This window comes from Luteibacter sp. UNCMF331Sha3.1, assembly GCF_900109915.1.
GTDB lineage: Bacteria > Pseudomonadota > Gammaproteobacteria > Xanthomonadales > Rhodanobacteraceae > Luteibacter.
Genome location: NZ_FOBU01000002.1, coordinates 1,306,668 through 1,360,323 on the forward strand (window position 1 = coordinate 1,306,668; position 53,656 = coordinate 1,360,323).

Here is a 53,656-nt window from a genome sequence, read left to right on the forward strand (position 1 = left end):
GACGGGCAAGAGCGTGACGGCCTATGTGCAGTGCGTGGAGCCGAAGTGGCAGGCGCTCTCCAAGAGCGCGAAGGGCGACGCGAAGGACGAGTCCGGTCGCGTCACCGCCAACGACGACGGCAAGCACGAGCGTCTCGACGTGACGGCCAGTGGCCCGGGCGCCCAGGTCGTGATGTACGAAATCCAGAAAGTGAAGGGCGGCGAGTACGACGACCGCTATCGCAGCGAAGCTATTTCCTGCCTCTGACATCCCCTGCGACGGCAAGACCTCGGGAACTGTGACCGGTGTCGCTTACCGCGCGCCGGTTCTGCGGCATACATCGGCGCGAAGGGCCTGTGTGCCGGGTCCGGGGTGGAGGGACGCATGGAATCGTTGCGGTACCAGCGGACACGTGGCCAGCAGGCCACCTATCTCGTCGAATACGGCCCCGAGGGCTACCAGATCAGTCGTGACGGGCGTCTGCGACGCGCCCGGGACCTCGGGCCGGCCTGTCAGGCCATGGGCCGCTGGGAGCGAAAGCGCGTGGCGCGCCAGTTCGCCATCGAGGATATCGAAAAGCTGATCGGGATGGACGAGTAACGCCGTCAGGGCGTCGGACGCACGGTGCGTGCCTGTTCGATCGCGCTCAGCAACGCGGCGCGGTCGAACGGCTTCTCGAGGAAGACCGCCGCAGGCGGAAACGGCCCCAGATCCTGGGGCAGGCGGCTGGAGACGATGACTATCGCCGTGCCGGGCCGCTCGCGCAGGGCGGACTGCAGCAGCGCGCCGCCGCGGCGCTCGCCGGGGCGATGATCCGCGTGGATGATCATCAACGACAGATCCGGCAAATCCTTCAGCCTTTTCTTGGCTTCGCGATACGTCACGGTGGGATGCGTCACGTAGCCTTCGAATTCCAGCACCGTCGCGATCGTTTCCGCGACGAGTTGCGCCCGGTCGTAGACGAGCACGGAGGGCTTGCTGGGAGAGGCCGGATTCATGCGCGCAGCATAGCGATTCCTGGAGCCTTGCGGTGGGTTATTCGGCGGGCCGGGCGGGGGGCCAGTCGGCATTGATGTCCTTCATCTTCGCGATCAGCTCCTGCACCTCCTGATTGCGGTCCGCGATGCGCTTTTCCTCGGCCGCCTTCTGGGCCGCGTAGTCCTGGTTCGTGCCCTGTACGGCCTCGTGCACCAGGAGGCAGGTCTCCTGCGCATGAGCCGCGCGGGTGTGGAAACCGAGGCGGTCGGCGAGGATTTCCATCTTCAGGCCGGGGTGACTCTGTTCCAGGGCCCGCGCACGGACGAGGAAGAACTGTTGCCAGTCCCGCTCCGGTGCGCCCGAGAGGACCGCTTCTACCCGGGGAATATCGGGGCGATCGAATTGTTCCGTGTCGTTGATGGCTTCGAACGATTCGATGTCGATCCAGTCGCGGCTGGCCATGCGGGTATTCCTTGGAGGGGTTGGCGTCGGCGGCGATTGTTGGCGCGAGCGTGTGCAGGAATAATCAAGCCAGTCGGCGACCCGTCGCTTCACCCTTCCTGCACGGCGCCGCGCCAATGCTTTCACTCCCGCCAAGGAGCTTCCCCATGCGCTATCTCGCCGTTGCCGCCATCGTCCTGCTCGCAGGCTGCGCCACCCAGAACGATCGTCACGTCGGCATCCACGATGTGCCGTCCAGCACCGTTTTCGCGTTCCAGGACACGGCCGCCGGCGACGGCACGCTCAATATCGTGCGCGATCAGGGCCTGTGGGGCGCGGGTTGCTCGAGCGCGATCTACGTCGACGACAAGGTCGTGGCGGACATGGAGATCGGTCAGCAGCTGGTGCTCCGTGTGCCCGCCGGTACGCGAAAGCTGGGCGTGATGCCGCATGGCGCGTGCAGCAGCGACCGCGTGGACGTCGACGCCAGCGTGCAGCAGGGCGAAACGATGAACTTCACGATCCCCGCCAGTGGCGAGGGACTATCTGCACAAACGGCAGCGAAGAGCTGACCTGCTTGCCGAAGTCGCGGCGACAGCGTAAGAGTCGAAGCGTCGCCGCCTCAATGGCAGAAGGGAGCGAAGACGTGCATCGCCGCATCGTTGGCCAGTATTCCGTGGAAGTCCGCACGCTCAGAACGTCCATGGGCGCCTGGAAGGCCGCGTACATCGTCGAGCCCGCGCTCCATGCCGGGCCGCACGACTTCGTGATGATCACGCTGCTCGAGGATTTCGACGCCGAGCGTAAAGCGGTGGACGCCGCGATGGAAAAAGGCAGCCGTCACGCCGAATGGCTCGCCGACGCGCGCAGCGCCTATTCGGGGTGACGTGACCACCGCGGCCACTCCGTCGTGACGCGTTCGCGACGGCGCGGCACCTAGCGTCGTGTCGACGGAGGCCAAGGGGGCCTTCCCCCCGGAGCGACCCCACTTGCCGCACACGATCCTCTACGTACCTTTCAACGCGTCGTCCCGAGGCCAGTGGACCCTGCGACGGAACGCGGACCTCGTCGGCCAGTTTCCGACCCGCGACGAGGCGATGCGCCACGCGCTGGCGCTCACGGCCGCCCTCCGCACTCAGCAAGGCCAGGCGGTCGACATCAAGGTGGAGGACGAATCGGGGCTGTGGCACGTGACCGACGGGAGCGCCGACCGCTGAGCCATCGCGGCGGTCGCAGGATGTGAGACGACCGCGGGGCATAACGGGCGCCCCTCACTTTCCCCGGATCCGCGATGGCCGCCTACCTCAAAGCACTCCGGTCCACCGAGTCCGACGCGGTCCTCGCCACCCATCACGACGGCCGCACACTGGCCAGCCGGCTGACCGACAAGTACGGCGATCGCGTGTGCTCGGCGTTTACCGTCTTTGGCCGTGAGGGCCTCTTCGCGCCGCTGCCGGACGACCTGCCGCCGGCACTCGCGAGCGCGCTCACTGCGCGGGGTATCGACCGGCTCTACAGTCATCAGCAGGAGGCCTGGGAGGCCGCGCGCGCCGGAAAGCACGTGCTCGTCGCGACCCCGACGGCGTCCGGCAAGACGCTCTGCTACACGATGCCGGTGCTGTCGTCCGTGCTAGAAGCGGGCGCGAAGGCGCTGTATCTTTTTCCCACGAAGGCCCTGGCGCAGGATCAGGTCGCGGAGCTGCTCGACATCAACCGGGCGGGCGATCTGGGCGTCAAGGCGTTCACGTTCGATGGCGACACGCCGGGCGACGCACGCCAGGCGATCCGCCTGCATGGCGACGTGGTGGTCAGCAATCCCGACATGCTCCACCAGGCGATCCTGCCGCACCACACCAAGTGGGCGCAGTTCTTCGAGAACCTCCGCTACGTGGTGATCGACGAGATCCACACCTATCGCGGTGTGTTCGGCTCGCACCTCGCCAACGTGCTGCGCCGGCTCAGGCGCATCTGCGCGTTCTACGGGGTGACGCCGCAGTTCGTGCTCTGCTCCGCCACCATCGGCAACGCCACGGAACACGCGCAGGCGCTCATCGAGGACGAGGTGGTCACGGTAAGCCAGAGCGGCGCACCCAGCGGCGACAAGCACGTGCTGCTGTGGAACCCGCCCGTGGTGAATCCCGACCTCGGCCTTCGGGCGTCCGCCCGTTCGCAGACGAACCTCATCGCGCGCGTGGCGATCAAGGCGAAGATGAAGACCCTCGTGTTCGCGCAGTCGCGCCTGATGGTCGAGGTACTGACGAAATACCTGAAGGACGTGTTCGACCACGACACCCGCAAGCCCGCGCGCATCCGCGCGTACCGTGGCGGTTACCTGCCCACGGAGCGTCGCGAGGTGGAGCGGCAGATACGGGCCGGTTCGGTAGACGGCATCGTGTCCACGTCGGCGCTGGAACTGGGCGTCGACATCGGCAGCCTCGATGCCGTCGTGCTCAATGGCTACCCGGGCTCCATCGCCGCCACATGGCAGCGCTTCGGGCGTGCCGGCCGCCGGCAGCAGCCGTCGCTCGGCGTGCTGGTGGCGACGAGCGCGCCGCTCGACCAGTACCTCATGCGGCACCCGACGTTCCTCACGGAGGCCAGTCCCGAACATGCCCGGATCCAGCCCGACCAGCCGCTGATCCTGCTGGACCACATCCGCTGCGCGGCGTTCGAGCTCCCGTTCCTCGCGGGGGACCGGTTCGGGCCCGACGACGCCGAGCCGTTCCTCCAGGTGCTCGCCGAATCCGAGGTGCTGCACCGGGAAGGCGATCGCTGGGAATGGATCGCCGACAGCTACCCTGCCAACGCGGTGAGCCTGCGCTCGGTGGCCGATGGCAATTTCGTCGTCGTGGACCGCACGCAGGGCCGGCAGACGATCATCGCGGAAGTGGATTACTCCGCCGCGGCGCTCACGCTGTACGAAGGTGCGATCCACATGATCCAGTCGGTACCGTACCAGGTGGAGCGGCTGGACTGGGACGGCCGCAAGGCGTACTGCACGCGCACGCACGTCGACTACTACACCGACGCCATCGACTACACGAAGCTCAAGGAGCTGGAGTGCTTCGATGGGCGCAAGGCCGGCGAAGGCAGCGCCCGGCACGGCGAAGTGCACGTCGTGCGGCGCGTGTCCGGCTACAAGAAGATCCGCTACTACACGCACGAGAACATCGGCTACGGTCCGGTGAATCTGCCGGACCAGGAGCTGCATTCGACGGCCGTGTGGTGGCAGTTGCCGCAAACGGTGCTCGACGAAGCCTTCCGCTCGCGCCAGCACGCGCTCGACGGTTTTCTGGGGGCGGCCTACGCGCTGCACACCGCCGCGATCGTCGCGGTAATGGCCGAGGCCCGCGACCTGCAGAAGGCGGTGGGCTCGGGCGACGGGGGCTGGTCGGCACAGGTGGACGCGTCGGGTCGCGGGCAGATCCGCGCGCCGGACGGCGGGCTCGCGCTGGCCGACACGCTCGAGCGCTTCCTGCCCACGGTGTACCTCTACGACAACTTCCCCGGCGGCGTGGGTCTTAGCGAGCCGTTGTTCCAGCGCGCGCCGGAACTGCTGCGCCACGCCCTGGCGACCATCGAAGGTTGTGCGTGCAAGGCCGGCTGCCCCGGTTGCGTCGGACCCGTGCTCGCCGCCGACGAAGGTCGCGAGGACACGCCCCGTGCGCTCGCGATGCGCGTGCTGACCCTTCTCGGCGCCACCGCATGAGCGATCTGGCGTCGCGACTCGCCGCCCTGCGCCGGCAGGCGGGTGCGCCCGTGCCTACGACGCCGGTGGTCACGCCGGCAGCGTCGACGAGCGGAGAGGCCACGGCCGCGCGTCTCGCCGCGCTCCGTCGCATGGCCGGCGTGCGCGATCGTATCGCCCAGCCGCGCGCGCCGCTGCGCACGTTCACGCGCGATGTGCCGGGCGAAGAGGTCTCGCCCGGCCTGCGTTACCTCGAGCAGCGTTTCGCGCTGCCCTGTGCGCCGTCCGAGCTCGACCTGTCGTTCGCGAAGATGACCACGGCGCGGCGCGAACATCTGCTGCATTTCGATACGGAGACCACGGGCCTCGCGGGAGGGACTGGCACCCGCGCCTTCATGATCGGCGCGGCGGATTGGCACGGCGACGCGCTTCGCGTGCGCCAGCTCTACATGACCACGATGGCTGCCGAGACGGCGATGCTTCGTGCGTTCGCCACGTGGATCCATGGCGACACGGTGCTCGTCAGCTACAACGGCAAGTCGTACGACGCGCCGCTGCTCGCCACGCGTTACCGGCTCGCGCGCATGGCGAATCCGCTCGCCGGCCTGCCGCACGTCGATCTGCTACATCCGATGCGGCGCCGGTATCGCCAGGTCTGGGAGAACTGCAGGATGCAGACGGCCGAGCGGCGGCTGCTGCGCATCGTGCGTGAGGACGATCTGCCGGGCTCGGAGGCGCCGCGCGCGTGGCTCACATATCTGCGGGGCGGTGCGTCGACGGACCTCGTCCGCGTGGCCGAGCACAACCTGCAGGATGTGCGCAGCCTCAGCGGATTGCTGGTCGAAGCCCATGGATGGGCGGCGCTCGACGCGGTTTCGCCGGGCGGTGACGAAAAATAGACGTCGCGCCGCGCAGGCTCCCGGGTATGGCCATGAGGAATCCGATCATGAGCGACGAAGAACAGAAATCCTGCGATCACGACGGTTGTGGCTGCAGGGTCGCGCTGAACCAGGCCTTCTGCAGCGTCAGCTGCCAGATGGCGTCCGAAAGCCAGATGGTCGGTGGCGTCTGCGAATGCGGTCACGCCGCGTGCCAGCAGCGGCAATAGACGGAGCAGGACGATGACGAACGACGACAAGCAGGAAACGCCGGGTTACCGCGAGGACAATCCGAAACCGTCCCATGGGAAACCGAAAATACCGGGCGAAGGGCATCCGCAGGAATCGCAGAACATGCCCAACGAGAAGCCGGGCAAGCAGAACTCGCCCTGATAAAGCGCACGGGTGGGAGCCAGCCTGCTGGCGAAGGGGACTTATCGCGAGCACCCTTCGCCAGCAGGCTGGCTCCCACCAGGGGCGGGGAAAAAGAGGCCGCGCATCGCGCGGCCTCTCGTTGTTACGCCGCCTTGCGGATCAGGCCACCGATGCTGGCCATCGCGGAACCGACCGCGTTGGTCTTGTGGTCGTCGCTCATCGCGATGCCCTCGGCGCGGACGAACTCGATGTCCGTGACGCCGAGGAATCCGAACATGGCGCGCAGGTACGGTTCCTGGAAGTCCATGCTGGCCGCCGGGCCCTCGGTGTAGACGCCGCCGCGCGACGAGGCGATGACGACGCGCTTGCCGCCGGCGAGGCCCTGCGGGCCCGCCGAGGTGTAGCTGAACGTCTTGCCGGCCACGGCGATGCGATCGATCCAGGCCTTGAGGGTGCTGCTGACGCTGAAGTTGTACATCGGGGCACCAATGACCACCACGTCGGCGGCGAGGAACTCGTCCATCACCTTCGCGGCCTCGATATCCGTCGGATTGTCGTCGCCGACCGGCATCGACCACGGGGCGAGCGGGTTCGCATGCAGGTCGCGGTAGGTGACTTCGGCACCCGGGTGGCTCTGGACGAACTCGGCCACGATCGCCGCGGTCAGGCCACGGGTGACGGAGTAGGTGCCCAGGGCGCTCGCGTCGATATGCAGGACTTTCATGGACTTTTCCTCGGAATGGGGCCGGCTCTCGGGAGCGGCATGGGAGGAACGATACGCCGCAGACAATCCCGTGATTAGTCCGCTTGGAGTAGACTGATTGTTTCGCAGAAGAAACGACGGGAGCCTCCGATGGAAGGCGCGTTGCAGGACCTCAACGATCTGTACTTTTTCGCCTCGGTCGTGGAACACGGCGGGTTCTCGGCGGCCGGCAGGGCCCTCGGCATCCCGAAGTCGCGCCTTAGCAAGCGCATCGCCCAGCTCGAGGAACGGCTCGGGGTGCGGTTGCTGCAGCGGACGACCCGGCGTTTCGTGGTCACGGAAATCGGCGAGCGCTTCTACCAGCATTGCCGTGCGGTGCTCGAAGAGGCCCGCGCCGCTCAGGATGCCGTCGACGAGTTGAGAACCGAGCCGCGCGGCGTGGTCCGCGTGAGCTGTCCGATCTCCATCGCGCAGAACGTCCTTGGTCCGATGCTTCCGGCCTTCATGCTCGAACACCCGAAGGTGCAGATCCGCATGACCGCCACGAACCGGCGCGTGGACCTGATCGGGGAGGGATACGACGTGGCCATCCGTGTCCGCGAAAAGCTTGATACGGACGCCACGCTCGTCCTGCGCAGCATCGGCTACGCGCGCAGTCTGCTGGTGGCGAGCCCCAAATTTCTCGATGCCCACGGCCGCCCGAAGACCCTGGACGAGCTCGCGGCCCTGCCGGCGCTGTCGATGTACGAGCACGAAGGCGCGCAGGTGTGGGAGCTGGTCGACCCGAGCGGCAAGAAGGCCGCCGTCGAGGTGAAGCCGAGGCTGGTCAGCGGGGATTTCACGGTGCTGATCTCCGCGGCCGTGCAGTGCTGCGGCGTGGCACTGCTGCCCGAAGATTATTGCGCCCCGCTGCTCTCGACCGGCGATCTGGAATGGGTGCTACCGGAGTACACGACGGCCCAGGGCACGCTGCATTTCGTGTACCCCAGTCGCCGTGGCCTGCTGCCGGCCGTGCGCAGCTTCGTGGATTTCCTCGCCGAACGGCTGCCGAAGGCCCAGGCCGAGTTCCACAAGGACTGCAAGAGGCTGGCCGACCATCCGGAGCAGGCCGGGGCGATCCGCCTGGCCCGCATGATAGGATCGGAGCCTTCGACGGCGTTTGGCCGTCCAAACGAATAAGGGCACGCGATGCAGCTCGAAACCAAGCTTCCCAAGGTCGGCACCACCATCTTCAGCGTCATGAGCCAGCTGGCCATGGAGCACAGGGCGGTGAACCTGGGGCAGGGCTTTCCCGATTTCGAACCGCCGGCTCCGTTGCGCGAGGCGATCACGCGGGCGATGGCCGAGGGCAAGAACCAGTACGCGCCCGGCGTGGGCATCCCGAAGCTGCGCGAGCAGATCGCGCTGAAGACCGAGCGCCTGTACGGCCACCGCGTGAGCCCCGACACCGAGGTGACGGTGACCTCCGGCGCCACCGAGGCCCTGTTCTCGGCCATCGCCGCCGTGGTGCGCGCCGGCGACGAAGTGATCGTGTTCGATCCGTGCTACGACAGCTACGAGCCCGCGATCGAACTCCAGGGGGCCACCGCGGTGCACCTGCCGCTGACGCTGCCCTCGTTCGCCATCGACTGGCAGCGCGTCCGCGACGCGATCACGCCGAAGACGCGCATGATCCTGGTCAACTCGCCGCACAATCCGTCGGGGGCCGTCCTGTCGCGCGCCGATCTCGACGAACTCGCGGCCATCGTGCGCGACACTCCGATCGTGGTGCTCTCGGACGAGGTCTACGAGCACATCGTGTTCGACGGCGCCGAGCACCAGAGCGTGCTGCGGCACGAAGAACTGGCGTCGCGCAGTATCGTGGTGTCGTCGTTCGGCAAGACCTACCACTGCACGGGCTGGAAGGTCGGCTACGCCGTGGCGCCCAAGGCGCTCACCGCCGAGTTCCGCAAGGTGCACCAGTACCTCACCTTCTGCACGTTCCATCCCGCGCAGTCGGCGTTCGCCGAATTCCTCGAATCGTCGCCGGAACACTATCTGGAGCTACCGGCGTTCTACCAGGCCAAGCGCGACCGTTTCCGCGCGCTCATCGCGCCATCGCGGCTGACGCTGCTCGACGTGCCGGGCGGATACTTCCAGCTCGTCGATTACAGCGCCATCCGCGACGTCGACGACATCAACTTCAGCGAGTGGCTCGTGCGCGAGGGCGGTGTGGCCGCGATCCCGCTGAGTCCGTTCTACGAGAGCGCACCGGATACCCGGCTGATCCGCCTGTGCTTCGCCAAGAACGACGCGACCATGGAAGCCGCTGCGGAGCTCCTGTGCAAACTCTGACCATCTCGCTCGTACAGGGTGCCACGCGCTGGCACGACGCGCCGGCCAATCGCGACTATTACGGCGCCCTCGTGCGCGGTGCCGCGGCCAGCGACCTGATCGTCCTGCCGGAGACGTTCCTCTCCGGCTTCACCAACGACACGCTGGGCAACGCGGAGACGATGGACGGTCCCAGCGTGGCGTGGATGCGTGCGCTGGCGACCGAAGTGAACGCCACGCTCACCGGCAGCCTCGTGATCCGCGAAGGCGACACGGTGTTCAACCGGCTCCTCTGGGCGTCGCCGGACGGTTCGCTCGCCACGTACGACAAGCGCCACCTGTTCCGCATGGCCGGCGAACATACCCGGTACGGCGGCGGTAACAAGCGACTGGTGGTGGAGTTGAAAGGCTGGCGGATCCTTCCGCAGGTCTGCTACGACCTGCGCTTCCCGGTGTGGCTGCGCAACGGCCGGCGCGAGGAGGCTCCCGGTGGCATGGAGTACGACCTTTCGCTCTTCGTCGCGAACTGGCCGGCGCCGCGTCGCCAGCAATGGCGCACGTTGTTGCGCGCCCGTGCGATCGAGAACCTGGCTTACACGATCGGCCTCAACCGCGTGGGCATCGATGGCAACGATCATCCGTATGCGGGTGACAGCGCGATCATCGACCCGCTCGGCGAGACGCTCGTGGAGCTCGGTCCGCAGGAGCAGGTGGTCACCGTGGCCGTCGATCCCGAGCCACTGAAGGCGCGACGGGAACATTTCCCGGCATGGATGGATGCGGACCGGTTTTCGCTCGATATCTGAGGCGTCAGCGCGAGCCCCTTCGCCAGCAGGCTGGCTCCCACCAGAGCTACAGCCGCCAGCAGGCTGGCTGCCATCAGGGCCACCGTTGCCCCGGTGGGAGCCAGCCTGCTGGCGAAGGGTGCTCGCGGGTCTCTTCCGGCTTAGCGAGCAGCCTTGAATGGCACCGCCGGCCCGATGAGCGCGCCCTTGCGCCACCCGGCCAGCTTGTCCTCGATGCCTGCGCCGATATCGATCTGCGGCTCGGACGGCTCCAGCGACTCGCGCTTCTCCCAGCCGGCGATCGCGCTCCGCGCCTGGCCGAACGCCTCGACGAAATCCGGCGTCGCGTTCAGGCCCTGAGCGAGCCACGCCCGCCCGAAATAGGTGATGTCGGCATCGGCGCCGCAGCCGAACGACGTGCGGTCTTCGCGCGCCGACGTGAGCACGAGGGTGCCGGGGCCACGCAGCTTCGGCACGAAACCGCCCGAGTAGCACGCGTTCACGACGAGCACTTTCCAGGAAAAGGCGTGCTTCTGCAGGATGTCGGCGAGCCCGTCGGGATCGAGCTGATCGAGCGGGATGGGATCCATGTCGACGAGCAGCGAATGGTCGTCGCCGCCGTGGGTGGCGACGTAGAGCAGCAGGATGTCTTCGCGCGGATCCATGACGCGCGCCAGGCCGGCGAGGCCTTCTTCGAGGTTCGTCCAACTCGCGAGCGGCCGCGTGCCCAACGTCGCCGGGTTGTTCTCGAGGACCAGCGTATGGCCGGCGGACCCGAAGCGCTGGGCCATCAGTGTGTCGAGGTATTCCGCCTCGTTGCGGAAAACGTCCTCGGAGCCATCGCCGGCGAACGCGACGGCGTAGACGTTCGGTTTGCCCGGTACGCGCGGCGACAGCCGGCTCACGGCGCGGCGGACCGCATCGGGCTGCGCCGTGAAGACCTGCTCGGGGGTCGGCGCGTCGGCCGGCCACGGGTCGGCATCGGGATCCGGCGCGACCTCGGCCGGCGCCGCGGTGGCGACCGCGGCGGGCGCCTCGACGGCCGTGCGCGCGACCGGTTCCTGCCGGGCCGTGAGAGGCTCCGGTCCGAACCGGAGCAGGGCCAGCGTCAGCAGTACCCCGGTGACGAATGCACCGAGGATGCCGATAGCGGCCCGGCGGCGGGGATCAAGGAACGATCGCATCGAACGTCGCCACGGCAGGATGGCCGTTGTCGCTTAGCGACTGCGGTGGGCGGATCAGCTGCGTGGTGCGCATGCCGGCGGCGCGGGCGGCATCCAGCTCTTCGCGGATGTCGGACAGGAACAGGATCTGCGCCGGCGGCAGGCCGATGGCCTCCGCGATGCGGGCATACGACTCGCGCTCGCGCTTGTGGCCCGTTTCGGTGTCGAAGTAACCGGAGAACAACGGCGTCAGGTCGCCGTTCTCGCTATGGCCGAAGAGGAGCTTCTGCGCGGGCACGGAGCCCGACGAGTACACGTAGAGCGACAGACCGTCGTCGTGCCACGCCTTCAGGCGCGCGGCGACTTCCGGGTACATGTGCGAAACGAACGCCTTCGACGCGTAACCGTCGGCCCAGATCATGCCCTGCAGGGCCTTCAGGGCCGTGGACTTGCGGTCGGCGTCGATCCAGCCGATGAGCAGGTCGATGACCTCGGTGCGCGATGCTTCGACGATGCCGGCTTCCTTCGCGGCCTCGTGGAGCCAGTGCTGCACCTCGGGCTCGTCCCAGTGCGTCTCGACGTAAGCCGGCAAGTGCCGGCGGGCGTACGGAAACAGCACGTCCTTGACGAAGTCGATGGAGCTGGTGGTGCCCTCGATGTCGGTGAGGACGGCGCGGATGTCGGACATGCGGGGGAAGCCTGCGGATCGGGGATATCCGCAGGATAAACGACGGGCGTGCCTTACGAAACGTTCTGCGCCGAGGAATGCGGGCTCATGCGCGGGAAGCGCTCGGCGATGTCCTCGCCCGTGAAGCTGGCGACCCAGCCCTCGGTGTTCGTGAAGAGCCGGATGGCCACGAAGTAGGGCGACTCGCTCATGTCGAACCAATGCGGGGTGCCGTCGGGCACGCCGATGAGGTCGCCCTTTTCGCAGAGCACCTCGTAGACCTTGCCGTCGATGTGCAACGTGAACTGACCGGCACCGGCGACGAAGAAGCGGACCTCGTCCTCGCTGTGCGTGTGCTCGTTCAGGAACTTCTGACGGAACGCGGCGCGATCCGGGTGATCCGGCTTCAGGCTGATGACGTCGACGGACTGGTAACCGTTCTCGCGCATGAGGCGGTCGATGTCCTCGCGGTAGGCCGCGATGACCTCCTCCTGCGTGGCGCCCGGCGCGATCGGCTGGTTGGCCTCCCACTGCTCGAAGCGCACGCCCACCGCGTTCAGGGCCGCGGCGATGGCGGCGTGGTCGTGGTGGATGGCGATGGGGGTTTCGGTATGGGTGTCGTCGTAGATGCGGAGCCGGCTCATGGGGAAAGCCTCCTGAGATCGAGTTCGCAGCCGAGCAGGAACTCCAGGGCTTCGAGATGGCGGCGGGTTTCGGCCATGTCGCGGCCCCAGGTGTAGATGCCGTGCCCGTCGATCAGGTACGCGTACAGCGGCTTGCCGGCGTCGATCCAGGCATCCACCTGCGCTTCCAGGTCGGGCATGTGCTGCGTGTTGGGGAAGACGGGAATGTCGAGCACGCTTTCGTGCGTTGTGTAGCCGGAGATGGCTTTTTGCAACTCCCAGCCCTCCAGATGCACGCGGCCCTCGGCGGCGAACAGGCGCGAGGCGACGCTCTGCGTGCGCGAGTGCGTGTGCAGCACCACGTTGGCCTGCGGGTAGCGGCGGTACACCTGGGTGTGCAGGCCCGTCTCGGCGGACGGCCGGTGGTCGGAACCGACCGCCTTGCCCGCCATGTCGATCAGCATGATGTCGTCGCGACCCAGCCGGCCCTTGTCGCGGCCCGAGATGGTGATCGCGGCATGATCGTCGTCGATCCGCATCGAAAAGTTGCTGCTGGTGGCCGGCGTCCAGCCGAAGGCCGCAAGCTCGCGCGCGGCCTCCGCGATGGCGTCGGCGCACTCGGCGAGGCGTTCTGCGGATACGGGCGTGAGGGTCTTCGACATGGGGATTTGGACGTCCAAACAGGCGTCGATCATAGCATGGGGGCCGGCCGCGCCCCGTGGGCGTCAATGCGAACCATTTGCTTTTGAGCAATGACGCTAGGATGCCTGCTTTGCCGAAGGAGGTTATACCCATGACGCATCGCAACGATCCCTCGATCGAGGGTCGCCGCCGTTTCCTGAAGGCCGCAGCCGGTGGCGCCGCCGCCGTGGCCGTGCTCGGTACCACCAGCGTGGCGCTGGCTCAGGATCTGCCCCACCTGTCGCCGACGGACCCCACCGCGACGGCGCTCAAGTACACCGAGGCGGAGACGGGCGGTCCCGGCCGCAAGCCGGGCGACAAGTGTTCGAACTGCAATTTCTATCAGGGGAAGGCGGATGCCGCCTGGGGGCCGTGTCAGCTCTTCCCGGGCAAGGCCGTGGCGGCCAAGGGCTGGTGCGTGTCGCACGTGCTCGCCACCTGAGTTGCAAAATGCAACCCAAGCGCGCCAGGCCGAGGAGCTGACCCGCCTGACGCGCTGGGCGGCAATCCGGGGCCCACTGCCAAGTGATTTACCCGCGGACTCGGGATCATACTCCCCTCGACACGCGGCCGGCCAATGGCAGTTAAATGACAGGCCTTTTATCGTCGTTTCTATAAGAATTTCGTTAACTTAGCCTTGAAACCTCGAGAGCGGTCGAGGTTTCAAGGCATCGTCGCGCGTCGTGCTCAGCCCTGCTTTCGCATGCGGCTGTGGCGATAGCCGTACGCCATGTACATGGCGATGCCGAGCACGGTCCAGACGGCCATCAGGATCCAGTTGCGCACGCCCATCGAGGTGAGCAACGCGATGCAGCTGAGGATACCGAGCACGCACGTGACGGGCGCCCATGGCACGCGGAACGTGCGCGGAAGATCCGGTGCGGTGCGACGCAGGATCATCACGCCGCCGCATACGGCGCAGAACGCCACGAGCGTACCCATCGACGTGAGGTCGCCGAGCACGTTGAGCGGAAACACGGCGGCGAGCAGCGCGATACCCACGCCGGTGATCACCGTGTTGATGTGGGGCGTACGGTACTTCGGATGGATGGTGGTGAACACCTTCGGCATGAGGCCGTCGCGACCCATGATCATGAAGATGCGCGGCTGCGCGATGATCATGACGAGCACGACGGACGACAGACCGATGAGCGCGCCCACTTCGACGATGCCGCGCAGCCAGCCGAGTTCGGGATGCTGGCGGATCGCGGTCACGACCGGCTCGGACGTTCCGAGCTGATCGAAGGGCACCAGCCCGGTGAGCACGGCCGCCATCGCGATGTAGAGCACGGTGCAGATCGCCAGCGACGCGAGGGTGCCGATCGGCATGTCGCGCTGCGGGTTCTTCGACTCCTGCGCCGCCGTGGACGTGGCCTCGAACCCGATGTAAGCGAAGAAGACCATCGACGCGCCGCGCAGGATGCCCGACCAGCCGTACTTGTCGCCGCCCTGGTTGGCGGGGATGAACGGATGCCAGTTCGCGGTATCGATGTGGCTCGCGCCGACGACGATCACGAGGATGATCAACGCCGTCTTGAGCAGCACCATCGCCATGTTGATGCCGGTGGACTCCTTGATGCCGACGTAGCAGAGCCAGGTCAGCGCCAGCGTGATGCCCACCGCGGGCAGGTTGAACAGCGCGCCGGTCATCACGATGTGGCCGTCGACCCAGTCGACCGGGGCGTTGGTCAGCGCGGGAGGAATGTGGATGCCGACATGGTCGAGCAGGCTGACGAAGTAACCCGTCCAGCTCACCGCGACGGCCGATGCCGACACGCCGTATTCGAGGATCAGGTTCCAGCCGATGAACCACGCGGCGCCTTCGCCCAGCGTGGAGTACGCGTAGGAATAGGCGCTGCCGGACACGGGGATCATCGAGGCGAACTCGGCGTAGCAAAGCGCCGTGAACGTGCTGCAGATCGCCGCGAGGATGAACGAGATGATGATCGCGGGGCCGGCGTGTTCCGCCGCCGCGACGCCGGTGATCACGAAGATGCCGCCGCCGATGACCGCACCGATGCCCAGCGCCGTGAGGCCCCAAGGGCCAAGGGTGCGGCGCAGGGCGGGACCGTGCGCGTCGTCGGGTTCGGCCTGAGGCGCTTTCTTCGCGAGTAACTGCTGGAGCATGGACAGCCTGGAAGTCGGGTATTCGTGGAGAGGATAGCCCCAAAGCGAAGGGCCGGCGGGATGCGCCGGCCCTTCGTCTCGGGAGCCTCGATCAGCCGAGCGACTTGCGCAGCTTGCTGTGCGCGTAGCCGTAGCCGAAATAGATGGCCTGACCGATGACGATCCAGCCGACCATCAGGCGCCAGTGCTCTTCGAACGCCTGCCAGAACAGGTACACGCAGGCCAGCGCGCCAAGGATGCAGATCGGCCAGACGAACGGCACGCGGAAGCTGCGCTGCAGGTCGGGACGGGTGTAGCGCAGGATCAGCACGCCGACGCAGACCGTGGCGAACGCGAGCAGGGTGCCCATCGAGACCAGCTCGCCCAGCACGCTGACCGGGAACAGGCCGGCCATGGCGGCCGCGGCGACACCGACGATGATGGTGCCGACGTGCGGCGTGCGGTGCTTCGGATGGATCTTCGCCATCGTCTGCGGGAGCAGGCCATCCTTCGCCATCGAGAAGAAGATGCGCGGCAGGCCCATCAGCATCACGAGGATCACCGACGACAGACCCGTGATGGCGCCGAGCACGACGATCGCCTTCAGCCACGACAGCTGCGGGTAGAGGCCCAGCGCGGTCGCGACCGGTTCCGGCGTGTTGAGGATACGGAACGGCGCGATACCCGTGAGCACCAGGGCGACGGCGATGTAGAGCACCGTGCAGATGGCGAGCGAACCCAGGATGCCGATGGGCATGTCGCGCTGCGGGTTCTTCGCTTCGCCGGCGGCGGTCGACACGGCGTCGAAGCCCACGTACGAGAAGAACACGATGGTCGCCGCGCGGAAGATACCGCCCCAGCCGAACGTGCCCGGACCTTCGGCTTCCGGAATGAACGGATGCCAGTTGTCCGGATTGATTACCTGGATGGCGAACGCGAGGAACAGCAGGATCACGGTGACCTTGATCGCCACGATGATCGAGTTGACGAACGCCGACTGCGTGATGCCGACGTAGCACAGGCCCGACAGCGCCGCGATGATGACCACGGCCGGCAGGTTGATCAGCGTGCCGGTAGCCTGGATGTGGCCTTCGACGAACTGGAACGGTGCCGACGACAGGTAGGCGGGCAGGGTGACGTTCGTGCCGACGACCTGCCCGATGAGGCCGAGCAGTTCGTTGAAGTAACCGGACCAGCCCGCGGCGACCGTGGCCGCGGCGAAGAGGTACTCGAGCACGAGGTTCCAGCCCACGAACCAGGCCACGTACTCGCCGAGCGTCGCATAGGAATAGGAGTAGGCACTGCCGGAGACGGGCAGCATCGCCGCGAATTCGGCGTAGCAGAGACCGGCGAGGGCGCAGGCGAAGCCCGCGATGAGGAAGCTGATGACCAGTGCGGGGCCCGCATGGAGCGCGGCGGCCTGGCCGGTGATGACGAAGATACCCGCACCGATCACGGCGCCAACGCCGAGCATGATCAGGTGCTTCGCGGTAAGGACGCGCTTGAGTTCGCCTCCGTGGGCGCCAGTGTCGATGTGTTCACCAGCATCGACGTGCGGCGCGGCCTCGATGGGATGCGTCGCGAACAGGTGTTTCAACATGTGTCTCCCCTACTACTGCCGGAATGTTGCCTTTTATTGTTGGGACCGCCGCGTGAGCCACGGTGCGCACGCCGCTGCCCGGAAGCGCTGGCACGGCACCATAGCCCAGCGGGGCGCGGCCGTACAAGCTGCGTTGCGAGGCGTGCCAAGGCCTTGCATGCAACGGGTGTGGGTGTCGACCATGACTTGCGGCGGTTGTGCACGTGTCTTGCCGATGCTTCAGAAGACCATGTTGAGCGCGACCTGGGGCGCGACGTAGTCGGCGGTGTTTCGTCCGGCGACGGTGAACTGTACGCCTGCGATGAGCCCCATGGTCGGATTGAAGTGATATTCCACGGCCGGCGCGAAACTGAGATCCTGGCTCGGCGCGATGCGGCGCGATCCATTGCCGCGCCTGTCGGTGAGTTCGACGGCGCTCGCGCGGTTCCAGATGGCTTCGCCGACGAGCACCCACCGCGCGTCGAGCGCGTACTCGGCGGCGACCGAGGCGTTCCATGCCTGACCGAGCCGTGCGTGGCCACGAAAGCCGTGCTCCGTGCCGTAGACGCTGGTGTCGCGCACGCCGATGCGACCGGGTGACGGGCTCCAGGCGAGTTGCGACCGCCAGCGCACCGCGCGGCCATCGTCGAGCCCATACAGTTGCTGGGCGCCGAACGCGATCGTGGTGCGCATGGCGCCGTTGCCGGTACCGTTGAGCGGATTGGTGTCCAGTCCGTGGTAGGTGCCGGTGGGCAGCCGCTGCGCCAGCGCCACGGCGAGGACGAGGCCTTGCCCGTCCGCGTCCGGTGCGCGAAGGCGCTGCTGGACGCGGACCGCGGTGTCGCCCATGCGCATGCCGTCGGTGTGCATGCCCTCGCCGGAGGTACGCGACGCGTTCAGCGTGAGCTGCACCGACGCCGTGTCCGTGAGCGCGTAGGTCATGGGCACGGCGAGCTGCCACTGGCGCATGGTCGGATCGCGCTCCTTGCGGTCGCCCGCGTTGGTGTAGGCGCCACGCGTATTGGTATGGATGAGGTATGGCTCGATGTTCGTCATGCCGACCGGCATGCTGTTCACGGCCGGTGTGACGAGCGGGCCGGTGAAGTTCGCCTCGTGCGCGGCGATCGCCAGCGACGGGCAGGCGGCCACGGCGCCGATGAACAGGGCGGTGCACTTCAGGGGTGGGGACATGCGCGTTTCCTTGCTTGGCGCAGCGGGGGCTGCGAGGGGGCGAGGCGCGTCGTGCGCCCCGCAGCCATCCTAGGCAAGCGATGCCCGCGTCCGACATCGGACTGGTCCTAAAAAGCCGTGCGAGAATGCGCCGGTTCCTTGAAGGCGTTTTCCGATGGATGAAGCACGACAGCGGCTGGCCCACGATCTGGAGCGCTATGCGCAACGGTGGCCAGGGGAAGGTGACATCGCTCGATTCGGCGAATGGCTTCGCGACGCGGAGCGTCCGTTCCACCGCGAGACGCGCTCGGGTCACTTCACGGGGTCGGCATGGCTGGTCAGCGCCGACGGGGAGCGCGCGCTGCTGATGCTTCACCGCAAGCTCGGCCGGTGGCTGCAGCCCGGCGGCCACGCCGACGGCGATCCCGATCTCGCCGGCGTGGCGTTACGCGAGGCCGGCGAGGAGACCGGGCTTGCGAACCTTGCGGTCTTGCCGGGCATCTTCGACATCGATCGCCACGTCATCCCGACGCGCGGCGACGAGCCCGAGCACTGGCACTACGACGTGCGTCACGTCGTCGTGGCGCGCGGCAGCGAGGAGGTCGTGCGCAACGAGGAGTCGCTGGAACTCGCCTGGCGCCCCGTCGCGGACATCGCGTCCGATCCGGCGTCGGATGCCTCGCTGCGTCGCATGGCGACGAAGTGGCTTGAGCGCCGGAAGACGCGGTAGGCGCGGCTTTGCCTTAGTCGGAATAGTTCGCCGGCGCGGGGTGCACCGTGCCGCAGCGCTTGCATGTGCGCGCGTCGAGCGAGCGGTAGAACCGTTCGAACACCGGCGGGAAATCGCTCTCGATGCTGCCGAGCGGGAAATATTCCTCGAACAGCTTGTGGTTGCACGACTCGCAGAACCACATCAGGCCGTCCTTCTCGCCCGCGAGGCGGCGGCGCTCGATCACGAGGCCGATGGAATCGGGCATGCGTTGCGGCGAGTGCGGCACGCGCGGCGGCAGGTAGAAGATCTCGCCGGCCCGGATCGGGATATCGCGTGCGGTGCCATCGTCCTGCACCTTCAGCACCATCTCGCCTTCGAGCTGGTAGAAGAACTCCGGTCCTTCGTCGTAGTGGTAGTCGGTGCGCGCGTTCGGACCGCCGACGATCATGACGATGAAGTCGCCATCGACGATGCACTTGTTACCGACGGGGGGCTTGAGCAGCGCGCGGTTGTCGTCGATCCAGCGCTGGAGGTCGATGGGAGGCAGGAGGCTCATGGGCGGATCATACCCGGACTGCGCCTGACGGCGTTCCCGCCGCCGGAGCCGTCGTGGCGGCGAGCTTTCCGGTGGGAGCAGGACGGCTCGCGATGGGTCTGGTTGCGAGCACTCATCGCCAGCAGCCTTGCTCCTATCCTGTGCGAGGCTGAAGCCGAGCCTCACGCGGCGTTCGTCCCTGCTTCCGCGCGGCGCGGCGGTATCGTACAAAGGCCGTTCCCCTTTCTGGAAACATGCCCATGCCGTCGTGGTATCACGACCGAACCGAGGTGCCGTCGCCGCGTCCGCCGCCGTCCGGACGGCGCGAGGCTGCGGTGGTCATCGTCGGCGGCGGCTTCGCGGGCCTCAATACGGCGCTGGGTCTCGCCGCGCGCGGCGTGCGCGATGTGGTGCTGCTGGAAGCGAAGTCGATCGGTTTCGGCGCCTCGGGTCGCAACGGCGGCTTCGTCTTCGCGGGCTACTCGCTCGGCGAACGCGCCCTGCTCGAGCGTGCCGGACCGGAGCGCGCACGCGCGCTCTACGCCCGCACCGTCGACGCGGTGAACCTGATCCGGCAGCGGATCGCCGCCCTGGCCATCGACTGCGATGCCGTCGACGCGGGCGTGGTGTGGGCGAACTGGTTCCGCGACCAGGCGGTGCTTCGCTCGCGGCAGCGGCTGCTCGCGGAACACTACGGCGCCGACTGGCAGTGGATTCCCGAAGGCGCGATGCACGAATTCGTGCGCAGCGCGAGATACCACGATGGCCTATACGAACGAAACGCGCTGCATATCGATCCGCTGGCGTATGCGCGCGGTCTGGCATCGGCCGCGGAGCGGGCCGGGGTGGCGATCCACGAAGCGTCGCGGGTCCGCATGCTCGAACGGAACGGACCGCGCTGGGTGCTGCGGGTGGGCGACGCGGAGATCGAAACGCCGCAGGTCGTGCTCGCGTGCGGCGGTTACCTCGCCGGGCTGGATCGCACCATCGACCGCGCGGTGCTGCCCATAGCGACGTACGTGATGGTCACGGAGCCGCTCGGCGATCGTCTGCGCGAGTGTCTGCGAACGCGCGCCGCGGTCTACGATACGCGTTTCGCTTTCGACTACTATCGTCCGCTCGCGGACACGCGGCTGCTCTGGGGTGGGCGCATCTCCATCCGCGACCGGTCGCCGCGCGCGGTACAGCGCCTGCTGAAACGCGACCTTGCGCGCGTGTTTCCGTCGCTGAAGGAGGCGCGCGTCGAGCACGCGTGGTCGGGACTGATGAGCTATGCCCGTCACGAAATGCCCCAGGTCGGCACCCACGGCAACGGCCTCTGGTATGCGCAGGCGTTCGGAGGCCACGGCCTCGCGCCGACCTGCGCCGCGGGCGAGGCGCTGGCCGACGCCATCGCGGCGGGCGAATCGCGCATGGCCATGTATGACGGCTTCGGACTCGATCCGGTGCATCGCCCGTTCGGCTACCTGGCGGCGCAGGGCACTTACTGGAAACACGAACTCGGCGACTGGTTCAAGTCGCGGCTGGAAGGATGAGATGACAGAACACATCGGCTGGGCCGATTTCGAAAAAGTGATGCTGGTCGCCGGCACGATCGTGCGCGCGGAGGCATTCCCCGAAGCGAGACGGCCCGCCTACAAGGTATGGGTGGATTTCGGGCCCTACGGCGAAAAGAAGACCAGTGCGCAGATCGCCGCGATCTACAGCGCCGACGAGTTGATCGGCCGGCAGATCGTCGGAGTGATCAACTTCCCGGAGAAGCAGATCGGGCCGTTCCGGTCGCAGTTCCTGCTGACGGGGTTCCATACCGACGAGGGCGTGGTGATCACCACCACGGAGCGGCCGGTGCCGAACGGGGCGCGGTTGGCGTAATTGTCGGGTGGCTCCCACCGGATAGTCAGTGGTTTGGCGGCTTCCGTGCGCGGTCCAGCCACACGAGGATGCCTTGCGCGTTCAGCCGGATGTCGACCTTCAGCAGCTTCACGATCGCGTCCGGCGCCATCGTCACGCCGTGGCGGCGTGCACGCTCGACGTAGAATTCGGCGAACGCCGCAGCGATCCGGTCTTCGCGATCGGGCGTGTCGGCATGCTGCCGCGCGATGGCGACCATCGCGTCGATCTGCGCGTGCAGATCGTCGGCGAGGCGCTTCACGTCTGTCACGCGATCGAAATGCGTGAGGTACATCGCCTGGGGCTCGTACCGCATCATCCGTTCGATCGAGGCGTGCGCTTCGTCGGGGTCGAACTGCACGGGCGATGTCGTCGGCACGATGAAGGCGCCGGCGTCGGTGTCGAATTCGCGATAGGACAAGCCAAAGATGTCGCCGGTGAAGAACGCGTTCGCGCGCTCGTCGTGGATGGCGATGTGGTGTTTCGCGTGGCCGGGGGTGTCGAGGCAGAGCAGGGCGCGGCCGGCCAGGTCGACCACGAAGCCGTCGTCGGCTTCGATCACGCGATCCTTCGGCACGGGAACGATGTCGCCATAGTCGCTGCGCACCCGGTCTTCGCCGTAGACCGCCGACGCACCGGCGATCAGCGCCGACGGGTCGATCATGTGGCGCGCGCCGCGCGGATGGACCGCGAGCATGGCCTTGGGGAGGTGTCGCATCAGCTCGCCCGCGCCGCCGGCGTGGTCGAGGTGCACGTGGGTGAGGATGACCCAGTCGATTTCACGCGGTGCGAGGTCCGCGGCGGTGATGGCGTCGAGGAAGCGGGGCAGCGCATGGGACGTACCGCTGTCGATGAAGGCGCCGCGGCCGCGCTCGACGACGAGGTACGCCGCGTCGAAGCGGGGGCGGCCAAAACCGGTGTCGATGGTGTGGATGCCGTGCATGGGGCGAGCGTAAACCCATGCGGGACGCTAGAAAAGGCAGCGCCGTTGCCCGGTGGGGGCCAGTCTGCCGGCGATGGGTGCTCGCCCTACTCACCCATCGCCAGCAGGCTGGCTCCCACCCGCCATCAGAGCGCTTCGAACACGCCGGCCGCGCCCATGCCGGTACCGATGCACATCGTCACCATGCCGTACTTCTGCTTGCGGCGGCGCAGGCCATGGATCAGCGTGGCGGCACGGATCGCGCCCGTGGCGCCCAGCGGGTGGCCGAGGGCGATGGCGCCGCCCAGCGGATTGACCTTCGACGGGTCGAGGCCGAGATCGCGGATGACCGCGAGGGCCTGGGCCGCGAAGGCCTCGTTGAGCTCGATCCAGTCCAGCTGGTCCTGGGTGATGCCCGTCTGCCCGAGGGCCTTCGGGATCGCTTCCTTCGGACCGATGCCCATGATCTCCGGCGCGACGCCAGCGACCGAGAAGCCCACGAAACGCGCCAGCGGTGTCAGGCCGTAGTCCTTGATGGCTTTTTCGCTGGCGATGAGCAGGGCGCCCGCGCCATCGGACATCTGCGACGAGTTGCCGGCGGTGACCGAGCCACCGAACTGCCCGTTGCGGAACACCGGGCGCAGCTTGCCGAGCACCTCGAGCGACGTGTCCTGACGCGGACCCTCGTCGGTATCGATAATGCGGCGGTCTTCGCGCACGCTGCGGTTCTTCAGATCCGGGTAACGGTCGTCGAGCTGGAACGGCGTGATCTCGTCCCTGAACTCGCCGGCGGCGATCGCGGCGATGGCGCGCTGGTGCGATTGCAGCGCGAACGCGTCCTGGTCTTCGCGGCTGACCTTCCAGCGCTCGGCCACCTTCTCGGCGGTGATGCCCATGCCGAAGGCGATCGCGCGATTCTCGTCGTTCTCGAAGATCGCGGGGTTCATCGCGATCTTGTGGCCCATCATCGGCACCATGCTCATCGACTCGGTACCGCCGGCGATCATCAGATCGGCTTCGCCGAGGCGGATGCGGTCGGCGGCCATCGCGATCGCCTGCACGCCCGAGGAGCAGAATCGATTGATGGTGACGCCCGGGACCTGCTCGGGCAGCCCGGCCAGCAGCACGCCGATGCGTGCCACGTTCATGCCTTGCTCGGCTTCCGGCATCGCGCAGCCGATGACGGCGTCGGCGATGATCGAGGGATCGATGCCCGGCGCCTGTTCGATGACGGCGCGGATGACGTGGGCCAGCATGTCGTCGGGACGGGTGTTGCGGAACACGCCGCGCGGCGCCTTGCCCACCGGGGTACGGGTGGCGGCGACGATGTAGGCGTCTTGCACTTGCTTGCTCATGAATGGTTCCTCTGAGTGGGAAAGTCGGTGGCGTCGATGCGGCTCTGGGCGCGTCAGTTACGCAGCGGCTTTCCCGTCGTCATCGTGTGAGCGATGCGGGCCTGGGTCTTTTCGGTCTGCGCCAGTTCGACGAAATGGCGGCGCTCCAGGGCGAGCAGCCAGTTCTCGTCGACCAGCGAGCCACGCTCGATGGGGCCGCCCGACAGCGTGTCGGCGATGCGGCTGGCGATGTCGATGTCGTGCGCGGAGGCGAAGTAACCCTCGGCCATGTTCGCGAGCGACGAACGGAACGTGGCCGTCGACACATCGCCCGCGGCCGGAATGGCGCGCGCAGGCATCGGCGGACGGTAGCCCGACTCGGCCATCGCCCGGGCCTGCGCCTTCGCGACATGCAGCACTTCATAGGTGTTGAAGACCACGACGTCGTCCTTGCGCAGCAGGCCGAGCGATTTCGCCTCGAGGGCGCTGGCCGACACCTTCGCCATGGCGACGGTCTCGAACACCTTCTTCAGCGATTCGAACGGATCGGCCGGGTTTTCCTGTGCGGCACGGACCGCCAGTTCCTTCAGGCCGCCGCCCGCCGGAAGCAGGCCGACGCCGGCCTCGACGAGGCCGATGTAGCTTTCCAGCGCCGCGACGGTGCGCGCCGAATGCATCTGGAACTCGCAGCCGCCACCCAGCGCGAGACCGCGCACCGCGGCCACGACCGGCACCAGCGAATACTTGATGCGCATGCTGGTCGCCTGGAAATTCGCGACCATGGCCTCGAACTGCGCGAGCTTGCCGGCCTGCAGCAGGCCGAGCGCGCCCTTCAGGTCGGCACCGGCCGAGAACGGCTCGGACGGCTGCCACAGCACGACGCCACGGAACTGCTGCTCGGCAAGGCCGATCGCATGCTGGATGCCGTCGAGCACGTGATCGTTGACCGTGTGCATCTTCGTCTTGAACGAGATCACGCCGATGTCGTCGCCGGAGGTCCACAGGCGCACGCCGTCGTTCTCCCAGACGGTGGTGCCCTGGTCGAAGCGCTCGCCGAGAATCGGGTCCGGATACGCCTGACGCGCGTAGACCGGGTGCGTGGAACGCGGCTTGTCGGCATTGGCGCTGGCGGAATACGAGCCGGCCTTGCCGTGCACGCCGCTGCGGCCGTCGGTGACCCATGCCGGCAACGGCGCGTTGCTCATCGTCTTGCCCGCGGCGATGTCCTCGGCGATCCAGCCGGCGATCTGCTGCCAGCCGGCCGATTGCCAGATCTCGAAGGGGCCGAGCTTCCAGCCGTAACCCCAGCGGATCGCGAAGTCGACGTCGCGCGCGGTGTCGGCGATGTCGGCCAGGTGATAGGCGGTGTAGTGGAAGAGGTCGCGGAACACGGCCCAGAGGAACTGCGCCTGCGGATCGGACGATGCGCGGAGCTTCGCGAACTTCTCGGCGGGATCCTTGATGGCGAGGATGGCCGACACCTCGTCCGACGCCTTCGGCTCGGATGCGCGGTAATCCTGCTTCTGCAGGTCGAGGACGACGATGTCCTTACCGGCCTTGCGGTAGACGCCCGCGCCGGTCTTCTGGCCAAGCGCGCCCTTGTCGATCAGGGCCTTCAGCCACGCCGGCGACTGGAAGAACGCATGCCACGGGTCGTCCGGGAGGGTGTCGGCCATGGTCTTGACGACATGCGCGAGCGTGTCGAGGCCGACGACGTCCGCCGTGCGGAACGTGGCGCTCTTCGGGCGGCCGATGGCCGGACCGGTCAGGGCGTCGACGGTGTCGAAGCCGAGGCCCGACTTTTCGGTGTGGTACATCGTCGACAGCATCGAGAACACGCCGATGCGGTTGCCGATGAAGTTCGGCGTGTCCTTCGCGTAGACCACGCCCTTGCCGAGCGTCGTGGTCAGGAAGGCCTCGAGGCCTTCGAGCACGGTCGCGTCGGTGAGCTTCGTGGGCACGAGTTCGACGAGGTGCATGTAGCGCGGCGGATTGAAGAAGTGCACGCCGGTGAAGCGATGGCGCATTTCCTCCGGCAGCGCCTCGGCGAGGCCGTTGATGGACAGGCCCGACGTATTGCTGGCGAGCACGGCCGTCTTCGACACGTGTGGCGCGATCTTCGCGTAGAGGTCCAGCTTCCAGTCCATGCGCTCGGCGATCGCCTCGATGACGAGGTCGACGTCGGCGAGCTGGGCGAGATCGTCTTCATAGTTCGCGGGGACGATCGCGGCGGCCAGGCCCTTTTCGGCCAGCGGCGCCGGCGACAGCTTCGCGAGGTTGGCGATCGCCTTGATGGCGATGCCGCTCTTCGGGCCGTCCTTCGCGGGCAGATCGAACAGCACGGTTTCGACGTTGGCGTTCGTCAGGTGCGCGGCAATCTGCGCGCCCATGACGCCGGCGCCGAGAACCGCGGCCTTGCGAATGCGTAACGGTGTTGCGGTCATGGTGATCTCCGGATGGCTCAAGGATCGTTCCCCGGTCAGCGCGTGGCCGGGGAATTGGAAACGGAAGGGGCGCGCAGGCCGGCGGCGGCGAAGCGGATGAGGTGCTCGGCAGCGACCTCGCGGTGATCGCGCTCGGCGACCTCGTGCTTGCGCTGGATGATGCCGAAGTCGGCCATCGCATACGTCAGGGCGCCCGTGACGATGTCGAGGCGCCAATAAATGTCTTCCTTGGCCAGGCCGGGAAGCTGGCGGGCGAATTCCGTGGCGAACTGGCGGAGCACGTGGCCGTAGTTGTCGGACAGGAAGCGACGGAGGGTCTCGTTGTGCTCGGCGTACGCCCGCGCCAGCACGCGCACGAATGCCGCGCCGCCGCCGTCGGTGCGCGAGAGGTCGAGCGCGGGGCGGATATAGGCGTCGAGCACGTCTTCGAGTCGCGTCTCATCGAGGCCTGCGACTTTGCCCAGGGCGGCGAGACGACGGCTGTTGAGCTCGTCGAGGCGGCGGCGGAAGACCTCCTCGATCAGCTTGTCCTTCGAGCCGAAGTGGTAGTTGACGGCCGCGAGGTTGACGCGGGCGGCGGCCGTCACCTGGCGCAGCGAGGCCCCGGCGAACCCATGGGTGGCGAAGAGGGCTTCGGCGGCGCCGAGGATGCGTTCCTTGGTGCTGCGTTCACGGGACGCGTACGGTGCGCTCGTCATCGGGCCGAACTCCACAGGCGGGTAGTTTCAATCAAACGATTGTTTGAGAGTACGCCTGCCCGACAGCGCGGGTCAATCTGCAAGCGCACAACCCTGCAAACGGCTTGCGAATGAGCTAGAATCTGTCAAGATTTCGTGCGCTAAGTCAGTCATTCCGGACGGCTTTGGCCGCAAACTTACATTTGGCGTCCCTGAGGCGCCGTCCGCCGTTTTTGTCCTTTCTTGTCTTCACTTTCCCGGAGCACCCGTATGGCGCTGGAGCGCACCCTTTCGATCATCAAGCCGGACGCCGTCAAGAAGAACGTCGTCGGTGAAATCCTCGCCCGCTTCGAGAAGGCCGGCCTGAAGATCGTCGCTGCCAAGATGAAGCAGCTGACCCGCGCCGAAGCCGAAGGCTTCTACGCCGTCCACAAGGAGCGTCCGTTCTTCGGCGCGCTCGTCGAGTTCATGATCTCCGGCCCGGTGATGATCCAGGCGCTGGAAGGCGAGGGTGCCGTTCTGAAGAACCGCGACCTCATGGGTGCGACCAACCCGAAGGAAGCCGCCGCCGGTACCATCCGCGCCGACTTCGCCGAGTCGATCGACGCCAACGCCGTGCACGGTTCGGACTCCCTCGAGAACGCCGCGATCGAGATCAAGTACTTCTTCAACGACTCGGAAGTCGTTTCGCACTGAGACATGCCGTGAACACGCCTGCCGACAAGGTCAACCTGCTCGACTTCGACCGCAAGGGTCTGCGCGATTTCTTCGCTCAGATCGGCGAGAAGCCGTATCGCGCCGAGCAGGTCATGAAGTGGATCTACCACCGCCTCGAAAGCGATTTCGAGAACATGACCGACGTCGGCAAGGCGCTTCGCGAAAAGCTCAGCGCCACCTGCTACGTGGGTCCGCCGAAGACCGTGTTCGAAAAGGCCGCGGTCGACGGTACCCACAAGTGGCTGCTCGGCATGGATGGCGGCAACGCCATCGAGACCGTCTACATCCCGGAGCCGACCCGCGGCACGCTGTGCGTGTCCTCGCAGGTCGGCTGCGCCCTGAATTGCCAGTTCTGCTCCACGGCGACGCAGGGGTTCTCCCGCAACCTGTCCACGGCCGAGATCATCGGCCAGGTCTGGGTCGCGGCCAAACACCTTGGCAACGTGCCGCACCAGCAGCGCCGCATCACCAACGTGGTGATGATGGGCATGGGCGAGCCGTTGCTGAACTTCGACAACGTGGTGAAAGCCATGAGCCTGATGCGCGACGACCTGGGCTTCGGCCTGGCGAGCAAGCGCGTCACGCTGTCCACGGCCGGGCTCGTGCCGATGATCGACCGCCTCTCGGCGGAAAGCGACGTATCGCTCGCCGTGTCGCTCCATGCGGCCAACGACGAGCTGCGCACCGAGCTGGTGCCGCTGAACAAGCGCTACCCGCTCGCCGAGCTGATGGGCGCCTGCGAGCGCTACATCCAGCGCGCCCCGCGCACGTCGATCACGTTCGAATACACGCTGATGAAGGGCGTGAACGACCGTCCGGAGCACGCGAAGCAGCTGATCAAGTTCATGCGCCGCCTGCCCGGGGCCAACAAGGTCAACCTGATTCCGTTCAATCCGTTCGAAGGCGCCCGTTTCGAGCGGTCGAGCCAGGAGGACATCCGTGCGTTCCAGACGCTCCTGCTCAACGCCGGCGTCCTGACCATGCTCCGTCGCACGCGTGGCGACGATATCGACGCCGCCTGCGGCCAGCTGAAGGGCCAGGTGGTCGACCGCACCCGCCGGCAGGCGGAATTCCGCAAGAAACTCGGAGAGGGAGTGGTGAATGCGGCTTGAGCGTTGGGGGATGCTCGCGGTGCTCGCGTTGGCGTGCGCCGGTTGTATGGGGGATGGGTCGGGGCTGAAGCCATCGACCGCGGCGGACGATCGCGCCAAGGGCGCGGAGGTACATACCGAGCTGGGCCAGCGTTACATGCAGCGCGGCGACCTCAAGGGCGCCATGGAGAAACTGCAGAAGGCGCTCCAGTTCGACCCGAAATACGTTCCGGCGCAGACCGTGATCGCCGTGCTGTACGAGCGCATCAACGATCCCGCGAACGCCGAACTGCATTATCGCAAGGCCGTCGAGTACGATCCGAAGAAGGGCTCGGTGAACAACAACCTCGCTGTCTTCCTGTGCAAGCAGCACCGACCGGCGGAGGCCAGGGCCTTCTTCGACCGGGCGCTCGCGGATCCGTTCTACGAAACCCCCGACCTTGCCCTGACCAATGCCGGCACCTGCCAGCTGCAGTCGCAGGATTACGAGGCCGCCGAGGGTTATTTCAGAAAGGCGCTCGATCGTAATCCCAATAACGCGGACGCCCTGTATCAGATGGCGCACGTGTTGTACCTTAAGAACGATGCATTCCGGGCCCGTGCGTTCCTGCAGCGCTATGAAGCGGTGGGAGCCCCAAGTCCGGATTCGCTGAAGCTCGGTCACGATATCGAGCTCCGTCTGGGCAACGGGGAGGGTGCCCAGGACTATGCAAAACGCCTGCGTGAAAAGTTCCCGGATTCGGAACCCGCGCGCGCACTCGAAGTCGCCGCACGTCAATGACCTCAGTATCGAATTCTTCCGGTCGGGACGAACGCGAGCAGGATTTGTTCGCCGGGCTCGAGCCGAATGCAGACAGGGAGAACGCCATGGATCCCCAGGTGGAAGCCAGCAGTGAAGAGGGGCGGGTTCTGTTCGATCTCGGCGGTAGCACCGCCGGTTTCGGCGCGCGCCTTCGCGCGGCCCGCGAGGCCCGCGGATACACCATCGAGTCGTGTGGCCAGGCGTTGCGCCTGCCCACGCGCCTGCTTCGCCAGCTCGAAGCCGGCGAATACGGTGGCATCGATTACCAGGTCTACCTCGCCGGTTACCTGACCAAGTACGGCACGCACCTCGGTGTGGACGAGGCCGAGATCCAGGCCGAGCTCGCACGGCACACGCCGCGCCAGCCCGATCTGGTGGTGACCGGTGGCGTGTCGCACTCGCGCTACCTGTTCGAGCGTTACCTCACGGCCGCCACGTACGTGGTGCTGACCGCGGTGATCGTCGTGCCGATGGTGTGGCTCGGCGTGCGCGGCACGCTCGATCGCGACATGGCCCGTCTGTCGCCGCTCGACGCGTCCCCGGTGGCCCAGCAGGACGCCCCGGCGTCCGCGTCGACCAGCGCCACGGCGAACGTGGTCGCCAGCAATGCGGCGCCCGCGCCGGCCGCGGAGCCGCGTACCGACGAGCAGCAGCCGCTGCTCGCGTCGATGGCGATGTTCCCGCCGCTCGATCATTCGGCCAACAAGACGCCGCTCGCCACGGCGGCGGCCGCACCCGAGGCCAGCAGTGGCCAGGGCGGACACAGCCTGAGTCTCAACCTCCCGTCCGCGAGCTGGGTGGAGGTCACGGCGGCCGATGGATCGCGCCTGGAATACGGCATCCTGCCGGCCGGCACGCAGAAGTCGTACCGCAGCGACGGTCCGCTCGACGTCCGCATCGGCAACGCCGCCGCGGCGCAGGTGTCGGTCGACGGCCAGCCGGTCGAGCTGGACGGATTCCGCCGGGCCAACGTCGCCCGCTTCCGCGTCGACATCCGCGACGGCAAGGCGGCACCGGTCGCCTTCTGAGTCGTCCGCACGCCGCGCGCGCCTGCGCGCGGCGCCGCCGCACTCTTTTCGGGTATCCTTACCTATTGATCCGCACCGCCATCGGCCGATGGCCGGTGCGGGCTCGTTCCCACCTTTGGTTTGCTGCGCGGAGCGCAGTGGGTGATCGCATGGCTTTCGACATTTACGACGACTACGAGCAGGGCGAACGCGTTCAGCAGTGGCTGCGCAAGAACGGCGTTTCCATCGCCGTCGGTGTCGCGCTCGGTCTGGTGCTGATCTTCGGCTGGCAGCAGTGGAAGTCGCATCGCGCCGGCCACGAGCAGGCCGCGGCCTCCGAATACTCGGCGCTGCAGCTCGCCGTGCAGCAGAGCCGTCAGACCGAGATCGATCTGCGCACCGAGACCCTGATGAAGGACTACTCGGACACCGCATGGTCCGTGTTCGCCGCCGGCGAGCGCGCGCAGCGCAACGTCACCGCCGGGCAGGTCGACAAGGCCTCGGGCGACCTCGAGTGGGCCCGCGCCCACGCCAAGGACGAGACCCTGAAGACACTGGTCGAGCTGCGTGTGGCCAAGCTGCGCTATGCGCAGGGCAAGCCGCAGGACGCCATCGCGGTGCTCGACGGCATGAAGGGCAAGGCGTTCGCCGCGCTTTCGCAGGAACTCCGTGGCGACGCGCTGGTCAAGCTTGGACGCCCGGACGACGCACGCAAGGCCTATCAGGCGGCGATCGCCGCCATGGGCGACAGCGCACCGCAACGCGGTGTGGTCCAAACCAAACTCGATGATCTGGCCGTGGCCGGGAAGCAGGGTGCATGAAACGTTTCTGGGCAATCGCGTTGACCTCTTCGCTGGCCGTGCTGGCCGGCTGCCATTCGTTCAAGAAGGAAAACGTCGAACCGCCGACCCCGCTCGATAAGAAATTCGAGCCGACCCTCAAGGTCGAGCGCGTGTGGAAGTCCAGCATCGGCGACGGTGCCGCCGAGTCCGGCGTGCGCATGCGTCCGACGGTAGCCGACGGCGTGCTCTACGCCGCCAGCACCGATGGCAAGATCGCGGCGTTCGACGCCGCGAGCGGCAAGAAACTGTGGTCCAAGAGCACGCGCCAGCATGGCTGGTTCGGCTGGGGCGACGCCAAGCGCGAAGACGCCCGCTTCTCCGGTGGCCCGGGCGCCTCGGGCGATCTGGTCGCCATCGGCACCCTCGACGGCCACGTCTACGGCATCAACGCGAAGGACGGCGAGCGCCGCTGGGCGGCCGAGGTCTCGTCGGAAGTCATCACGGCGCCGGTGATCGTCGGCGACCTCGTCGTCGTGCGTTGCAACGACGGCCGCGTCTACGGCATCGACACCGCGTCGGGCGAGCGCCGCTGGGTCTACGACCAGTCGCAGGTGCCGCTCCTCAGCCTGCGCGGCAACGGCCGCCTGCTGGTCGCGAACGGCGTGGTCTTCTTCGGCAGCGATGCCGGCAAGCTCGTGGCCGTGCGCCTCGACAACGGCGAGAAGCTCTGGGAGCAGACGCTCGCCAGCGGCGAAGGCCGTACGGAAATCGACCGTCTCGCCGATGCCGATGGCGCGCTGGTGCTCGACGGTAGCTCGCTCTACGGCGCCGCCTACCACGGCCAGCTGACGGCGATCGACGGTCCCAGCGGTCGTCCGCTGTGGAACCACGCCTTCTCGACGTTCACCTCGCTGGACGTCCATGACAATGCGATCTACGGCGCCGACGACCAGTCGCAGGTGTACGCCTTCGACAAGGCCAGCGGTGCCAGCATCTGGAAGCAGGGCGCGCTGAAGTATCGCTGGGTGACCGGTCCGGCCGCCCAGGGCAAGTACGTCGTGGTCGGCGACCTCGACGGTCACATCCATTGGATGAACGCGTCGGACGGCAGCATCGCGGCCCGTGAGCGTCTCTCCAAGAAAGCCATTCGTGCCCAGCCCCTCGTGGTGGGCGACACCGTGTACGTCGAGGATGTCGAGGGCCATATCGGCGCCTACCGCATCCCGACGAACTGATTCACAGGAACGCTGTATCTCTCATGTTGCCCGTCGTCGCTCTGGTCGGCCGCCCCAACGTAGGTAAGTCGACCCTCTTCAATGCGCTGACGCGTAGCAGGGACGCCCTTGTCGCCGATATGCCCGGCGTCACCCGCGACAGGCACTACGGTGTCTGTCGCCTCGGTCCGCGACCCTTCGTGGTCGTGGATACCGGTGGCCTTTCCGGCAGTGACGAAGGCATCGAAGGCCTCACCGCACAGCAGGTTCGCGCCGCCATCGCGGAAGCGAACCTGCTCGTCTTCGTCGTCGACGCCCGTGACGGCGTGCTGCCGCTGGACGCCGGCATCCTCACCGAGCTGCGGCGCAGCGGCAAGCCGGTCATCGTCGTGGTCAACAAGACCGACGGTACCGACGAGGCCGTGGCGCTGGGCGAGTTCAGCGCGTTCGGCATCGCCGAGACGCTGCCGATGTCCGCCGCGCACAACCGCGGTATCGACGTGCTCGTCGAGCGGGCGCTTCCGCATCTGCCGGACGATCGCGACGACGATCCGGCCCTGGAAGACCAGGGCATTCGCGTGGCCATCGTCGGTCGCCCGAACGCCGGTAAGTCCACCCTGATCAATCGCCTCCTGGGCGAGGATCGCCTCATCGTCTCCGACCTCGCCGGCACGACGCGCGACCCGATCCGGGTGTCGCTGGAGCGCGATGGCCGCCGCTACACGCTCATCGACACCGCTGGCGTGCGCCGCCGTTCGCGCGTGGAAGAAGCTGTCGAGAAGTTCAGCGTCATCAAGACGTTGCAGTCCATTGCTGCGTCGCAGGTCACCATCGTCATGATCGATGCGCGAGAGAACCTCGCGGACCAGGACCTCACCCTCATCGGCCACGCCATCGAGGAAGGCCGCGCGCTGGTCGTCTGCGTCAACAAATGGGACGGCATGGACAGCTACCAGCGCGAGCAGACGCAGAAGGCTCTCGAGCGCCGCCTGCAGTTCGCCGACTGGGCCAAGACCGTCTTCATCTCCGCGCTCCACGGCTCCGGCCTGCGCGAACTGATGAAGGCCGTGATCCGCGCACATGCCGCGGCGACGAAGGTACTGACGTCGAGCGAACTCACGCGCACGCTGGAGCAGGCTTACGAGGCCTACCAGCCGCCGCTCGTTCGTGGCCACGCCCCCAAGCTGCGCTACGCGCATCCGGGCGGTTCGAATCCGCCGACCATCGTCATCCATGGCAGCCGTACGAAGCACATCGCGCCGGCGTATCGTCGCTATCTGGAAGGCTTCTTCCGGAAACGCTACCGCCTGGAAGGCACGCCGGTACGCATCGATTTCCGCGACGGCGAGAATCCGTTCGCCGGCAAGAAGAACGTGCTGACGGAAGGCCAGCAGAAGCGCCGCCAGCGCATGATCCGTAACGCGAAACGACGCGAGAAGTAAGCGTCGCCCTCGTCGGGGAGCCTCGCATGACCGAAGACTTCAACCGGGATCGTTGGCTGGCCGACCTCCGGTCGCGCGTCCCGGAAGTGACCGTCACCGAGGCGCTCGCCCGGCAGCTGGGCGGTGCCTTGCTCGTCGACGTCCGCGAAGACGGCGAGCGCGCCTCCGGCACGCCGGCCGGTGCGCTGGGCCTGTCGCGGGGCTATCTCGAACTCCGCATCGAACACGCCGAGCCCGACCGCCATCGCGACGTGCTGCTGTTGTGTGGGAGCGGCCAGCGGTCGCTGCTCGCCGCCGAGACGCTCCAGCGCATGGGATACCGCCGCGTGTCTTCGGTTGCCGGTGGCATGGGGGCCTGGAAGGCGGCCGGCCTTCCCGTGACCGCTGGGCTGCTCGACGCGGACGCCGCCGAACGCTATGCGCGTCAGATGCTCCTTCCTCAGGTCGGTGCCGACGGGCAGGCGAAGCTCGACGCGGCGCGTGTCGTGGTCATCGGGGCAGGCGGGCTCGGTGCGCCGCTCCTGTTGTATCTCGCGGCGGCCGGTGTGGGCCACATCACCGTCGTCGACGACGATCGGGTCGAGCGATCCAATCTTCATCGGCAGGTGATCCATGCCGATCCGCGCGTCGGCATGAGCAAGGCCGAGTCGGCACGCCTGTCGTTGGGCGCCCTGAATCCGCGGGTGCGCGTGACCACGGTCGTCGAGCGCCTGCGTGCGGACAACGTCGAGGCGCTCGTTCGCGATCACGACGTGGTGGTGGACGGGGCGGACAACTTCGCCACGCGCTATCTGCTCGCCGCGGCGACGCGGCGGCTGGGCATGCCCATGGTGTACGCCGCGATCGAGCGCTTCAGCGGCCAGGCGAGCGTGTTCGATCCGCGCCGCGACGATTCGCCGTGCTATCGCTGTCTGTTCCCCGAGCCGCCATCGGCGGCCGACGCGCCCAATTGCAGCGAGGCGGGTGTCCTCGGCGTGCTTCCGGGCCTGCTCGGGCTCGTTCAGGCGACGGAAGCGATAAAGCTGATCCTCGGCGTCGGCCAGCCGCTGGTCGGGCGCCTGCTGTCGTACGACGCGCTCGACATGCGTTTCCGCGAACTGACGCTACGCCGCGATCCCGAGTGTCCGGGCTGCGGAGCGGGAGCCACCTTCGACGGCTACCGGGATCTCGAACGGATGTGCGCCTCGGCGGGCTGAAGGCCCGTGTGAGAGCGGCCATGGCTGCGATGGGTGCTTGCCGCCAGCCTCGTCGCGGCCAAGGCCGCTCCCACGGGTCAACGGCGGGCCGGAGCGTCGTCTCTGACGATCGAATGCATCGCAGCGTCGACCGAGGTTCCACCGACAATCAGGCGTTTACGTAACATTCCTTCGAAAACACCTCCAATACGAACCGCCGTCCGCCGACTCGGCTCGTTCGCCTCGGCCACGACGATTTCGAGCCGCTCCACGCAAACGGTCTCGAACGCGAACCGGATCGCCAGCCGCGCCGCGCGCGTCGCGACACCTCGCCGCTGTTCCGACTGACGCACCCAATACCCCAGGTTCGCGATCCGCTGTTCCTTGTTCCGCTGATTCACGCCCATGCCGCCCAGGAGGCGATCGGTCAGCGCGTCGACGATCAGCATCTCGAAGCCGTCGCCAAGCAGCCAGTCGCGCCGGCAGATGTCGAGCCAGCTCGTCGCGTCGGCTGTCGTGTAGCCGGCATGGCACCAGTCCTGCCAGCGTCCGACCGTGTCGATCGACTCGCGCACGGCCTCGGCGAGTGCGTCGGCGTCCGCGGGCCGGTGCGCGCGAAGGCTAACGATGCCATCGGTGAGTTTCGTGGGGTAGGGAAGTATCGTTACCGTCATGGGTCGATTCTAAGCATGGGGAGCGGCGCCGCCCTCACGGTGTTCACTCGCCGCGCGTGTGGCACGACGCTCCCACCTTCTACAATCCGGGTGCCGCATCGGCGATAATGCCGCGTTTCCGCAGGGCGACCCCCATGACCGCACGTATCCTCGACGGCAAGCGCATCGCCCACGAACTCCTCGATCACATCGCCCGACGCGTCGCGAAGCGCGTGTCGGAAGGTAGGCGCGCGCCCGGTCTCGCCGTGGTGCTGGTCGGCGAGGATCCCGCATCGGCCGTCTACGTGCGCAACAAGCGCCGGGCCTGCCAGCAGGTGGGCTTCGAATCGTTCGGCTACGACCTGCCGGTGTCGACCACGCAGGACGAACTCTTCGCGCTCATCGACAGGCTCAATGCCGATCCGGCGGTGCACGGCATCCTCGTGCAGTCGCCGCTGCCGGCGCACATCGAGGAAGACGCGCTGGTCGACCGCATCGACCCGGGCAAGGACGTCGACGGCTTCCAGGCGGTGAACGTCGGTCGTCTCGCGCTGCGCCGTTTCGGCCTGCGTCCGTGCACGCCGAAGGGCGTGATGACGCTGCTGGGCCACACGGATTTCCCGGTACGCGGCCGGCACGCCGTGATCGTCGGCGTCTCCAATCACGTCGGTCGCCCACTCGCACTTGAGCTTCTAATTGCGGGTGCGACAGTCACTTGCTGCCACAAGTTCACGCAGGATCTCGCTGGTTTCGTGCAGCAGGCCGACATCCTCGTCGTCGCCGCCGGCAAGCCTGGGCTGGTGAAGGGCGAATGGGTGAAGCCCGGCGCGGTCGTGATCGACGTCGGCATCAACCGTCTGGAAGACGGACGCTTGGTGGGGGACGTCGAGTTCGCACCAGCGGCCCAGCGCGCCTCGTGGATCACGCCGGTACCGGGCGGTGTCGGCCCGATGACCGTCGCCACGCTGATGGAAAACACGCTCGAGGCAGCGGAAGCGATCGACGGCTGAGGCGACCGAACGGCCCAAGGATCCGAGACCCGAAGATCCGTGTGGGAAGGCTGGCAAGTGAATGGGTGCTCGCGACGGAGCACCGGGACCGTGTGGGAGCGCGCTTGCGCGCGAAGGGTGCTCGCGGCAGGCACCGTTCGCGCGCAAGCGCGCTCCCACACATGTCGCCTCGCGAGCTTTCGCGCTTCCTACACAAATGTTGCAACGCAGGGTATAATGCCGCGATTTACTCGCGGGACTAATGCTATGCGCATCCTTGCCGAGGCACTCACTTACGACGACGTGTTTCTGGTTCCCGGCCACTCGACGGTACTCCCGCGCGACGTGGACACCTCAACGCGGTTCACGCGCGGTCTCCGCCTGAACATTCCCATCGTGTCCGCCGCCATGGACACCGTCACCGAAGCGCGTCTCGCCATCACGATGGCCCAGAACGGCGGCATCGGCATCATCCATAAGAATCTGACCGCCGAGCAGCAGGCCGCCGAAGTGCGCCTGGTGAAGAAGTTCGAAGCCGGCGTCATCCGCAGCCCCATCACGGTGCGTCCCGACACGTCGATCGGCGAAGTCCTTCAGCTGACGCGCGCGCACAACATCTCCGGCGTTCCCGTCGTCGATGGCGAGAAACTGGTCGGCATCGTGACCGGCCGCGACATGCGCTTCGAGCGCAAGCTCGACGATCCGGTGCGCAACATCATGACGCGCGAAGAGCGCCTCATCACCGTGAAGGAAGGCGCGTCCCACGACGAAGTCCTCCAGCTGCTGCACCGGAACCGCATCGAAAAGGTGCTCGTCGTCAACGACGGCTTCCAGCTGCGCGGCCTGATCACGGTCAAGGACATCCAGAAAGCCCGCGACAACCCGAACGCCGCCAAGGACTCGCACGAGCGCCTCGTGGTCGGCGCCGCGGTCGGTGTCGGTGGCGACACCGAGCGGCGCATCGAGGCGCTGGTCGAGGCCGGCGTCGACGTCATCGTGGTCGACACCGCGCACGGTCATTCGCAGGGCGTCATCGATCGCGCCGGCTGGGTGAAGAAGCGCTACCCGCAGGTGCAGGTCATCGCCGGCAACATCGTCACGGGCGAGGCGGCGCGCGCGCTGCTCGACGCCGGTGTCGACGCCGTCAAGGTCGGCGTGGGCCCGGGCTCCATCTGCACCACGCGTATCGTCACCGGCATCGGCGTGCCGCAGATCACGTCGATCGACCTCGTCGCCACCGCGCTGAAGGGCGAGATCCCGCTGATCGCCGACGGCGGCATCCGTTACTCGGGCGACATCCCCAAGGCACTCGCCGCCGGCGCGTCCACGGTGATGCTCGGTTCGATGTTCGCCGGTACCGAAGAGTCCCCGGGCGAGGTCGAGCTGTTCCAGGGCCGCTCGTACAAGAGCTACCGCGGCATGGGCTCCATCGGCGCCATGCAGCTGGGCTCGAAGGACCGTTACTTCCAGGACGAAGCCGACGCCGACAAGCTCGTGCCGGAAGGCATCGAAGGTCGCGTGCCGTACCGTGGCCAGCTCAGCAACATCATCCATCAGCTGATGGGCGGCCTCCGTGCCTCCATGGGCTACATGGGCACGGCCAACATCGACGAGATCCACGAGAAGGCCCAGTTCGTGAAGGTCACGGGTGCCGGCGTGCGTGAAGCGCATCCGCACGACGTGCAGATCACGAAGGAAGCGCCGAACTACCGCCTGGACTGACGCCGCCAGGCGTTCGATCCAGGTGACCCAGGACGCCCGCCACAAACGGGCGTTCTGCTTTTCTAAGGCCGCCGCGCGACGCGCGAGGCCATCCGATCAAACAAAACCGCAGGCCGCCACGATGACCGATATCCACAGCGACAAGATCCTCATCCTCGACTTCGGCTCGCAGTACACGCAGCTGATCGCGCGTCGCATACGCGAGATCGGCGTCTATTGCGAAGTGTGGGCATGGGATCACGCGCCGGACGAGATCCGCGGCTTCGGGCCGCGCGGTGTCATTCTCTCGGGCGGTCCGGAATCGGTCACCGAAGACGACTCCCCGCGCGCACCGCAGGTGGTGTTCGATCTGGGCGTTCCCGTGCTCGGCATCTGCTACGGCATGCAGACCATGGCCGAGCAGCTTGGCGGCAAGGTCGAAGCCGGCCATCACCGCGAGTTCGGCCCCGCCACCGTCACCTTCGCCAGCTGCGGCCTGTTCGACACCGTGATGGCGGACGGCGAAGACCTCGGCGTGTGGATGTCCCACGGCGACCGCGTCACGGCGCTGCCGCAGGGCTTCCGCTCCACGGCCTCCACGTCCAGCCTGCCGCTGGCCGCCATGGCCGACGACGAGCGCCGCTTCTACGGCCTGCAGTTCCATCCGGAAGTCACGCACACGAAGAAAGGCATGGAAGTGCTGCGGCGCTTCGTCGTCGACCTGTGCGGCTCGGCCACGCTGTGGGACGCGAAGCACATCATCGACGATGCCGTCGAACGCGTGCGCGAGCAGGTCGGCAGCGATCGCGTGCTGCTGGGCCTCAGCGGCGGTGTCGATTCCTCCGTGGTGGCCGCGTTGCTCGAGAAGGCCATCGGCGACCAGCTCACCTGCGTCTTCGTCGACACCGGCCTGCTGCGCTTCCAGGAAGGCGACCAGGTCATGACGACCATGGCCGAGAACATGGGCGTGCACGTCATCCGCGTGGATGCGAAGCAGCGCTACTTCGATGCGCTGGCCGGCGTCGAAGACCCCGAGGCCAAGCGCAAGATCATCGGCCGCCTGTTCGTCGAGATCTTCGACGAGGAATCGGCGAAGCTCGAGAACGTGAAGTGGCTCGCGCAGGGCACGATCTACCCCGACGTCATCGAGTCGGCCGGCAGCAAGACCGGCAAGGCCCACGTCATCAAGAGCCACCACAACGTGGGCGGCCTGCCGGAGCACATGAAGCTCAAGCTCGTCGAGCCGCTGCGCGAACTGTTCAAGGACGAGGTGCGCCGCATCGGCGTCGAACTCGGCCTGCCGCGCGACATGGTCTACCGTCACCCGTTCCCCGGCCCGGGCCTTGGCGTGCGCGTGCTCGGCGAAGTGAAGGCCGAATACGTCGACCTGCTGCAGCGCGCCGATGCGATCTTCATCGAAGAGCTCCGCAGCCACGGTCTGTACGACCGCGTGAGCCAGGCCTTCGCAGTGTTCCTGCCGGTTCGTTCGGTGGGCGTGGTTGGCGACGGCCGTGCGTACGAATGGGTGATCGCGCTGCGCGCCGTGGAGACGATCGACTTCATGACGGCGCACTGGGCACACCTGCCGTACGACTTCCTCGACAAGTGCTCGACACGTATTATCAACGAGTTGCGTGGCATTTCTCGTGTAGTTTATGACATTTCGGGCAAGCCGCCCGCAACGATCGAGTGGGAATGACGGCGCCCGAGGGCCCCATCATCCTGTTCGACGCCGAGTGCGTGCTGTGCTCGGCGAACGCGTGGTTCGTGCTCAAGCGCGACCGGCGTGCGCGTTTCCGCCTTGCGTCGATGCAGGAGCCGGCAGGCGCGGCGTTATGCGAGGCGCACGGTGTGGATCCGTCGAGGCCGGACACGATGCTCGTCATCGATGGCGCCAGCGTCTGGCGCGACAGCGACGCCGTGATCGCCGTCTGCGCCGGCCTGGGTTTTCCCTGGCGCGCGTTGACCGTGCTTCGTTACCTGCCCAGGAGCCTCCGCGATCCGCCATACCGTTGGGTGGCGCGCCATCGCTATCGTCTCTTCGGGCGGCGGGCCACCTGCTGGATTCCGCCGGCGGGCTATCGGGATCGCTTGCTGTGAGCACCGGGCGCCGTGCCCGGGGGTGATCGACGCGGGTTGGCGTCAGTGCCCTTTTCAGAGGGCGTCGGGTCGATCGAATGGCTTCCGATCGAGCAGACAATCGATGAACGCGCCTAGCGCGGCAGGTCGATACTGCCGGTTCGGGTAATAGAGAAATAGTCCTGGGCGCGAAATCGACCAGTCCGCGAGGACCTGGACCAGTCGCCCCTCGGCAAGGAGCTCGCCCACGCGATCGCGCTCGAAGTGGTAGGCGATGCCAAGCCCATCCACCGCCGCGGCGATGCCGATGTCGGGATGATTGGTCACGACGGGGCCGTTCACGGCCACGTCGAGCCGTTCGCCGCGATTCTCGAACTCCCAGCGATAAGGGCTGCCGTCGATCTGGAGCCGCCAGTTGATGCACGCATGATCGTGCAGCTCGGCAGGTGTCTTCGGCGTCCCGCGACGCGCGAGGTAATCCGGCGACGCCACGGCAACCATGTTCAGGTCCGGCGTGAGCCGGACGGCGATCATGTCTTTATCGAGTCGACCACCCACGCGAATGCCCGCGTCGAAGCGCCCACCGACGATGTCGGCCAGCGCGTCGTCGACCACGATGTCGAGAACCACATCGGGGTGCGCCTGGTGAAAGCGCGAAAGCCGTGGCGCGATGATCGTCCTCGCTGCGATGCCAAGAGTGTTGATGCGAAGCGTGCCGGTCATCCGTCCGGTGGCGTCGCTGGCTTCGGCGACCGCATCCGCGATCTCCCGGAACGACGGCGCGATGCGTCGGTATAGCAGCTCGCCACTCGCCGAGGGTGCGACGCTTCGCGTGGTGCGGTTCAGGAGGCGGGCACCGATGCGGCCTTCGAGCTGCTGGATGGTCTGGCTGAGTGCCGACGGCGACAGACCGAGTTGCTCCGCGGCGCGGGCAAAGCTCTGGCGCTCCACGACGGTGACGAAGGCCTTCAGTTCGGCGAACTCGGATCCACGCATTATGTACGCTCGTCTACATAACCCATCCATATTCTAGAGGATTCACTGAATTCACGTCGACGCGCATGCTGACGGTCATCGCACCCCTGGAGCCGACGACATGCATGCCCTGACTCTTCCCGAGCCCATTGCCGCGTTCTTCGCGGCCGAACACGATACCGATCGCCTGGCGCATTGCTTCACGGCCCGAGCCGTCTTGAAGGACGACGGTCATACCTACACGGGGATCGACGCCATCACGGCCTTCATGGCCGAAGTCTCCGCCCGGTACAACGCGACGAGTGTGCCGTTGACGCTGGCCGGGGAAGACGGCTTTCAGGTCGTGCGCGCCCATGTCGCCGGCAACTTCCCGGGCAGCCCGATCGTTCTGTCCTACCGCTTTCAGCTCGACGACGACCGCATCGCGTCCCTGGAGATCACGGCATGAGCTTCGACCTTCGCCTGAAAGACATGCGGGCAGTCGTCACCGGCGGTACGCTGGGCCTCGGCGCCGCCGTCGTCAAAACCCTTGCGGACGCCGGCGCCCGGGTAGCGACCGCCGCGCGCACGCTGCCGTCGTCGCCGGTGGAGGGCGTGACGTATGTGGCGGCCGATCTCTCGACGGCGGAGGGAACGGATCGCCTTGCGCGGACAGTCCTCGACGACTGGGGCGGGGTCGACATCCTGATCAACGTGCTCGGCGGGTCGAACACGCCCGGCGGCGGTTTCGCCGCCATCACCGACGAGCACTGGTACGCCGAATTGAACCTCAACCTGATGCCCGCCGTGCGGCTGGATCGCGCACTGGTGCCGTCGATGCTGGAGCGAGGGGCGGGTGTCGTCATCCATGTCAGCTCCATCCAGCGCGTGCTGCCGCTGCCCGAATCCACCACGGCCTATGCCGCGGCCAAGGGCGCGCTCACGACGTACAGCAAGTCGCTGGCCAGGGAGGTGACGCCGAAAGGGGTTCGCGTGTTGAGCGTCGCCCCAGGCTGGATCGAGACCGAAGCGTCCGTCGCCTTCGCGCAGCGGACGGCGGCCGCAGCCGGCACGGATTACGAAGGCGGCAAGAAGCTGATCATGGACTGGCTGGGTGGCATTCCCGTGGGCCGGCCCGCCACGCCGGACGAGGTTGCCGATCTCATCGCCTTCCTCGCTTCGCCGCGCGCCGCGTCCATCGCCGGGTGCGAGTATCGAATCGACGGCGGGACCGTTCCGACGTTGTAGGGGCGGCAGCTATCCAGCGGTGTCGATGGCGGCCGTGATCTTTTCCGACCGCCCGGGTCGCTTCATGGCCATGCCGTACACTGCCCGGACCGTCTCAGCCTGTTGATATCGAATGGTCGCTCCCGTCGCCGGCGTTCGGCTCGAAGATCGTGTCGTCCCGTTTCCCGCATCGATAAGCGAGGCCGCCAGGGCGTACCTTCAGCGCCTGGTCGGTGTCGACGGCACGCCGGTCAACGCGCGCTACGTCATGCCACCGCCCGAGGATCGCGAAGCCTGGGCCCGGATGAAGGTCGCGGTCGATGCGCAGTACGGCGCCGCGGCGCAGGCGCGCGCGGGCGAGCTGACCTCGACGGTCGAAACGCTCGCGCTGGGGGACACGCTGGTGCATGTGGCGACGCCCGCCGCGCTCGCTCGCCCCGACTGCGCGTATCTCGACCTGCACGGTGGCGCGCTCGTCTTCGGCGGCGGCAACGCCTGCCGCGTCGGCGCGCAGACGCAGGCCGATCTGCATGGCGTGCGCTGCTACGGCGTGGACTACCGGACGCCGCCGCAACATCCGTACCCCGCGGCGCTGGACGACTGCCTCGTCGCCTATCGGCATCTTCTCAGCAAGCACGCCCCGGACAGGATCGTCGTCGGCGGTCGATCGGCAGGCGGGAATCTCGCCGCGGCGATGCTCCTTCGGGCGCGCGACGAAGGTCTGCCCATGCCGGCCGCGCTCGTCCTTTTGTCGCCACAACTGGACCTGACCGAGTCGGGAGACAGTTTTGAGGTGAATCGCTACGTGGATGTCGTTCTCGTCGGCTCCCTGATGTCGAACCATCGGCTCTATGCTAACGGCGCGGATCTGGCGGACCCATTGATCTCGCCGTTGTTCGGCGATGTCTCGGGGTTCCCGTCGACGTTCCTGCAGAGCGGCACGCGGGATCTTTTCCTCTCGAGCGCGGTGCGGATGCACCGCAAGCTCCGCCAGGCCGGCATTCCGGCGGAGCTGCACGTGTTCGAAGGGATGCCGCATGGCGGCTTCGGCGGACATGCGCCGGAGGACGATGACCTCGCCGACGACATGGCGGGCTTCGTCAGTCGTCATTGGGCGAAGGAAGACGAGGCCCGCCCCGGCGCGGGACACGCAGCGTGAGGTTTGGGGGAATCGACGGACACATGTGTCGCTCGCCGCGCGCGTGGGCGCCGCGGTGATCCCCGTCGTCCGCATCGGCTGCGCCGGATGGTCGTTGCCTGGCGATGCGAAAGCCGCCTTTCCGGGGCAGGGTAGTCACCTCGAGCGCTATGCGCGCGTCTTCCCGTCGGTGGAGATCAACAGTTCTTTCTATCGGCCGCATCGGCCGGACACCTACGCGCGCTGGGCGTCGAGCGTGCCCGACGCGTTCCGTTTCGCCGTGAAGATGCCCAGGACCCTCTCGCACGCGTTGCGCCTGCAGGGCGCGACGGGGGAGCTATCTCGGTTTCTGGGGGAGATCGCGCCGCTTGGCGACAAACTGGGATGCCTGCTCCTGCAGTTGCCACCGAGCCTGACGTTCGATCGCCGCGTCGCGCGGCGTTTCCTTGCCGACCTGCGCGTCGCGACCGATGCGCGCGTGGTCTGCGAGCCGCGCCATGCAAGCTGGTTCACGGAGGAGGCAAGTCACGCCTTGCAGCAAGTCGGGGTGGGGTGCGTGCTGGCCGATCCATCGCCGGTGCCGGGCGTCATGCCGCTGGGCGATCCAGCGACTCTCTATATTCGCCTGCACGGGTCGCCGCGGATGTACTACTCGTCGTATGACGACACGTTCCTCGCAGCGCTCGCGAGCACGCTGGTCGCGACGGCACGAGCCGGCACGTCGGTCTGGTGTGTCTTCGACAACACGGCCGGGGGTGTGGCGGTGCCGGATGCGTTGAAGTTGATGGCGTTCTTGTCGGAGGTCGGCTAGTGCATGGCGGCGGCTGCGGTATCGCGAAAACCGATCGCATCGCCGTGGATCCCGGCGTGCGCCGGGATGACGGTGAGGGGGAGGCGGCGTCTCTGCTAGCTGCGTGCGTGGGTAACGCCTTGCAGGTTCAGCCAGCGGGCCATCCGGTCGAGTTCCGCATTCAGCGCGTCTCTGGTGTGAGCCGGCGCATCGGGTTCGATCGTCGCCTTCTGCACGATCAGCGTGCCGGCCTTGCGGTCGGATTTGAGGTCCACGCGTGCGACGAGGGCGCCGTCGAGCAGGAACGGCAGCACGTAGTAACCGTGCTCGCGCTTGTGCGCCGGTGTGTAGATCTCCAGGCGATAGCGGAAAGCGAAGAGGCGCTCGGTGCGCGGCCGGTGCCAGACCAGCGGGTCGAACGGCGACAGCAGGGCGGCGCCTTCGGTGCGGCGACCTGCGCGCGCATCCTTGTGCAGATAGGCCTGCTGCCGCCAGCCGTCCACGCGCACCGGAATCAGCATGCCTTCGTCGACCAGTTGCTGGAGCGGTACCGCGACGTCGGGCGCCGGGATACGGTAGTAGTCGCGCAGGTCGTCGGCGGCGGCGATACCGAGCGCTTCGGCCGAGCGGGCGAGGAGGGCGCGATGCGCATCGACGTCGCGGGGCGTCGGTGATGCGAGGACATCGCCAGGCAACACACGTTCCGGCAGGTCGTAGACGCGTTCGAAGCTGGTCCGGCGATGGGTCGCGGTGACGAGCCCGGCCCAGAACAGCCATTCGAGCGCGCGCTTTGCGTCGCTGCGCGCCCACATGCCCGTGCTGGCCTTGCTGCTCTCCACGTCGGACGCAGCGATCGGGCCGTCGGCACGGATACGTTCGAGCATCGCGTCCGCTTCCGCGCGTCGTTCGTGCGCGAACGTCTGAAGCGGTGTCCAGACACCTTCACCGCGAAGCGCGCGAGCCATGCGCCAGCGGAGCAGGGGCTGGCAGTCGAGAGGAAGGAACGAGGCTTCGTGTCCCCAGTATTCGAAGAACCGAGTGTTCTTGCCCGACAGGACGCTGTCGAGCTGCGCGCGCTCGTACGTGCCCAGTCGGGAGAAGAGCGGGAGGTAATGCGAGCGGACGAGCACGCTCACGCTGTCGATCTGCAGCACGCCGAGCCTTTCCACGGCGCGTCGCAGCTGGAGCCGGCCGACGTCGGCCTCGCGGTCGGGTGCGTTGAAAACTTGCGCGGTAAGCGCGTAACGGCGGGCTTCCCGCAGACTGATCGCTGACTTCATGCGCGAAGCATACCGCCGACGATCCGGTCGGCACCCGTCGGGAGGGCCGGCCGGTCGCTTCGACGCTTCAGCTACGCGATCCCATGGCCGGCGTCATGAGGTCGGCGAAGCCGATGCGATGCAGGAATTCCGCACGCACCCGGTCGATCACCGCGTAGGACACGGCCGCACCGTCGCTGGCCGGATCGATCACCACGCGGAAGGGTCGCTTGCCGTACGGCGCGTCCACGATGGAAACGACGGCATCGGCAACGCCCTGCGGGTCCGCATCGTCCGGCACCGTCTTGCCCAGTGCGTCCAGCATGCGGTCGGCGAAGCCGTGCGGGAGGTCGGCCTCGTAGTCGTTCGCGCGAACGGTGTCGGACGGAGCACCCGCGCGCGCGAAGTGATTCGTGCCTTTGGTGAAGGCGCCGGGAACCACGATGGACGTCTCGATGCCGAAGGGCGCCAGCTCCCGCGCGTAGCAGACCGCGAGCGCGTCCATGGCCGCCTTCGCCGCGAAATAGGGCCCGAGCAGCGGCGGCACGCCGCCCGCGGCGCTGCTGCTGCCGATCCATACCACCAGCCCGCGGCGCGCGGCGCGCAGGTGGGGCAACGCGGCACGGTTCACGCGCTGGGCGCCGAGCACGTTCACGTCGTAGAGGTGGGCCAGGTCTTCCGGCGTGAAGGCTTCGCTCGGGCCCCAGACCATGTGGCCGGCGTTGTGGATGAGCACGTCGAGCCGACCATGCGCATCGACGATCGTGTCGATGGCACGCTGCGCGGATTCGCCGGACTGTACGTCGAGTTCGACGGTGCGCAGGTCCACACCGTTGTCCCTGGCGTAGCCGGCGACTTCGGCGACCTGCGCCGCGTTCTTGCCGTCGAGGTCGCGCATCGACGCATAGACGGTATGGCCCGCGGCGGCGAGCGCGTTCGCCATCAGGCGGCCGAAGCCGCTCGATGCGCCCGTGACGAGGATGACCTGGTTCATGCTGTCGCTCCCCGTCAGACCACGCCGCCGTTGGCGCGGACGATCTGGCCGTTGATCCAGCCCGCGTCGGGTCCGACCAGCATGGACACGGCGCGCGCGATGTCGTCGACTTCGCCGAGGCGGCCCAGCGGAATCATCTGCCTGATGCGATCGAGCGTCGCCTGATCCTTGCCGTCGAGGAACAGCTCGGTGGCGACCGGGCCCGGCGCGACGGCATTGACGGTGATGCCGCGCGACCCGAGTTCCTTCGCGAGGATGTGCGTCATGGCTTCCACCGCGGCCTTGGTCGCGGCGTAGACGGCGTAGGTCGGCTGATAGAGACCGACGACGCTGGTCGAGAAGTTAACGATGCGGCCGCCGTCGCGGAGGCGCTTCGCGGCTTCGCGCAGACCGTTGAACGTGCCCTTGAGGTTGATCGCGATGGTCTGGTCGAACAGGGCGTCGTCGGTCTGCGCGACCGGCGCCAGCTTCATGATGCCGGCATTGTTCACCAGCACGTCGACGCCGCCGTACGTGGCTTCGGCCGAGTCGAACATGCGCTTCACGGCCTGCGGATCGCTCACGTCCGCCTGGCACGAAATGGCGCGGCCGCCCGCCTTCTCGATGGATTCCACCAGTTTCGCGGCGGCGCCGGCGCTACCCGCGTAGTTGACGATCACGGTGAAACCGTCCTTCGCCAGTCGCGTGGCGATGGCGGCGCCGATACCACGCGATGCGCCGGTAACGATGGCTACCTTGTTGGTCGAACTGCTCATGATCCGTGCTCCAGTAGAGAGGGGGGAAGGGGAGAAAAAGCCGAGGGCTCAGTCGTTCGCCCGGTAGGCCTCGGGAATCGTGAAGACCTCATCGGCGCGTGCGTAACCGCCGTCCTTGATCTCTTCGATGAGGACCATCGTGTGGGGACGCGCCGCCTCCGAGAAATACTCGACCAGCATGGCGGTCGTGCGGTGGACGATTTCCTCTTTCTGCGCGCGGCTGAGGGCGGCTTCGGGAACCTTGAAGTTGGCGAACGGCATGGTCTTCTCCAGTGCGGGGATGGACCGGACGCGGATCGGTCCGGCGTGTCGACCACGATAGTCGTTTCGAAAATCCGCGCTAGAATGCGGTTTCCAACATCACCGTTTCAGAAAACATAACAATCGGGGCAAGGTGTCATGGACCGGATCGACGTCATGCGGCTCTTCGTCCGGATCGTGGAGCGCGGAAGCTTCGCGCAGGCCGCGCGCGACCTGCAGCTGCCGCGCCCGAGCGCCACCCATGCCATCCAGCGCCTCGAGACCGATCTCGGCGTGCGCCTGCTCGAACGCACCACGCGGAACGTCCGTCCGACGCTCGACGGCGCGATGTATCACGAGCGTTGCGTCCGTCTTCTGGCCGACATCGACGAGATGGAGAGCGTATTTCGCGATGCCGAGCCGAAGGGGCCGCTGCGCGTCGACATGCAGGGCACCATCGCGCGTTTCTTCATCCTGCCGGCCCTGCCGGATTTCATCGCGCGTTACCCCGGCATCGCGCTCAACATCAGCGAAGCCGATCGCATGGTGGACCTGATCAAGGAAGGCTTCGACTGCGTTGTGCGTGCCGGCGAGCTCGCCGACTCGTCGCTGGTGGGGCGCCGTCTCACGTCGTTCGCGCAGGTGACGGTGGGCAGTCCCGCTTACTTCGCACGGCACGGCGTGCCCGCGACACCGGACGATCTCGAAGGGCACCGCATGGTGGCGTACACGGCGTCGGCGACGGGCCAGTCGTACCCGATGGAATTCGTCCTCAACGACCGCGTGCATGAGATACCGCTACCGCACGTCGTGGTCGTGCGCGGTGCGGAGATCTATACCGCTTCCTGCGTCGCGGGACTCGGACTGATCCAGGTGCCGCGTTATCGCGTCGCACATCAGCTCGCCGCGGGCGAGCTCGTATCGGTCCTCGACGACACGCCGCCGCCACCGATGCCGGTGTCCGTGCTGTATCCGCACAATCGCCAGCTCTCCCCGCGCGTGCGCGTGTTCATCGACTGGCTGGCCGACGTGTTCCGCGGCGCCGCCGGCGCGTAGCGAAGGACATCGTGCGCAAGCCGGGGTCGCGCGCGGCAAGACGCGAGCGTCGGAACGTATCGACATCCGTCGCCTGGTGCGCACGAGGCAACACCATCGTCCGTTCCACGGACCTAGTGGCATCCCGCACGGGTATCTACGATGAGGACATGCGGCCATCGCGCCGTCCTCCTGGAGGTTTTCCCCATGCATTCCGTAGCAACCCCCGTGCGTTCCCTCACGTCGGCAGCCAGCGATCCGGTACCGTCACGCTACGCCGTCAACGTCGGCGACATCGAAGTGCTGGTCATCAGCGACGGCATCCTGCCGCTGCCGACCGTGACGATGGCGCACAACGCGAAGCCGGCCGACCTGTCGAACTGGCTCGAATACATGTACATGCCGCCGGACCAGTACGACTGGCCGCTCAACGTGATGGTGGTGCGCAGCGGCGAGCAGACGATCCTCGTCGACGCGGGTCTCGGCGTGCAGTTTCCCGATTTTCCGCGCGCCGGACAGCTTCCGCAGCGTCTCGCCGCCGCCGGCATCGCGTTGAGTTCGCTGACCGACGTCGTGATCACGCACATGCATATGGATCACGTGGGCGGTCTGCTCGTCGACGGCGTGAAGGGGCAGCTGAATCCGGAGCTGCGTATCCACGTGTCGTCGAAGGAACTCGCGTTCTGGAGGGACCCGGACTTCAGCCGCGTGTCGATGCCGGAAGCCGTGCCGCCGGTGCTGCGCTCGACGGCGAAGCGGTTCGCCGAGGAATACAGCGACTTCATCCGTCCGTTCGACGGCGATACGCATCAGGTGGCGCCGGGTGTCGTGGCGCGCGTCACCGGCGGTCACACGCCGGGTCATTGCGTGGTCGATCTGAAGTCCGGCGAAGAGCGGCTCAGCTTCCTGGGCGACGCTGTCTTTCCGGTCGCGTTCGATCATCCCGAGTGGTTCAACGGGTTCGAGCACGATCCGGAAACGGCGGCGCGCGTCCGCCTCGACCTCTTCCGCGAGCTCGCGGCCAATGGCTCGCTGATGGTGGCGACGCACCTGCCGTTCCCGTCGGTCGGTCACGTCGCCGTCGACGGCGACGCGTTCCGCTGGGTGCCGGTGATCTGGGACTTCTGATCGCGTTCGCAGGGTGCATGACGAAGGCGGCACGTCGCGAGGCGCGCCGCCTTCGTCGCATCAGGACGTCGCGACGCGTGCGGTGTCGGCGGCGGCGTAGAACGCGATCTGATCGTCGAACGCCTTGGTGAACGCCGGCCGTGCCGTCGCACGGGCGAGATACGCGGCGCATGAGGGATAGTCCGCGAGCCCACCGAACCGGTCGACCAGGCGAAGCACATCGGCCATGAGGATGTCCGCGACGGTGAAACGCTCCGTGAGCCAGTCGCGGTCGGTCAGCACGCGCTCCAGGTTCTTCAGACGGCCGGCGAGGAACTCGTCGATCAGCCGGTGCGCCGGCGAGTCGGTCGTGTCCTCGAGAAACCGATAGAACGACCACGGAATGGTGGCGGCTTCCACCGAATTCAGTGCCGCGAACATCCATACGCGGGCCTGGTCCCGTTCCTTGCGATCGACAGGCAGCAGCGTGTCGCTCCTGCCGCCCAGATACTCGAGGATCGCGCCCGTCTCGAAGATCGTGACGTCGCCGTCCTGCAACCAGGGCACCTGGCCGAACGGCTGGAAGTGATAGTGTCCGGCCGTCTTCGGATCCAGCGGCGTGGTGGCGATCCGATAGGGCAGCCCCGCTTCCTCGAGCGCCCAGCGGATGCGCAGGTCGCGCACGAAACCACGGGGCGGCTCGGGAACCCATTCGAGCGTGGTGAGGATCAGTTCGGCCATGCGCTTCTCCTGTCGTACGGCCGATGGTAGAGGACCCGGCGTTCCGATGTCCGCGGATGCCGGGCACGAGGACTAGCCGGGGATGCGGGCGATCGCCTTGAGTTCGACGTCGAAGCCGGCAAGCCAGTTCACGCCGACGGCGGTCCATGTCGGATAAGGCGCTTCGCCGATCTCGGTCTCTCGGATCGCCATGAACGTGTCGAACTGGGCGGCGGGATCGGTGTGGAACGACGTGACGTCCAGCACGTCGTCGAACGTGCAGCCGGCGGCGGCGAGTACCTCGCGAAGGTTCGCGAAGGCGCGACGCACCTGGTCGTCGTAGCGCGGCTCCGGCGAGCCGTCTTCGCGACTGCCGACCTGGCCGGCCACGAAGAGCAGATCGCCCGCGCGCACGGCCGGCGAGTACCTGTGCGCGTCGTAAAGCGCGTGGCGGTTGGCGGGGAAGATCGCGGCGCGGTTGTTCATGGCATGTCCTTCGTGATGGGGTCGGTGGTCAGGAAAGTGCGGCGAGTTCGGTGTCGGTGAAGTCCGCTTCCAGCGCGATGGACCGCTGTTCGTCGAGTTCGGCGAGGCGCGCCGTGAGCGCGCGCCGGACGTTCGCATACGCGTCCGCACCCAGCACGAGGCGCTTCGGCAAAGGGCCCGTCGTGTCGGCCAGGCGGATCATGGCGTCGGTCATGCGATCCGGATCGCCCTTGATCACCCATTCGCCCTTGATGGCCTCGCGCAGCCGATCGGCGGGCGTTCCGGCGTAGTCGGCGAGGGGTTGCGCGCGCGCGAGATTCGCGCCGAATTCCGTCCGGGCGGCACCGGGCTCCACGAGCGTGAACGCGATCCCGAACGGCGCGACCTCCTGCGCCACCGCCTCGACGAACCCTTCGATGCCCCACTTGGTCGCGTGGTAGAGGCCGAAGGCCGGATAGGCGATCTGGCCGCCCTCGCTCGACACCTGCAGGATGCGACCACCACCCTGGTGGCGAAGATGCGGCAGCACCGCGCGGATCACCGCGATCGAGCCGATCAGGTTCGTGTCGACGATGTCCCTCACCTGCCGGTCGGTCGCTTCCTCGCCGGCGCCGAGCAGGCCATACCCCGCGTTGCTCACGACCACGTCGATGCGACCGACCGAGGCGAAGGCGTCGTCGACGGCGCGGCGCACGGCCGCCTGGTCGGCCAGATCGACGGGCAGCACGCGCACGCGTCCCGGGTGGGCCGCATCCAGATCGGAAAGGGCGTCCGCCCGGCGGCTGGTGCCGACGACGGTGTCGCCCCGGGCGAGCACCTTTTCCGCGATAAGGCGGCCGAGGCCGGACGAGACGCCTGTGATGAGCCAGTTCGTTGTCATGAAGGAGGGCCTGTGAGTAGGTGATGTCCTCACCATAGGCCCGGCCTGCCTGACTCACCAGACGTTGCAATCCGCATGGCTTACTGCAGAATCGCCATCAATGGCACGCCCGTCGCTCAATGACCTCGCCGCCTTCGTCGCCGTCGCCACGCACCGGAGTTTCCGGCGCGCCGCCGACGAGCTGGGTACGGCGCCGTCGACGCTCAGCCACGCCATGCGGGCACTGGAAGAGCGCATGGGTGTGCGCCTGCTCAACCGGACGACGCGTAGCGTGTCGCCGACGGAAGCCGGCACGCGGCTGCTCGGGCACCTTCAGGGCGCGCTCGCCTCGCTCGACGCCGCGCTCGAGAGCGTCGCGGATTTTCGCGGACGCGTGACGGGTACCGTGCGGGTCAACGCGCCGCGGCTCGCGGCGGCGATGCTCGTGCGCGACGTTCTGCCGGCGATGGCGGACCGCTTTCCGGATGTCACGGTGGACCTCGTGGTCGAAGGCGAGCTGGTCGACATCGTTTCCGCCGGATTCGACGCGGGCGTGCGACTGATCGAATCCATTCCGAAAGACATGATCGCCGTACCGATGTCGGCGCCGATGCGTTTCGTCTGCGTCGCGTCGCCCGTCTATCTCGGGCGGGCCGGCACCCCGGGCACGCCGGACGAGCTGACCCGCCACCGCTGCATCGGCCATCGCATGCCGAGCGGCAAGCTCTACCGGTGGGAGTTCGCGCGCGGCGGCACGACGCTGGTCGTGGATGCCGCGGGCCCCGTCGTTCTCGACGACGAGGCGCTGATGGTCGAGGCGGCGGTGAAGGGGCTCGGCATCGCATACGTGCCGGAACCGGCCGCCGCGCCGGACATCGCGGCCGGCCGTCTCGTGGAGGTGCTCGCACCCTGGATGGCGGATGCCGAGGCGATCGCCGTCTATTACCCCGGCCATCGCGCCGTACCGCCGGCGCTGCGCGCGTTTCTGGATGTGGTGCGGGAAACGCCGAAGAGCCCGCCGCTGGCTCCCGCCAGTGCGTGACGTCACAGAGGCCGGAGACCCGCCCCGGGCTGCCACAGCTCCTTGCGCGGAATGCGTTCCGCGATGAAATCCACGAACGCCCGCACACGCGTGGCCAGATGCTCGTGCCCGACGAACACCGCGTGGATCACCTGCAGGTTGCCCGCGTTGTAGGGCTCGAGCACCGGCACCAGCAGGCCGGCCTCGATATCGCGGTCCACGTGATAGGTCGCGAGGCGCGCGATGCCGAGGCCTTCCAGTGCCATGCGGCGCATCGTCTCGCCGTTGTTGACCTGGAAATTGCCCCGGACCGGTACGGGCGAGGACTGGCCGGTGGCCGGATCGAGGAACGGCCACTCGTGGAACGAGCGACCCAGGTTGAACGTCAGGCAGTTATGGCGTGCGAGATCCGCGGGCGTTTCGGGCATGCCATGACGCTCGAGGTACGCGGGCGAGGCGAACGCGACGAACCGCGCCTCGCAGATGCGCCGCGCTTTCAATCCGGAGTCGGGCAGGGTGCCGACGCGGATCGCCACGTCCGCGCGGTCCTCGACGAGGTCCACCATGTTGTCGTTGAGCGACAGGTCGAGCTGGACGTCCGGATAGGCCGCGAGGAACGCGGGAACGAGCGGCACGATCCGGCGCACGCCGAAAGACACCGAGGCGTTGACGCGCAGTTTGCCCGACGGGGTCGCGGCGCCACCGTGCGCCACCAGCCGCTCGGCTTCGTCAATGTCCGCCAAGACGCGCAGCGCGCGCTCGTAATAGGTTTCGC

Annotated in this window: 60 protein-coding genes (2 of these 60 only partly in view); 35 read left to right on the forward strand and 25 right to left on the reverse strand. The window is 67.3% G+C overall.

The window, feature by feature from the left end; all coding sequences use genetic code 11:
• Both BMX32_RS14300 and BMX32_RS14305 read left to right on the forward strand, forming a co-directional pair.
• A protein-coding gene (locus tag BMX32_RS14300; protein WP_089979741.1) for a hypothetical protein crosses the window boundary here: on the forward strand, positions 1–247 show its 3' portion. 92 nt of this gene lie to the left of the window's left edge; 247 of the gene's 339 nt are visible here — the last part of the coding sequence; its start codon lies off the left edge, out of view; it ends in the stop codon at positions 245–247.
• A 117-nt stretch (positions 248–364) separates the two neighbouring features.
• The gene (locus BMX32_RS14305; protein WP_029213893.1) at positions 365–580 is read left to right on the forward strand and encodes a hypothetical protein; all 216 of its coding nucleotides are present in this window, start codon (positions 365–367) and stop codon (positions 578–580) included.
• 5 nt (positions 581–585) lie between these two features.
• On the opposite strand, the gene BMX32_RS14310 is transcribed toward BMX32_RS14305, so the two are convergent.
• A complete protein-coding gene (locus BMX32_RS14310; protein WP_089979742.1) occupies positions 586–978 on the reverse strand; it encodes a DNA-binding transcriptional response regulator in 393 nt (130 codons plus the stop codon).
• A gap of 37 nt (positions 979–1,015) precedes the next feature.
• The gene (locus tag BMX32_RS14315; protein ID WP_089979744.1) at positions 1,016–1,420 is read right to left on the reverse strand and encodes a hypothetical protein; all 405 of its coding nucleotides are present in this window, start codon (positions 1,418–1,420) and stop codon (positions 1,016–1,018) included.
• Positions 1,421–1,566: 146 nt separating this feature from the next.
• On the opposite strand from BMX32_RS14315, the gene BMX32_RS14320 reads away from it, so the two are divergent.
• From BMX32_RS14320 to BMX32_RS18700, 7 genes are all read left to right on the forward strand, one after another.
• Positions 1,567–1,971: a hypothetical protein gene (locus BMX32_RS14320; protein WP_029213896.1), complete on the forward strand. Its 405-nt coding sequence runs from the start codon at positions 1,567–1,569 to the stop codon at positions 1,969–1,971.
• Positions 1,972–2,045: 74 nt separating this feature from the next.
• Positions 2,046–2,285: a hypothetical protein gene (locus tag BMX32_RS14325; protein WP_089979746.1), complete on the forward strand. Its 240-nt coding sequence runs from the start codon at positions 2,046–2,048 to the stop codon at positions 2,283–2,285.
• A gap of 103 nt (positions 2,286–2,388) precedes the next feature.
• Positions 2,389–2,616, forward strand: a complete 228-nt coding sequence (locus BMX32_RS14330) for a hypothetical protein (protein ID WP_089979747.1) — start codon at positions 2,389–2,391, stop codon at positions 2,614–2,616.
• Positions 2,617–2,690: 74 nt separating this feature from the next.
• The gene (locus tag BMX32_RS14335; protein WP_089979749.1) at positions 2,691–5,108 is read left to right on the forward strand and encodes a DEAD/DEAH box helicase; all 2,418 of its coding nucleotides are present in this window, start codon (positions 2,691–2,693) and stop codon (positions 5,106–5,108) included.
• Positions 5,105–5,986, forward strand: a complete 882-nt coding sequence (locus tag BMX32_RS14340; protein ID WP_089979750.1) for a ribonuclease H-like domain-containing protein — start codon at positions 5,105–5,107, stop codon at positions 5,984–5,986. Before BMX32_RS14335 ends, BMX32_RS14340 begins: the two co-directional genes overlap by 4 nt.
• Before the next feature lie 47 nt (positions 5,987–6,033).
• A complete protein-coding gene (locus BMX32_RS18695) occupies positions 6,034–6,195 on the forward strand; it encodes a hypothetical protein (RefSeq protein ID WP_170843669.1) in 162 nt (53 codons plus the stop codon).
• Positions 6,196–6,208: 13 nt separating this feature from the next.
• The gene (locus BMX32_RS18700; protein WP_170843670.1) at positions 6,209–6,358 is read left to right on the forward strand and encodes a hypothetical protein; all 150 of its coding nucleotides are present in this window, start codon (positions 6,209–6,211) and stop codon (positions 6,356–6,358) included.
• Positions 6,359–6,482: 124 nt separating this feature from the next.
• Here the strand turns inward: BMX32_RS18700 and BMX32_RS14350 are convergent, their stop codons facing one another.
• On the reverse strand, positions 6,483–7,064 hold the full coding sequence (locus BMX32_RS14350) for an FMN-dependent NADH-azoreductase (RefSeq protein WP_089979752.1): 582 nt from the start codon (positions 7,062–7,064) through the stop codon (positions 6,483–6,485).
• Positions 7,065–7,193: 129 nt separating this feature from the next.
• On the opposite strand from BMX32_RS14350, the gene BMX32_RS14355 reads away from it, so the two are divergent.
• The 3 genes from BMX32_RS14355 to BMX32_RS14365 are packed head-to-tail and all read left to right on the forward strand — an operon-like array spanning position 7,194 to position 10,162.
• Positions 7,194–8,222: a LysR substrate-binding domain-containing protein gene (locus BMX32_RS14355; RefSeq protein ID WP_089979754.1), complete on the forward strand. Its 1,029-nt coding sequence runs from the start codon at positions 7,194–7,196 to the stop codon at positions 8,220–8,222.
• A 9-nt stretch (positions 8,223–8,231) separates the two neighbouring features.
• Positions 8,232–9,377 (forward strand): pyridoxal phosphate-dependent aminotransferase, encoded by a 1,146-nt coding sequence (locus tag BMX32_RS14360; RefSeq protein WP_089979755.1) that lies wholly within the window; start codon positions 8,232–8,234, stop codon positions 9,375–9,377.
• Entirely contained in the window at positions 9,365–10,162 is a 798-nt protein-coding gene (locus tag BMX32_RS14365) for an amidohydrolase (protein WP_029213902.1), read from the forward strand. The genes BMX32_RS14360 and BMX32_RS14365 overlap by 13 nt, the downstream gene beginning before the upstream one ends.
• A gap of 140 nt (positions 10,163–10,302) precedes the next feature.
• Here BMX32_RS14365 and BMX32_RS14370 read toward each other — a convergent pair whose 3' ends face one another.
• Genes BMX32_RS14370 through BMX32_RS14385 form a run of 4 tightly spaced genes read right to left on the reverse strand, consistent with a single transcriptional unit; the run spans position 10,303 to position 13,256 of the window.
• Positions 10,303–11,325: a C13 family peptidase gene (locus BMX32_RS14370; RefSeq protein WP_089979757.1), complete on the reverse strand. Its 1,023-nt coding sequence runs from the start codon at positions 11,323–11,325 to the stop codon at positions 10,303–10,305.
• A complete protein-coding gene (gene mtnC, locus BMX32_RS14375) occupies positions 11,309–11,992 on the reverse strand; it encodes an acireductone synthase (protein ID WP_089979759.1) in 684 nt (227 codons plus the stop codon). The genes BMX32_RS14370 and mtnC overlap by 17 nt, the downstream gene beginning before the upstream one ends.
• A 53-nt stretch (positions 11,993–12,045) precedes the next feature.
• Complete coding sequence (locus tag BMX32_RS14380) at positions 12,046–12,615, reverse strand: 1,2-dihydroxy-3-keto-5-methylthiopentene dioxygenase (protein ID WP_029213778.1); 570 nt, start codon at positions 12,613–12,615, stop codon at positions 12,046–12,048.
• On the reverse strand, positions 12,612–13,256 hold the full coding sequence (locus tag BMX32_RS14385) for a methylthioribulose 1-phosphate dehydratase (RefSeq protein ID WP_029213779.1): 645 nt from the start codon (positions 13,254–13,256) through the stop codon (positions 12,612–12,614). The genes BMX32_RS14380 and BMX32_RS14385 overlap by 4 nt, the downstream gene beginning before the upstream one ends.
• Before the next feature lie 131 nt (positions 13,257–13,387).
• Here BMX32_RS14385 and BMX32_RS14390 point away from each other — a divergent pair, with 131 nt between their 5' ends.
• Positions 13,388–13,717: a high-potential iron-sulfur protein gene (locus BMX32_RS14390; RefSeq protein ID WP_029213780.1), complete on the forward strand. Its 330-nt coding sequence runs from the start codon at positions 13,388–13,390 to the stop codon at positions 13,715–13,717.
• 245 nt (positions 13,718–13,962) lie between these two features.
• Here the strand turns inward: BMX32_RS14390 and BMX32_RS14395 are convergent, their stop codons facing one another.
• The 3 genes from BMX32_RS14395 to BMX32_RS14405 all read right to left on the reverse strand — a co-directional run bounded on the left by BMX32_RS14395 (position 13,963) and on the right by BMX32_RS14405 (position 18,151).
• On the reverse strand, positions 13,963–15,402 hold the full coding sequence (locus BMX32_RS14395; RefSeq protein WP_029213781.1) for an amino acid permease: 1,440 nt from the start codon (positions 15,400–15,402) through the stop codon (positions 13,963–13,965).
• Between the two features lie 91 nt (positions 15,403–15,493).
• Complete coding sequence (locus BMX32_RS14400; RefSeq protein ID WP_029213782.1) at positions 15,494–16,981, reverse strand: amino acid permease; 1,488 nt, start codon at positions 16,979–16,981, stop codon at positions 15,494–15,496.
• A 219-nt stretch (positions 16,982–17,200) separates the two neighbouring features.
• On the reverse strand, positions 17,201–18,151 hold the full coding sequence (locus BMX32_RS14405) for a transporter (protein WP_089979760.1): 951 nt from the start codon (positions 18,149–18,151) through the stop codon (positions 17,201–17,203).
• Positions 18,152–18,305: 154 nt separating this feature from the next.
• On the opposite strand from BMX32_RS14405, the gene BMX32_RS14410 reads away from it, so the two are divergent.
• On the forward strand, positions 18,306–18,860 hold the full coding sequence (locus BMX32_RS14410) for an NUDIX hydrolase (RefSeq protein ID WP_049808712.1): 555 nt from the start codon (positions 18,306–18,308) through the stop codon (positions 18,858–18,860).
• 13 nt (positions 18,861–18,873) lie between these two features.
• Here BMX32_RS14410 and BMX32_RS14415 read toward each other — a convergent pair whose 3' ends face one another.
• Positions 18,874–19,398 carry a 3-hydroxyanthranilate 3,4-dioxygenase gene (locus BMX32_RS14415; RefSeq protein ID WP_029213785.1) on the reverse strand — a complete coding sequence of 175 codons (525 nt, stop codon included), beginning with the start codon at positions 19,396–19,398 and terminating at the stop codon, positions 18,874–18,876.
• A 239-nt stretch (positions 19,399–19,637) separates the two neighbouring features.
• Between BMX32_RS14415 and BMX32_RS14420 the strand changes: the two genes are divergently transcribed.
• Together BMX32_RS14420 and BMX32_RS14425 are read left to right on the forward strand one after the other, a co-directional pair.
• Positions 19,638–20,912: an NAD(P)/FAD-dependent oxidoreductase gene (locus BMX32_RS14420; RefSeq protein WP_244511535.1), complete on the forward strand. Its 1,275-nt coding sequence runs from the start codon at positions 19,638–19,640 to the stop codon at positions 20,910–20,912.
• A 1-nt stretch (position 20,913) separates the two neighbouring features.
• Positions 20,914–21,249, forward strand: coding sequence for a tRNA-binding protein (locus tag BMX32_RS14425; protein ID WP_089979764.1), 336 nt, complete (start codon positions 20,914–20,916; stop codon positions 21,247–21,249).
• Between the two features lie 25 nt (positions 21,250–21,274).
• On the opposite strand, the gene BMX32_RS14430 is transcribed toward BMX32_RS14425, so the two are convergent.
• From BMX32_RS14430 to BMX32_RS14445, 4 genes are all read right to left on the reverse strand, one after another.
• Positions 21,275–22,210 (reverse strand): MBL fold metallo-hydrolase, encoded by a 936-nt coding sequence (locus tag BMX32_RS14430; protein WP_089979765.1) that lies wholly within the window; start codon positions 22,208–22,210, stop codon positions 21,275–21,277.
• A 125-nt stretch (positions 22,211–22,335) separates the two neighbouring features.
• Positions 22,336–23,544: an acetyl-CoA C-acyltransferase gene (locus tag BMX32_RS14435; protein ID WP_089979767.1), complete on the reverse strand. Its 1,209-nt coding sequence runs from the start codon at positions 23,542–23,544 to the stop codon at positions 22,336–22,338.
• Positions 23,545–23,597: 53 nt separating this feature from the next.
• Entirely contained in the window at positions 23,598–25,967 is a 2,370-nt protein-coding gene (locus BMX32_RS14440) for a 3-hydroxyacyl-CoA dehydrogenase/enoyl-CoA hydratase family protein (RefSeq protein ID WP_170843671.1), read from the reverse strand.
• A gap of 35 nt (positions 25,968–26,002) precedes the next feature.
• Positions 26,003–26,665, reverse strand: a complete 663-nt coding sequence (locus BMX32_RS14445) for a TetR/AcrR family transcriptional regulator (protein ID WP_089979768.1) — start codon at positions 26,663–26,665, stop codon at positions 26,003–26,005.
• Between the two features lie 249 nt (positions 26,666–26,914).
• On the opposite strand from BMX32_RS14445, the gene ndk reads away from it, so the two are divergent.
• The 8 genes from ndk to moeB all read left to right on the forward strand — a co-directional run bounded on the left by ndk (position 26,915) and on the right by moeB (position 34,895).
• Positions 26,915–27,340, forward strand: a complete 426-nt coding sequence (gene ndk / locus BMX32_RS14450; protein ID WP_089979770.1) for a nucleoside-diphosphate kinase — start codon at positions 26,915–26,917, stop codon at positions 27,338–27,340.
• Positions 27,337–28,473 (forward strand): dual-specificity RNA methyltransferase RlmN, encoded by a 1,137-nt coding sequence (gene rlmN / locus BMX32_RS14455; RefSeq protein ID WP_089979771.1) that lies wholly within the window; start codon positions 27,337–27,339, stop codon positions 28,471–28,473. Before ndk ends, rlmN begins: the two co-directional genes overlap by 4 nt.
• Positions 28,463–29,233, forward strand: a complete 771-nt coding sequence (gene pilW, locus BMX32_RS14460) for a type IV pilus biogenesis/stability protein PilW (protein WP_089979773.1) — start codon at positions 28,463–28,465, stop codon at positions 29,231–29,233. Before rlmN ends, pilW begins: the two co-directional genes overlap by 11 nt.
• 86 nt (positions 29,234–29,319) lie before the next feature.
• Positions 29,320–30,282, forward strand: coding sequence for a helix-turn-helix domain-containing protein (locus BMX32_RS14465; protein WP_089979775.1), 963 nt, complete (start codon positions 29,320–29,322; stop codon positions 30,280–30,282).
• 149 nt (positions 30,283–30,431) lie between these two features.
• The gene (locus BMX32_RS14470; RefSeq protein ID WP_089979777.1) at positions 30,432–31,082 is read left to right on the forward strand and encodes a YfgM family protein; all 651 of its coding nucleotides are present in this window, start codon (positions 30,432–30,434) and stop codon (positions 31,080–31,082) included.
• On the forward strand, positions 31,079–32,278 hold the full coding sequence (gene bamB, locus BMX32_RS14475) for an outer membrane protein assembly factor BamB (protein ID WP_089979778.1): 1,200 nt from the start codon (positions 31,079–31,081) through the stop codon (positions 32,276–32,278). The genes BMX32_RS14470 and bamB overlap by 4 nt, the downstream gene beginning before the upstream one ends.
• Before the next feature lie 23 nt (positions 32,279–32,301).
• Complete coding sequence (der, locus tag BMX32_RS14480; protein ID WP_089979780.1) at positions 32,302–33,699, forward strand: ribosome biogenesis GTPase Der; 1,398 nt, start codon at positions 32,302–32,304, stop codon at positions 33,697–33,699.
• A gap of 26 nt (positions 33,700–33,725) precedes the next feature.
• On the forward strand, positions 33,726–34,895 hold the full coding sequence (gene moeB, locus BMX32_RS14485; RefSeq protein WP_089979781.1) for a molybdopterin-synthase adenylyltransferase MoeB: 1,170 nt from the start codon (positions 33,726–33,728) through the stop codon (positions 34,893–34,895).
• Positions 34,896–34,972: 77 nt separating this feature from the next.
• Here moeB and BMX32_RS14490 read toward each other — a convergent pair whose 3' ends face one another.
• Complete coding sequence (locus BMX32_RS14490) at positions 34,973–35,548, reverse strand: GNAT family N-acetyltransferase (RefSeq protein ID WP_089979783.1); 576 nt, start codon at positions 35,546–35,548, stop codon at positions 34,973–34,975.
• Positions 35,549–35,682: 134 nt separating this feature from the next.
• On the opposite strand from BMX32_RS14490, the gene folD reads away from it, so the two are divergent.
• The 4 genes from folD to BMX32_RS14510 all read left to right on the forward strand — a co-directional run bounded on the left by folD (position 35,683) and on the right by BMX32_RS14510 (position 40,317).
• Positions 35,683–36,537: a bifunctional methylenetetrahydrofolate dehydrogenase/methenyltetrahydrofolate cyclohydrolase FolD gene (folD, locus tag BMX32_RS14495; protein ID WP_089979785.1), complete on the forward strand. Its 855-nt coding sequence runs from the start codon at positions 35,683–35,685 to the stop codon at positions 36,535–36,537.
• A gap of 246 nt (positions 36,538–36,783) precedes the next feature.
• A complete protein-coding gene (guaB, locus tag BMX32_RS14500; RefSeq protein ID WP_089979786.1) occupies positions 36,784–38,238 on the forward strand; it encodes an IMP dehydrogenase in 1,455 nt (484 codons plus the stop codon).
• A 121-nt stretch (positions 38,239–38,359) separates the two neighbouring features.
• Complete coding sequence (gene guaA / locus BMX32_RS14505; RefSeq protein ID WP_089979788.1) at positions 38,360–39,916, forward strand: glutamine-hydrolyzing GMP synthase; 1,557 nt, start codon at positions 38,360–38,362, stop codon at positions 39,914–39,916.
• Positions 39,913–40,317, forward strand: a complete 405-nt coding sequence (locus tag BMX32_RS14510; protein ID WP_089979790.1) for a thiol-disulfide oxidoreductase DCC family protein — start codon at positions 39,913–39,915, stop codon at positions 40,315–40,317. Before guaA ends, BMX32_RS14510 begins: the two co-directional genes overlap by 4 nt.
• Positions 40,318–40,371: 54 nt before the next feature.
• On the opposite strand, the gene BMX32_RS14515 is transcribed toward BMX32_RS14510, so the two are convergent.
• Positions 40,372–41,292, reverse strand: a complete 921-nt coding sequence (locus BMX32_RS14515; RefSeq protein ID WP_089979792.1) for a LysR family transcriptional regulator — start codon at positions 41,290–41,292, stop codon at positions 40,372–40,374.
• 100 nt (positions 41,293–41,392) lie between these two features.
• Here BMX32_RS14515 and BMX32_RS14520 point away from each other — a divergent pair, with 100 nt between their 5' ends.
• The 4 genes from BMX32_RS14520 (at position 41,393) to BMX32_RS14535 (ending at position 44,426) form a co-directional block, all read left to right on the forward strand.
• The gene (locus tag BMX32_RS14520) at positions 41,393–41,719 is read left to right on the forward strand and encodes a nuclear transport factor 2 family protein (protein WP_089979793.1); all 327 of its coding nucleotides are present in this window, start codon (positions 41,393–41,395) and stop codon (positions 41,717–41,719) included.
• The gene (locus tag BMX32_RS14525; RefSeq protein ID WP_089979795.1) at positions 41,716–42,498 is read left to right on the forward strand and encodes an SDR family oxidoreductase; all 783 of its coding nucleotides are present in this window, start codon (positions 41,716–41,718) and stop codon (positions 42,496–42,498) included. The genes BMX32_RS14520 and BMX32_RS14525 overlap by 4 nt, the downstream gene beginning before the upstream one ends.
• Before the next feature lie 112 nt (positions 42,499–42,610).
• Positions 42,611–43,636, forward strand: a complete 1,026-nt coding sequence (locus tag BMX32_RS14530) for an alpha/beta hydrolase (protein WP_089979797.1) — start codon at positions 42,611–42,613, stop codon at positions 43,634–43,636.
• 25 nt (positions 43,637–43,661) lie between these two features.
• Positions 43,662–44,426, forward strand: coding sequence for a DUF72 domain-containing protein (locus BMX32_RS14535; RefSeq protein WP_244511537.1), 765 nt, complete (start codon positions 43,662–43,664; stop codon positions 44,424–44,426).
• Between the two features lie 95 nt (positions 44,427–44,521).
• Here the strand turns inward: BMX32_RS14535 and BMX32_RS14540 are convergent, their stop codons facing one another.
• The 4 genes from BMX32_RS14540 to BMX32_RS14555 all read right to left on the reverse strand — a co-directional run bounded on the left by BMX32_RS14540 (position 44,522) and on the right by BMX32_RS14555 (position 47,674).
• Positions 44,522–45,685 carry a winged helix-turn-helix domain-containing protein gene (locus BMX32_RS14540; protein ID WP_089979800.1) on the reverse strand — a complete coding sequence of 388 codons (1,164 nt, stop codon included), beginning with the start codon at positions 45,683–45,685 and terminating at the stop codon, positions 44,522–44,524.
• Positions 45,686–45,752: 67 nt separating this feature from the next.
• Positions 45,753–46,658, reverse strand: coding sequence for an SDR family oxidoreductase (locus tag BMX32_RS14545; protein WP_089979801.1), 906 nt, complete (start codon positions 46,656–46,658; stop codon positions 45,753–45,755).
• Positions 46,659–46,672: 14 nt separating this feature from the next.
• A complete protein-coding gene (locus tag BMX32_RS14550) occupies positions 46,673–47,413 on the reverse strand; it encodes an SDR family oxidoreductase (RefSeq protein WP_089979803.1) in 741 nt (246 codons plus the stop codon).
• A gap of 48 nt (positions 47,414–47,461) precedes the next feature.
• The gene (locus BMX32_RS14555; RefSeq protein ID WP_089979805.1) at positions 47,462–47,674 is read right to left on the reverse strand and encodes a tautomerase family protein; all 213 of its coding nucleotides are present in this window, start codon (positions 47,672–47,674) and stop codon (positions 47,462–47,464) included.
• Between the two features lie 138 nt (positions 47,675–47,812).
• Here BMX32_RS14555 and BMX32_RS14560 point away from each other — a divergent pair, with 138 nt between their 5' ends.
• Together BMX32_RS14560 and BMX32_RS14565 are read left to right on the forward strand one after the other, a co-directional pair.
• The gene (locus tag BMX32_RS14560; protein WP_089979806.1) at positions 47,813–48,709 is read left to right on the forward strand and encodes a LysR family transcriptional regulator; all 897 of its coding nucleotides are present in this window, start codon (positions 47,813–47,815) and stop codon (positions 48,707–48,709) included.
• A gap of 186 nt (positions 48,710–48,895) precedes the next feature.
• Complete coding sequence (locus BMX32_RS14565; RefSeq protein ID WP_089979808.1) at positions 48,896–49,816, forward strand: MBL fold metallo-hydrolase; 921 nt, start codon at positions 48,896–48,898, stop codon at positions 49,814–49,816.
• A gap of 60 nt (positions 49,817–49,876) precedes the next feature.
• Here the strand turns inward: BMX32_RS14565 and BMX32_RS14570 are convergent, their stop codons facing one another.
• From BMX32_RS14570 to BMX32_RS14580, 3 genes are all read right to left on the reverse strand, one after another.
• A complete protein-coding gene (locus tag BMX32_RS14570; protein ID WP_089979810.1) occupies positions 49,877–50,536 on the reverse strand; it encodes a glutathione S-transferase family protein in 660 nt (219 codons plus the stop codon).
• A gap of 72 nt (positions 50,537–50,608) precedes the next feature.
• The gene (locus tag BMX32_RS14575) at positions 50,609–51,001 is read right to left on the reverse strand and encodes a RidA family protein (RefSeq protein ID WP_089979811.1); all 393 of its coding nucleotides are present in this window, start codon (positions 50,999–51,001) and stop codon (positions 50,609–50,611) included.
• A gap of 28 nt (positions 51,002–51,029) precedes the next feature.
• A complete protein-coding gene (locus tag BMX32_RS14580) occupies positions 51,030–51,881 on the reverse strand; it encodes an SDR family oxidoreductase (RefSeq protein WP_089979813.1) in 852 nt (283 codons plus the stop codon).
• Between the two features lie 100 nt (positions 51,882–51,981).
• Here BMX32_RS14580 and BMX32_RS14585 point away from each other — a divergent pair, with 100 nt between their 5' ends.
• Complete coding sequence (locus BMX32_RS14585; RefSeq protein WP_089979814.1) at positions 51,982–52,902, forward strand: LysR family transcriptional regulator; 921 nt, start codon at positions 51,982–51,984, stop codon at positions 52,900–52,902.
• A 2-nt stretch (positions 52,903–52,904) separates the two neighbouring features.
• On the opposite strand, the gene BMX32_RS14590 is transcribed toward BMX32_RS14585, so the two are convergent.
• Positions 52,905–53,656, reverse strand: partial view of a LysR family transcriptional regulator gene (locus tag BMX32_RS14590; protein ID WP_089979816.1) — the 3' portion only. Its footprint extends 187 nt past the window's final position; 752 of the gene's 939 nt are visible here — the last part of the coding sequence; its start codon lies beyond the right edge, outside the window; it ends in the stop codon at positions 52,905–52,907.

Excerpts from the sequence above, each read along its gene's own strand:
- BMX32_RS14465 (WP_089979775.1), top strand. The coding sequence starts at position 29,320 with ATGGATCCCCAGGTGGAAGCCAGCAGTGAAGAGGGGCGGGTTCTGTTC.
- BMX32_RS14520 (WP_089979793.1), top strand. The coding sequence starts at position 41,393 with ATGCATGCCCTGACTCTTCCCGAGCCCATTGCCGCGTTCTTCGCGGCC.
- BMX32_RS14410 (WP_049808712.1), top strand. The coding sequence starts at position 18,306 with ATGGATGAAGCACGACAGCGGCTGGCCCACGATCTGGAGCGCTATGCG.
- guaA (WP_089979788.1), top strand. The coding sequence starts at position 38,360 with ATGACCGATATCCACAGCGACAAGATCCTCATCCTCGACTTCGGCTCG.
- BMX32_RS14420 (WP_244511535.1), top strand. The coding sequence starts at position 19,638 with ATGCCGTCGTGGTATCACGACCGAACCGAGGTGCCGTCGCCGCGTCCG.
- BMX32_RS14350 (WP_089979752.1), bottom strand. The coding sequence starts at position 7,064 with ATGAAAGTCCTGCATATCGACGCGAGCGCCCTGGGCACCTACTCCGTC.
- BMX32_RS14380 (WP_029213778.1), bottom strand. The coding sequence starts at position 12,615 with ATGAGCCGGCTCCGCATCTACGACGACACCCATACCGAAACCCCCATC.
- BMX32_RS14570 (WP_089979810.1), bottom strand. The coding sequence starts at position 50,536 with ATGGCCGAACTGATCCTCACCACGCTCGAATGGGTTCCCGAGCCGCCC.
- BMX32_RS18700 (WP_170843670.1), top strand. The coding sequence starts at position 6,209 with ATGACGAACGACGACAAGCAGGAAACGCCGGGTTACCGCGAGGACAAT.
- BMX32_RS14385 (WP_029213779.1), bottom strand. The coding sequence starts at position 13,256 with ATGTCGAAGACCCTCACGCCCGTATCCGCAGAACGCCTCGCCGAGTGC.
- BMX32_RS14395 (WP_029213781.1), bottom strand. The coding sequence starts at position 15,402 with ATGCTCCAGCAGTTACTCGCGAAGAAAGCGCCTCAGGCCGAACCCGAC.
- BMX32_RS14545 (WP_089979801.1), bottom strand. The coding sequence starts at position 46,658 with ATGAACCAGGTCATCCTCGTCACGGGCGCATCGAGCGGCTTCGGCCGC.
- BMX32_RS14540 (WP_089979800.1), bottom strand. The coding sequence starts at position 45,685 with ATGAAGTCAGCGATCAGTCTGCGGGAAGCCCGCCGTTACGCGCTTACC.
- BMX32_RS14315 (WP_089979744.1), bottom strand. The coding sequence starts at position 1,420 with ATGGCCAGCCGCGACTGGATCGACATCGAATCGTTCGAAGCCATCAAC.
- BMX32_RS14555 (WP_089979805.1), bottom strand. The coding sequence starts at position 47,674 with ATGCCGTTCGCCAACTTCAAGGTTCCCGAAGCCGCCCTCAGCCGCGCG.
- BMX32_RS14525 (WP_089979795.1), top strand. The coding sequence starts at position 41,716 with ATGAGCTTCGACCTTCGCCTGAAAGACATGCGGGCAGTCGTCACCGGC.
- BMX32_RS14320 (WP_029213896.1), top strand. The coding sequence starts at position 1,567 with ATGCGCTATCTCGCCGTTGCCGCCATCGTCCTGCTCGCAGGCTGCGCC.
- BMX32_RS14340 (WP_089979750.1), top strand. The coding sequence starts at position 5,105 with ATGAGCGATCTGGCGTCGCGACTCGCCGCCCTGCGCCGGCAGGCGGGT.
- BMX32_RS14415 (WP_029213785.1), bottom strand. The coding sequence starts at position 19,398 with ATGAGCCTCCTGCCTCCCATCGACCTCCAGCGCTGGATCGACGACAAC.
- BMX32_RS14580 (WP_089979813.1), bottom strand. The coding sequence starts at position 51,881 with ATGACAACGAACTGGCTCATCACAGGCGTCTCGTCCGGCCTCGGCCGC.
- BMX32_RS14575 (WP_089979811.1), bottom strand. The coding sequence starts at position 51,001 with ATGAACAACCGCGCCGCGATCTTCCCCGCCAACCGCCACGCGCTTTAC.
- BMX32_RS14565 (WP_089979808.1), top strand. The coding sequence starts at position 48,896 with ATGCATTCCGTAGCAACCCCCGTGCGTTCCCTCACGTCGGCAGCCAGC.
- BMX32_RS14355 (WP_089979754.1), top strand. The coding sequence starts at position 7,194 with ATGGAAGGCGCGTTGCAGGACCTCAACGATCTGTACTTTTTCGCCTCG.
- BMX32_RS14405 (WP_089979760.1), bottom strand. The coding sequence starts at position 18,151 with ATGTCCCCACCCCTGAAGTGCACCGCCCTGTTCATCGGCGCCGTGGCC.
- BMX32_RS14445 (WP_089979768.1), bottom strand. The coding sequence starts at position 26,665 with ATGACGAGCGCACCGTACGCGTCCCGTGAACGCAGCACCAAGGAACGC.
- guaB (WP_089979786.1), top strand. The coding sequence starts at position 36,784 with ATGCGCATCCTTGCCGAGGCACTCACTTACGACGACGTGTTTCTGGTT.
- der (WP_089979780.1), top strand. The coding sequence starts at position 32,302 with ATGTTGCCCGTCGTCGCTCTGGTCGGCCGCCCCAACGTAGGTAAGTCG.
- BMX32_RS14470 (WP_089979777.1), top strand. The coding sequence starts at position 30,432 with ATGGCTTTCGACATTTACGACGACTACGAGCAGGGCGAACGCGTTCAG.
- BMX32_RS18695 (WP_170843669.1), top strand. The coding sequence starts at position 6,034 with ATGAGCGACGAAGAACAGAAATCCTGCGATCACGACGGTTGTGGCTGC.
- BMX32_RS14515 (WP_089979792.1), bottom strand. The coding sequence starts at position 41,292 with ATGCGTGGATCCGAGTTCGCCGAACTGAAGGCCTTCGTCACCGTCGTG.
- bamB (WP_089979778.1), top strand. The coding sequence starts at position 31,079 with ATGAAACGTTTCTGGGCAATCGCGTTGACCTCTTCGCTGGCCGTGCTG.
- BMX32_RS14435 (WP_089979767.1), bottom strand. The coding sequence starts at position 23,544 with ATGAGCAAGCAAGTGCAAGACGCCTACATCGTCGCCGCCACCCGTACC.
- folD (WP_089979785.1), top strand. The coding sequence starts at position 35,683 with ATGACCGCACGTATCCTCGACGGCAAGCGCATCGCCCACGAACTCCTC.
- mtnC (WP_089979759.1), bottom strand. The coding sequence starts at position 11,992 with ATGTCCGACATCCGCGCCGTCCTCACCGACATCGAGGGCACCACCAGC.
- BMX32_RS14310 (WP_089979742.1), bottom strand. The coding sequence starts at position 978 with ATGAATCCGGCCTCTCCCAGCAAGCCCTCCGTGCTCGTCTACGACCGG.
- BMX32_RS14550 (WP_089979803.1), bottom strand. The coding sequence starts at position 47,413 with ATGAGCAGTTCGACCAACAAGGTAGCCATCGTTACCGGCGCATCGCGT.
- BMX32_RS14425 (WP_089979764.1), top strand. The coding sequence starts at position 20,914 with ATGACAGAACACATCGGCTGGGCCGATTTCGAAAAAGTGATGCTGGTC.
- BMX32_RS14305 (WP_029213893.1), top strand. The coding sequence starts at position 365 with ATGGAATCGTTGCGGTACCAGCGGACACGTGGCCAGCAGGCCACCTAT.
- BMX32_RS14360 (WP_089979755.1), top strand. The coding sequence starts at position 8,232 with ATGCAGCTCGAAACCAAGCTTCCCAAGGTCGGCACCACCATCTTCAGC.
- BMX32_RS14510 (WP_089979790.1), top strand. The coding sequence starts at position 39,913 with ATGACGGCGCCCGAGGGCCCCATCATCCTGTTCGACGCCGAGTGCGTG.
- BMX32_RS14440 (WP_170843671.1), bottom strand. The coding sequence starts at position 25,967 with ATGACCGCAACACCGTTACGCATTCGCAAGGCCGCGGTTCTCGGCGCC.
- pilW (WP_089979773.1), top strand. The coding sequence starts at position 28,463 with ATGCGGCTTGAGCGTTGGGGGATGCTCGCGGTGCTCGCGTTGGCGTGC.
- moeB (WP_089979781.1), top strand. The coding sequence starts at position 33,726 with ATGACCGAAGACTTCAACCGGGATCGTTGGCTGGCCGACCTCCGGTCG.
- BMX32_RS14335 (WP_089979749.1), top strand. The coding sequence starts at position 2,691 with ATGGCCGCCTACCTCAAAGCACTCCGGTCCACCGAGTCCGACGCGGTC.
- BMX32_RS14430 (WP_089979765.1), bottom strand. The coding sequence starts at position 22,210 with ATGCACGGCATCCACACCATCGACACCGGTTTTGGCCGCCCCCGCTTC.
- BMX32_RS14390 (WP_029213780.1), top strand. The coding sequence starts at position 13,388 with ATGACGCATCGCAACGATCCCTCGATCGAGGGTCGCCGCCGTTTCCTG.
- BMX32_RS14490 (WP_089979783.1), bottom strand. The coding sequence starts at position 35,548 with ATGACGGTAACGATACTTCCCTACCCCACGAAACTCACCGATGGCATC.
- BMX32_RS14560 (WP_089979806.1), top strand. The coding sequence starts at position 47,813 with ATGGACCGGATCGACGTCATGCGGCTCTTCGTCCGGATCGTGGAGCGC.
- ndk (WP_089979770.1), top strand. The coding sequence starts at position 26,915 with ATGGCGCTGGAGCGCACCCTTTCGATCATCAAGCCGGACGCCGTCAAG.
- BMX32_RS14370 (WP_089979757.1), bottom strand. The coding sequence starts at position 11,325 with ATGCGATCGTTCCTTGATCCCCGCCGCCGGGCCGCTATCGGCATCCTC.
- BMX32_RS14530 (WP_089979797.1), top strand. The coding sequence starts at position 42,611 with ATGGTCGCTCCCGTCGCCGGCGTTCGGCTCGAAGATCGTGTCGTCCCG.
- BMX32_RS14585 (WP_089979814.1), top strand. The coding sequence starts at position 51,982 with ATGGCACGCCCGTCGCTCAATGACCTCGCCGCCTTCGTCGCCGTCGCC.
- BMX32_RS14400 (WP_029213782.1), bottom strand. The coding sequence starts at position 16,981 with ATGTTGAAACACCTGTTCGCGACGCATCCCATCGAGGCCGCGCCGCAC.